Genomic DNA, 57049 nt, shown 5'->3' with positions numbered 1-57049 from the left:
TTCCAGCCCAATGTCGAAAATGCCCGCGCGTTCCGAAAACAGCCCGGCCAGGCAGGCCAGCAAAAGCGGCGTGGCTAGGCGGATGGTGGAATCGAAGACCTGCAGACTGATGTCGAATATCTCGAAAAAACCCATCTTCTACTCCGCAGGGCTTGTCGTTTTACGCTCGGGCTTCGGACCTTCGGGCGGCCGAAAGCTGAGAAACAGCGCCTTGAGCGGTGCGCGCACCATATTGTCCAGCGCGCCTGTGAACAGGATGACCAGGGCCTGAATGACCACGATCAGATCGGCCGGAATTCGCGTGGTCAGGGCCAGTTCGGCGCCGCCCTGATACAGGAAGCCGAACAGAAGTGCTGCCAGAAAGACGCCGATGGGATGCGACCGGCCCATCAGGGCGACGGCGATGCCTATGAACCCCGCGCCTTCGGTCGCGTTCTGGATCAGGCGCTCGGCCTCGCCCATGACGTTGTTGATGGCCATCATACCGGCCAGTCCGCCCGAGATCAGCATGACGATCATGATGATCTTTTCAGGAGAGATCCCTGCATAAATCGCTGCCGATTCAGAGTTTCCATATGCCCGAATCTGATATCCCAGGCGCGTGCGCCAAATCAGAACCCAAACCGCAAAGCAGGCCAGAATAGCCACGAAAAAAGCCACATTCGCGGGGGCTGCACGTGAAAACGAAATATCGAAAACGGCCAGAACATCATGTAATGTAGGAAGGTTGGTCGCTTCTGGAAACCGTGCAGTTGCAGGGTTCATTGATGTTGGCGGGCGCAGCACCTCGACCAGCAGATAGTTCAGGAACGCCGCGCCGATAAAGTTGAACATGATCGTCGTGATCACGATGTGGCTGCCGCGGCGCGCCTGCAGATAGGCCGGGATCGTGGCCCAAAGTGCGCCGAACAAAGCCGCGCCCAAAACGGCGACGGGCAGCGCCATCGCCCAGTGCGGGAAGGGGATATAAAGGCAGACCATCGCGACACCCAGGCCGCCCAGTGTCGCCTGCCCCTCGCCCCCGATATTGAACAACCGCGCCTGAAACGCGACAGCCACCGCAAGGCCCGTAAAGATGAAGTTCGTGGCGTAGTAAAGCGTGTAGCCCCAGCCATAAGTCGACCCAAGCGCGCCCGAGATCATGATCTGCAGCGCGCGCCATGGATTTTCGCCAATGGCAAAAACGATCAGACCGGATACGATGAAAGCCAAAAGCAAACTGATCAATGGGATCAGGATGACGTCGGCCCATTTCGGCATTGCATCCATCAGGCGGCCTTTCCTTGAATGCCGGCCATCAACAGGCCCAGTTCCTTTTCATCGGTCTGATCGGGCAAGCGTTCGCCCATGATCCGACCGTCAAACATTACGATAATCCGATCGCTAAGCGACAGGATTTCATCCAGTTCCACACTGACCAGCAGGATGGCTTTGCCCTGATCACGCAGCGCGATCAGTTGCTTGTGAATGAACTCAATCGCGCCAATATCGACACCGCGTGTGGGCTGTCCGACCAGCAACAGATCGGGGTCACGCTCCATCTCTCGGGCCAGAACGATCTTTTGCTGATTACCGCCGGAAAAGCTTTTGGCCGTCTGCCAACAGTTCGCCGGGCGGATATCAAAGCGTTCGATCTTGCCTTCGGTATCCTCACGCAGGGCATTGTTGTCCATCAGCGGCCCACGGCAGTAGCGCGGGTCATTATGATAGCCGAAGGCGATGTTTTCCCAAGCAGTGAACTCCATCACCAGACCTTCGCGCTGACGATCTTCGGGCACATGGGCGATGCCGCGGGCGCGGCGCGACTGACCATCGGAAAAGCGGCCGGTCAGGTCAATGTCCTGCCCGTTTACCCGGACCATCCCCGTTGCGGTCTGATACCCGCCCAGGACCTCAAGCAATTCAGACTGACCGTTGCCGGACACACCGGCAATGCCGACAATTTCACCGGCGCATACGTCCAGCGAAACACCCCTTAGACGCTCAACCCCCTTTTCATCGACAACGCGCAGGTTTTCGACCTCAAGCACTTTGGCACCGGGCGTGGCCGGTTTTTTATCAACGTGCAGCAGAACCTTGCGACCGACCATCAGTTCGGCCAGTTCTTCGGGGCTGGTTTCAGATGTCTTCACCGTGGCCGTCATTTCGCCGCGGCGCATCACGCTGACAGTGTCGGTAATCTCCATGATCTCACGCAGTTTGTGCGTGATCATGATGATCGTCTTGCCCTCGTCTTTCAGGCCTTTCAGGATACGGAACAGATGGTCGGCCTCGGCCGGGGTCAGAACACCGGTGGGTTCATCCAGTATCAGAATATCGGCCCGACGATAGAGCGCTTTCAGGATTTCGACGCGCTGCTGTATGCCGACGCCGATGTTTTCAATCAGGGCGTCGGGGTCAACGTTCAACTCATACTCTTTGGATAGATCAGTCAGCAGCTTGCGCGCCTTGGCCAGTGACGGGCGCAACAGACCGCCATCTTCGGCCCCCAGCACGACGTTTTCCAGAACGGTGAAATTTTCAACCAGCTTGAAATGCTGAAACACCATCCCGATGCCCGCAGCAATGGCAGCCTGGCTATCGGGGATTTGCGTGGGTTTGCCATTGATCAGGATCTGGCCCTGATCGGCTTTGTAAAAACCATAAAGGATCGACATCAAAGTCGACTTGCCTGCACCGTTTTCGCCAATAATCCCGTGGATCGTGCCCGGCATAACGCGCAGTGAAATATCTTTGTTGGCCTGAACGGGTCCGAAGGCCTTGGAAATTCCGCGTAGCTCAATGGCTGGAACGGCCGCGTCGGGCCGTTCCTGTGTAATTGTATCCCGCATCGGCGCTTAGTTCGCCGGGCAGGAGTTGTCCGACATATAGTCATGCACCGTCAAATCGCCTGAGATGATCTGGGCCTTGGCCTCTTCCACGGCGGCGACCATGTCATCGCTGATCAGTGATGCGTTGTTATCATCCATCGCATAGCCGACGCCATCATTGCCAAGCCCCATCACCTGCAGCCCGGTTTCCAGACCCGGACCTTCGCTGAACGCGTTATAGACGGCATTATCCACACGCTTGACCATCGACGTCAGCACTTGACCGGGATGCAGATGGTTCTGGTTGCTGTCCACACCGATTGAAAGAATGTCTTCATCGGCAGCGGTCTGCAAAACGCCCACACCTGTTCCACCAGCTGCGGCATAGACAACATCCGCGCCCTGGGAAATCTGCGCTTTGGTCAGTTCTGATCCCTTCACCGGATCATTCCAGGCCGCTGGTGTGCTGCCGGTCATGTTCTGTATGACTTTTGCGTCTGGATTGGCGGCCATGACGCCCTGCACGTAGCCACAGGCGAACTTGCGGATCAGGGGAATATCCATACCGCCGATGAAACCGACAGTTCCGCTTTCAGATGCCTTTGCGGCCATCATGCCGACCAGAAACGATCCTTCGTGTTCGTTGAAAACGACGGATCGCACATTAGGCCCATCAACAACCATGTCGATGATAACAAAGGTCGTTTCGGGATAATCGCCCGCGACTTCCGACAAGGCGTCACCAAAAGCAAACCCGGTCATAACAATCGGATTCGATCCGCTTTCGGCAAAACGGCGCAGGGCCTGTTCGCGCTGTGCCTCGGATTGCAGCTCAATCTCGCGGAAGCTTTCGCCCGTCTCTTCGGCCCAACGGGTCGCACCGTTAAAAGCGGCTTCGTTGAAGGATTTATCGAACTTACCGCCAAGATCGAAAATGATCGCAGGCTCGGCCAGTGCAGCCCCGGCTGTCAGCGCTACCGCCACTGCCGCGCCAAGCAGATTTTTCATCAGGCTCATGAAACTCTCCCAGATTCTTATGTTTGTTCGGGTCACTGTCAGGTTAAACAGACCCATCGTTTGAGCAGACCCAGTATAACAAGATCATGCGCAATTTAGGCCGAAGGTCACGACGGGGGTCAACCGCTTTTTCCGCTTTCGGCGGGCTGGGGCGTTGAAATGCTGGTGAGATTGGCGAAAGTGGCGTTACGTCAATCGCTTATGCAGCAGGATGGCGTCAATCCGATCACCGTTGGGGCTGCGATAATAGTGGGTGCGCCGACCGGATTCGCAAAACCCATGGTTGTGGTATAGAGTCAAAGCCGGTTCGTTGGTCGCAGCGACCTCCAGGAAAATGGTATCGGTATCCTGGGATCGCGCCAGCGTTTCAAGCTGGTCCAGTCGGTCACCAGCCAACCCCTTACGGCGAAGATCGGGATGTGTGGCCAGCGTCAGCACCTCAGCCTCACCCACCAAAACGCGCACTACCAGAAAACAGGCCAGATCGCCGATCAAGTGGACACCGGGGCTTTTCAGCATCGCCTCAAATTCCCGCGCGGACCAAGGACGCGGCGTATCAAAACAAAGCGCGTGCACCTCAGAAAACTGATCAGGCGTCACGGCAAAATCACAGGCGCCGGATCACGCGGTGGTGCTGCATCGGCGGCGCGAACATAAAGCGGCTTGGGCCGGTCGGTGGTCGATCGCATGCGACGCATGGCCAAACGCGCAATGCCTTCGGCCAGCGGGAATGCCGGCTTGATCACCTGCAAGCCGTGCATCGCCCCAAGTTCTTCGGCCCGATGCCCCAGAACATAGGGTTCGGCCCTGGTCGGATAGGATGGCAGAGCGTTATCCGCCAAAAGCTTCGGCCCCCGTCCCTGCCCATCCTGTATCAGATCCGCATAATACTGATCCCTTGGTGCCGCACTGACCGAAATCACAGGCGTTTCATCACCACCCAAAAACCCTTGCGCCTCAAGACATGGCACACCCACAGCCGGGATATTCAGCCCCATGGCAAGTCCACGTGCGGCAGAAACTGAGATCCGAAGCCCCGTGAAATTCCCAGGCCCGACACCAACACCAATCGCATCCAGATCCCGCCAGTTCAGTCTGGCGTCGCGCAAGAGTTCTTCCAGCAAAGGCATCAAATGTTCGGCCTGACCTTTTGCCATCGCTTCGCACCGTTCAGAAACAAGCGTCTGATCACAAAGCAAAGCAGCCGCGCAATGCGCGGCGGATGTATCAAAGGCAAGTATATTCGATTTTGCTTGCATGTTTATATTTATGGGCGAAGGCTTTGTATTAAGGTCGTGCGCGCACTTCGTTCTGATTTCTCAAGACTGTCTTCAAGTTGCAACCAAGATAATCGATTTTGCCAGTAGCAGTGTATTTGAGGTGCAAGCGCGTCGGCTTGGTCAATGATGCCCAGTGGCACGTAAATCTGGTCCGGCAGATAATCAAACTGCGCCGCAATAGGCGATCCGCACTTGTGGCAAAACCAGCGTCGCACACCCGGATTATGTGTTGCACCATCACCCAAAACTGGCTTGAGATCGATATCTGACGGCTTGAAAGCCGCAAATGCACCAACGGGCGCGCCTGTCAGCCTGCGACAGTCAGAGCAATGGCAATAAGCAACCGTATCAGGTGCTGCGCCTGCTTTCAGTGTGAAAAAACCACAATAGCAACGACCCGTTAACAGGGGCGCTGCGTTATCCTCAGACGGCAACCGGCCGTACCTCGACCACCTCGGGGATGTAATGACGCAGCAGGTTTTCGATGCCCATTTTCAATGTCAGAGTCGATGATGGACACCCCGCACATGCACCTTGCATGTGCAGGTAAACAATGCCGCGATCAAAGCCGTGGAAGGTGATATCACCACCGTCCTGCGCCACAGCGGGGCGCACGCGGGTATCGAGCAGTTCCTTGATCTGCCCCACGATTTCACTGTCTTCACCGGTATGTTCGGCATGACCCGAGTTTTGCACCTGATCCCCTTCGATCACGGGATCGCCGGACTGATAATGCTCCATGATCGCGCCCAGAAGGGACGGTTTGATGTGATCCCACTCAACCGTATCCGCCTTGGTCACAGTGACAAAATCATTGCCAAAGAACACACCCGTCACACCCTGAACGGCGAACAAACGCTTGGCCAGGGGCGATTTGTCAGCCGTATCGGCCGAGGGAAAATCAGCGGTGCCCATCTCCATCACGCTTTGACCAGGAAGGAATTTCAGCGTGGCGGGGTTTGGCGTGGATTCTGTCTGGATGAACATGGGTGCATCTCCTTTGCATCTGATATGCTCGCAAGCCTGCTGTCTGTCAAGGTTTAGAACAGTTCTAAAACGCTAATGCACGGAAATATTAGCCGCAATCGGACGGGCTTAAGTGATCGCCTGAAGCCGTTCCTTTGACAGATCGCCAGGCACAATCGTGATCGGGATTGGCAACGTCCCGGAATTGCGCGTCAGTTGCGTGACCAGCGGGCCAGGTCCCTTGTTGCCAACACCCGCGCCCAGAACCAGGACGCCGACCTCATCATCCTCTTTGACCTGAGACAGGATTTCCGGCACCGGTTCGCCCTCGCGAATGACCAGTTCCGGATCGACGCCCTGACGGTCCCGCATCCATTTCGCAAAGACCTCAAAATGGGCATGGATGCGTTCGCGCGCCTCTTCCCGCATGATGTCGCCTACGCCAATCCAGTGGTTAAATTCCTCGGGCGGGATGATCGACAGGATTTTGACACCGCCCCCCGTTTTGGCCGCCCGCATGGCGGCAAATCGCATGGCGTTCAGGCATTCCCGGCTGTCGTCAAGAATGACAAGAAATTTGCGCATCACGTGGCCTCCCCTAAGCCGCCCGATCATGACGCACAGAAGACCGGCTTGCAACACCGGCAGCGTCCTTCAGGTGTCGGAAAGCGCCCAATCCCAATAAAGATCGCGCGCCCGTTTTGTGATGGGGCCAACCTGATAATGCGTGTCGTCGAATTGTTTGACGGGCGTGACCTTCATCATGTTGCCGGACAAAAATACCTCGTCCGCCTGTCTGAAATCGTCGAAGGTCAGCACGGCCTCATGCACTTTGATCCCGTCCGCGGCGAAGTTTTTCATGTGGCGTGCGCGGGTAATGCCCGACAGGAAGGTGCCGTTTGGGATGGGCGTAAAGACCTCACCATCCTTAACCATGAACACATTTGCGGTGGCGCTTTCGGCCACATTGCCCATCGCATCGGCAACCAGCGCGTTGCCAAAGCCCTTGGCCCGCGCCTCGGCCAGCATGCGGGCGTTATTGGGGTAAAGACAGCCCGCCTTGGCGTTGACCACGTTGTCTTCCAGAACCGGGCGGCGAAATCGGGTTGTGGTCAGCGTCGTCGCAGCAACGGGCGGTGCCATCGGGATTTCTTCCAAGCAGATCGCAAAGCCCGTCGCACCGGGTTTTGGCACCACGCCCAGATCGCCACCGTCCAGGGCCCAATACATCGGGCGAATATAAACCGCCGATCCCTTTGGATAATTTCCCAGACCGTCCCAAACGATCTGCACCATATCTTCGGGCGCAACCGTGGGTGTGATCATCAAAGCTTCGGCCGAACGATTGACCCGCTGGCAATGCGCCAACAGATCAGGCGCGACGCCTTCGAAGTATCGCGCACCGTCAAAAACCGTGCTGCCCAGCCAGCTGCCGTGGTCCGCAGCCCGCATGATCGGCACGTCGCCTTTATGCCAGTGGCCTTCGAAATAGGTGTAGATATTGCTGCCCGTTGCCATTTGATCACGTCCTTTGAGATCAGCCTAGCGACCGCGCGTCGAAGCGTCCAGAGGCGCTATTGGGTTAATGAAATCCCCTGTTTGCGGAACAGCTCTTTCAAATCAGCCTCGCTTCGGGCGCCAATATGGGTGATCACCTCGGCCGCTGAAATGCAGCCCATGCGACCGCTGGTTTCCAGATCGTAACCGTTTGTAATACCCCACAAAAACGCACCAGCAAACAGATCACCCGCGCCTGTGGCATCCTCAATCTGAATCGGCATAGCAGGCGCATGCCAACGTTGACCCTGGCTGAGAATATAGGCCCCATTTTCGCTGTCGGTGCAGGCCAGAATGTCGATCTCGGACGCGGCCTGGGCCAGCGCATCGTCAAAGCTATCCATCTGATACATCGACATTAATTCGGCGCGGTTGCAGAACAGCAGGTCAACACTATCCTGGATCATGGTCCGAAAGGCATCGCGGTGCCGTTCCACGCAAAACGGATCGCTTAACGTCAACGACACCTTACCGCCCGCGCCCTTGCAGGCACTGATCGCTTTGGCAAAGGCCTCGTGGCTTTCGGGGCCGTCAAAACGGTAGCCTTCCAGATAGATCCATTCGGCGTTCTGCATCTGGGTATCGATAATATCCGAGGGCTGCAAATGTTCGGTCACACCAAGATAGGTGTTCATCGACCGTTCGCCGTCGGGTGTCACCAGAATGATACTACGTCCGGTTTCTTGCGCATCGTCCTTGGGCGCCATTTTCGTTTCATAATCAGCACCTTGCGCGCGCAGGTCATGGGCGAAAATCGCGCCAAGCTGGTCGTCTTTCACCTTGCCCACATAGGCCGTGCGCCCACCCAACTGCGCGATCCCCGCAATGGTATTGGCCGCCGAGCCGCCACTGATTTCGCGCGCCGGACCGATCTTGGAATAAAGATCCACCGCACGGTCCATATCGATCAGTTGCATGATGCCCTTTTCGATACCGGCCTCGGCCAGAAAATCATCCGAGGCATGGGCCAGAATATCGACGATCGCGTTTCCGATGCCGACGACTTGGTACTGTTTCATAGTGTTTTTTCCTCATAAGGACACAGATCGCGGATCAGGCAATTGGCGCACATGGGCTTGCGCGCCTTGCAGACATAGCGACCATGCAGGATCAGCCAGTGATGGGCATGTTGTTGAAAATCAACAGGAATATGGTCTTCGATTGCGCGTTCGACGGCGACGACATCTTTGCCGGCGGCGATGCCAGTGCGGTTGCCGACACGGAAGATATGGGTGTCGACGGCCTGCGCGGGGTGGTGCCACCACATGTTCAAGACGACGTTAGCGGTCTTGCGGCCGACGCCAGGCAAGCCTTCTAACGCAGCGCGGGAATTAGGGACCTGACCGCCATACTGATCAACCAGGATCTGGCTTAACTTCATGACATTCTTGGCTTTATTCCGATAAAGCCCGATGGTTTTGATATGCTCGATCAGCCGCTCTTCCCCCAGATCAAGCATCTTTTGGGGGGTGTCGGCGACCTGAAACAGTGCGCGGGTGGCTTTGTTGACGCCAACATCGGTGGCCTGGGCGGACAGGGCCACAGCAACGACGAGAGTGTAGGCGTTCACATGCTCAAGCTCACCCTTAGGTTCCGGGTCAGCCTTTTGAAAACGCGCGAAAATCTCGTGGATCGTATGATAATCAAGTTGCTTTGCCATCGCACGCGGTATGCCCCGAAGCCCGTGTCAGGGCAAGCCCGCAGATCAAACCTTAATGCTCCGCATTTTATGAAAGGCGCCAAGATATCCATCGGACGACCACAAAGCCAAAATCCATCTCGGTCAGTCCGGCGGCGACACTTCGTACAGAGTTGAATGCAACAGCTGCGGTCGCGCCCCAAAACGCACGACAACGATATCATGATCAGGCAGCAGATATAGAATCTGCCCCCCGTGGCCCATGAAATACGCAAATGGTCCGGACAGTTTTTCGCCGTCACGATCCAAAACGTCATGCCGCAGATGCCATCCATAAGCCCCCTGTCGCCGCTGCGATGCCTCAAGCTGGGGCAAAATCAAGTCGCGCCACAGATCTTCGGGCAGGAAAGGATCAGCAGGCGTTCCATTGTTCAAAAGATAACGCCCCACGCGCAGCCAGTCTTCAGCGCGCGCATAAAGGCAGCAATAGGCCGAAACGCCCTCGGCCTTTGAATAGGCCCGCCAGTCCGCGGTGGCAGCACCAGCAGGTTTCCATATCAGATCCGAAAGAATCTGCGACAATGGCTGATCATATGTTGCCTCAAGGACCGCACCCAAAAGGGCTGTATTGACACTTTGATAAGCAAATTGACCCTTGGCCGCGGGATCGACGGCCAGATCAGGCAGAACGGCATCAATGCCATAGACATGCAGCCGCGCCAAAGGACCCAGAGGCGAAAAGCCGGCGTCATCAACAGATTTCGGCGGCTCGCCATTATATAGCAACCCCGAGGTCATGGTCAGGGCTTCGTTTATCGTAACATCCGGGGCGTCCGGCCCAAGATAGCGCGATAACGGATCATCAAGCGATGCAATGCGATCATCTGCCAGGGCGCGTATAATCAGCGCGCCCACAAGGCTTTTGACCATTGAAAACGAATTCAGCCGATCCTCTGGTCCGAACCCTTGGCCATAGCTTTCGTAAATCACTGTCCCACCCTGATCGACCAGCATTGCCCGACCACCAGCAGCGTCAAAGCGTGTTTGGGCAATTGCGGGCATTTCAGGCACGCGGATTGCATATTCGGTATTGACTCCTTCGACGTGGGCATAGCGCGCGTTATCGGTCCAGACATCGGGCGGAAAGCCTTCGCGCATCAGAATGGGCACCTGTGGGGCGAAGGCAAGAAGACCGCCAGCCGTGGCTATCGCAAGAACAAGACAGATACCTAAAAAGCGTTTCAGATTTCGCATAATGGCCGGTCTGGTCGAGGGGCGTTCTGTACATCTGTCACTGCGAATATCCCTAAGTTCAGTTCAATTTTCAAACTTCATCAATATGAAGCCGATCCTGACCCCTGTCTATAATATCTTTGGTATGGATATTGTTGACAGGGGTGATCAACGGCAGCTTGCAGCCCTATTCCCGGAATGGATTGGGTCGCACTGCACCAGCCTGCAGCGGGGTCAGTTCGTTGTTCAGATCATCCAGGCGGCTTTGCATTATGTTGCGAAGGTCACCCATTTCCGGGCTGCCCGCGTTCGCATCGATCTGCAGTGGGTCCACCAGGCGGATATGGGCGCAGCGGGGGCCGACGGGTTGCGGGATAAAGGCGTGGACCTTGTCGCGGAACCGGCGTTTCAGCCAATCAAGACGCAGTTTTTGGATACGCTCGGCCACCTGTTCCTGGGTCATGACACTGTCGGGGTACATCCAGGGCTGAAGGCCCAGGATCTCTTGCGCATCTTTCGCGATTTGGATCGTATCTTTCGAAAGAGTGTCGTCCTTGGTGCGCCGTGCAGCATTGAAACGCCTCAGGCACATTTCAGCGGCTTTATAGGGATCATCGTCCAGCGCGGTCTCACCGTCGATTGCGGTACTCAGACGCGCCGTCAGTTCGGTCAGCAAAGCCGCGCGCATGCCCCAGAAATCAGCATCGGGAAGAGCGATGTCATGGCGGGCGGCAACGCGGTGTGTCAGATTCAAATAAAGCGTTCTTAGTCTACGGGTTGGGTCACGCTCAGCCCGGCCTGTCGGCAGATCAAGCGCGTTTTCCACATAAGACATGGCACGGTGCAGGTTCGCCGTTTCGTCTTTCAGAAACATATATTTGTAAATCAACGGCGCGATATAAACGGGTCTGTCAGCGCCGCTTTCGGCCAGATTTTCTGCGGCGCGCATGGCCATTTCAACCACGCCGGGGTACAGCGGGCCGATCTGATCGGCGACCCAGTACACCGTGCCTTCGGGGTGCAACAGCACACCGTCGCCCTGTTTGGCCAGTTCGATGGAATGCTGCTTTGCCGCGGCGCCACCTTTGCCGGGGATCTGCGCGATCAGGTTGTTGGCCAGCCAGAATTTCTGCCCGTATTTGCCCATGCCGTTGACCACAGTATGCGTGGCCCAACACCCCGGATTGACCTTCAGCCTGGCCATGATCTCTTTATCGATCATCCAATCGGTAAAGAATTCAGGGTGATTAGGGGCCAGAAAAGCCGCCGTTTCGGGGTTCACAACATCGCGCAGCCTGGCCTGATCCGACGCAGGAAAATCGATCTTTGGCATGTTCGTCAGGCCCCGCACCCCTGGAACACGATTGAGCAGAGGAATATCACGCAACCCCGGAATGCCCCGCAGATTAAACCATCGGTTAACCGGTTCAAGACACCGGATCAGTGTCGCGTTCGGACGTGGTTTGACAAAGGTTGTTAACATTGAGGCCATTCAGATAGCTTTCATTTTTGCACATCTGACAATATCGGGGGTTCTTGCGCATACCGATAGTCAGGATTTCCCTACTTTTTTGAACATTGTTCAATCTAATTTTGACCTTTATAATTATGCTTGGGTTGGGATGTTCGAGTTTGGCTTGTAAATTGTTATGCTATAACATAATGATTCCTTTAAACTTAACCACGCATCACGGCTGGATCTGAAAATACAAAGCCTGCGGATGCCATCAGATTAAGGAACACCGCATGACCGACCGCCGCCTGCCCGTTACTGTCCTGTCCGGCTTTCTGGGGGCCGGAAAAACCACCCTGCTGAACCGCGTTCTGAACAACCGCGAAGGGCGGCGTGTGGCGGTGATTGTGAACGACATGTCCGAGGTGAACATCGACGCCGATCTGGTGCGCGCCGATACAGAACTGTCACGTACCGATGAAACTTTGGTTGAGATGTCGAACGGCTGCATTTGCTGCACCCTGCGCGATGACCTGCTGGATGAGGTGCGGCGTCTGGCGGCCGAGGGCCGGTTTGAGTATCTGCTGATCGAATCCACCGGGATCTCGGAGCCCTTGCCCGTCGCGGCGACCTTTGATTTCCGGGACGAATACGGCGACAGCCTGTCGGATGTGTCACGGCTAGACACCATGGTCACCGTCGTCGATGCGGTGAACCTGCTGAAGGATTATTCCAGCCACGATTTCCTGCGCGATCGCGGCGAAACAATGGGCGAGGAAGACGAACGCACGCTGGTCCATCTGCTGACCGATCAGATCGAGTTCGCCGATGTCGTGATCCTGAACAAGGTTGCAGATGCCGGACCCGAACACACCGATGCCGCCCGCAAGATCATTCGCAGCCTGAACGCGGATGCGAAAATTATCGAAACAAATCATTCAGATGTGGCGGCAGAGGCCATTCTTGACACCGGTCTTTTCGATTTCGAAAAGGCGCATGAACATCCGATGTGGGCGAAAGAACTGTACGGGTTTGCCGACCACGTGCCCGAAACCGAAGAATACGGTGTCGCCAGCTATGTCTACCGTGCGCGGCGACCGTTTGAGCCTGAAAAGATACTCAGCGTTTTGAACGGCGAACTGCCCGGCGTGATCCGGGCCAAGGGGCACTTCTGGATCGCGACGCGCCCGGAATGGGTGGCTGAATTTTCACTGGCGGGCGCCTTGTCCAGCATCCAGCCGCTTGGCACATGGTGGGCCTCGGTCCCCAAAGATCGCTGGCCGGAACATGAAAGCGCGCGCGCCTATATGGCCGCCCATTGGCAGGACCCCTGGGGCGACCGACGGCAGGAAATCGTCTTTATCGGGGCGGGCATCGACTGGCCCGCGCTAAAGGCCCGACTGGACGAATGCCTGTTGCCCGAACATCTGGCGCCCGGACCCGACGCCCTGCCCGATCTGCCCGATCCCTTCCCCATCTGGCGCCGCCAGGCCGCAGCGTAAGGATCAGACCATGAAACAAATACTGACGACCGTGGCCGCGCTCTGTCTGGCCGCCCCGGCATTCGCTGATCCGGATGCCAAATACCGCCTGATCGTCGCCGATAACGAAGCCCCGCGCATCACGGTGATCGATACCGCGGGCGAAGGCATGACGCGCACCTTCGATCTGGCCTCGCCCGCACGGGTTTACATGGGGCCCGACGGACGCCACGCCTGGGCCCTGCAGCGCAGTGCCGGACAGGTGCAGGTGATTGACACTGGGCTGATTGAGGAAGACCACGGCGATCATTCCGCCCTGATCCTGGAAACACCCGCGGTGCTGTCGCCCGTTGCGACGGGTGACACGCCGGTGCATTTCAACATGGGTAGCGACCGCGTGGCTGTCTTTTGGGACGGCACTGGCGCGGCCACACTTCACGGGCCCGCAGGCTCGGGTGATCTGACGCCACTGGCAACGCTGGATACCGGCGGGCCGCATCATGGCGTCGCGGTGCCGGTCGGCGACCTGACGATTGTGACAGTCGCGCCCATGGGTGAGGGCCTGCCCGACGCATTGGCCGTGGTCGATATGAACGGAACGGAACTGTCGCGCATCGATTGTCTGAACCTGCATGGCGAAGGCAAGGCTGGCAGCTTTATCGCCTTTGGCTGCGAAGATGGCGTGGCGATCTTTGATACGAACGCCACACCGCCCACCAGCCGGTTTCTGCCCTATCCCGATGATGCGCCGGATGGCGGGATGGTCCGCACACTGCTTAGCCCGGCAAACACGCTGGCGCTGATCGGCAATTTCGGGGCCGAGCATATTGTGATCTTTGACCCATCCTCTGAAACCGGGGATTTCAGCTTTACCCAGCTTCCCGCACCCCGCATGTCATTTGCGCTGGATGACAGCGGCCAGGTCGGCTTTGCGATGCTGGCCGATGGGCGGATGATACGGTTTTCGGCGCTGACCGGGCGCATCCTGGCCGAGGCTGCTGGCGTGACCGAGGCTTACTCGATGGACCGCGGCGTTGTGCGCCCCATGATGGATGTCGCCATGGATCAGGTGGCGGTCAGTGATCCGGCCGCGGGCCGCGTCGTGCTGCTGGACGCCCAAACGCTGGACCCCGTCGTTCAACTTGATGTGGGCGGCCAACCCCGGTCACTTATCCTGCTGGCGGCGGAGGCTGATCATGACCACTAACACGGCCGAGCTTGTCCGCGATGCCGTAGCGGGTGTCAGCACTGTGGACAGGGCTGAAAACCTGTCCGCGATCCACGGGGCCGATTGCGCAGCCGCCCTTTGGCAGCGGCAGATGTCACCCGACCTGCTGGACTGGATGTACGCGCTGCCCCCCGATCAACTGCCCAAAGCCCGCGTGATCGTGCGCCCCGATGCGGTGCGGAATGTGGCCTTGGACATTTGTGAAATGTCTGGCACCCCGGATGGCACCCAGCGCACGCAGCTTATTGATGATGTCGCGACGCTCGCCGATGTTTTCGCGGGTCTGATGGGCGCAAAATGGCTGCGCCTGCGGTTCGATGTCGTCACAACGAATGCCTGTCGCAGGTTCCACATCGATGCCGTCACCGCCCGACTTGTCTGCACCTATCGCGGCACCGGGACGCAATACGGAATTTCGACCAATGGCGATGATCCCACCCGCATATCCACTGTGCCGACCGGCGTGCCCATCGTGCTGCGTGGCACGCTGTGGCCGACACAGCCCAAGTCCGGTCTTCTGCACCGCTCGCCCCCGATTGAGGGCACGGGCGAAACGCGATCGGTCATGGTCCTGGACCCGGTGGACGACCCGGAAGACGAAATCTGATGACCCGAAATCTTGCGACCGGCCTAAAGATGAAACGGCGGGACAAAGACCCGATGCGCGAATTCGACCGCCTGCCCGAGGAACTGCGCCTTTGGCTGGCCACCGCAATTTTGCCTTGGCGACCAGGGTCCGTGCAACGCACTTTCGACAAAGCGCTTGCACGCACACGGGATAAAACCAGCGCACTGCGGGAACTGGACAGGATCGAAACCCGCCTTGTCGCCAAGGATGCCTTGAAAATCTGGGGAAACAGCCATCCTTCGGGTAAGATTAAATAGTAAATTGTATTTAGTGCTTCGCACACATCTGCTGCCAGTGCGAGGGGCATGACGTCATTTTTGATGCCCTGCGTGTTATACCGCTAAAGTATCAAAATAGAAATTGGGTTTGTTTTTGAAAATATATATTTCATACTTTTAGTTGTTTTTTATTTAATTTTATAAACTTACAAGAGATAATAATGCTCGATTTATTCGAAAACTCTATTGCGGAACACAAACTTAAGCATTTGCATTCGAAAGGGATAAGTGCTGGCCAGTACTGTAGATGAATTATTTGCGTTCTCAAACAATGGTGGATTTTGAGAAGCGGCTCGATTTGTCTGAAGAGCTTGAAGCCGTTTCGAAAGTGGATTTCCCGCTCGGTTATGTCGCCACCGAGATTGGTGACGACGGGTTGAGTTATGCCTGATCGCGCGTCTGCCCGTCCCGCGATGAATGTGGCCGCCTCGCGTTGTAAAATGTCAGGTACCGGGCCGGGCTTTCGCAGGCGGCCGCGACGCTGCCATAGGCGCGCAGATAGACTTCCCCGTATTTGATCGTGCGCCAGAGCCGCTCGACAAAGACATTGCCCCGACACACGCCCTTGCCATGCATGCTGATGCGGATCTTGGCCTCGGCCAGCGGCGTCGAAAGCCGCCAATGCGACTTTTGCCTTGAAAGCAGGGCTGTGGTTCTATCGCGGTCGTCTCGTCATTTTCGCCCCTTCGTACCGCCACGCTGCCGGATCAGGAGCAGAAAATCCACCTAACTCACCTGTTCAGATTTGCCGGGCCAGCTGTCATTTGCTTTGAGACGGTACAGTACAGCGTCGTAAACCGCATGTTCTTTTGACCCCATAACCGGGTATACTGCATGGGCGCTAAGTGGGGCGATGAATCCGGAACAGCTTAGCGAATTAGTTGATGGCACTTACAGAGACGACCCCCATCGTCCTAATGGACGGGCTTACTTAAGTGTTGCGCAGAAGGATTGGCCGCTACTAAACTCCAAGAAATGGGTGGAAATCTGGATAGTGCTCAATCTGCAGCCGTGATAGTAGGCAGGAAAAGTCACGGAAATCCAAAATTCATGCCATTTCCAAGAAACAGCGCGCCACACGCGTCATAAAATCAAGAAATAAACAAAGGGACACCGACATGCGCCATTTTCTTACACTTTCCGTTTCAGCCCTTGCCATGGCAGCGCCTGCTTTGGCCGACGATATCCTGAGCAGCAGCGATGTAACGGCTGCCACACTTTATCCATCCGGCGCAACGGTGGTGCGAACGGCTGAGTTTTCCTCTGACACAGGCAGCCACACCATCATCATCGACGATCTGCCCCTGAATTTCGATGCCTCAAGCCTGCGTGTTTCTGGCGCGGGCGATGCTGCTTTCACCATTTTGTCCGTCGACCACCGGGTCGACCGTCTGCCGCCCACCGACGATGGCACGTCCCCACAGCGGCAAGAAATTGAGGCTCAGATCGAACAGGCCGAGGCACAGATGCGCGAGCTGCAATTTGAACGAAAAGGATTCGAGGCGCAGATCACCGTCGCCGACACACGCCTTCGCTTCATCGAACAACTGATGACACGCGAACCACAGGATATGGTCGATACGCTTGAACATCAGGGCACCGGGCTTGAAACCTGGGCCCAGGCGATCGATGTTCTGGCACAGCAAACCCAGGTGGCTCTGACCGAACGGAACAGGGCCGCACAGGACATCGACGCAAACAACCGCGCGATGACCGCGCTGCAGGACGAACTGAACAAGCTGAGCCAAAGCCTGCAAGCAGCGCAACTCCCCGCACCGCCACGATCCATAGCGACCATCGACATCACCGCAGATACCGCAGTGACCGGAACTTTGTCTCTGGAATACCGCGTGCCTTGGGCGGGATGGGAACCGGTCTATGACCTGCGCCTGACCCAAGGCGAAACATCGACGCTAGAGATTGAACGCCACGTCCGCGTCTATCAACAGACCGACGAAGATTGGGATGACATTGCCCTGACCCTATCCACCGCGCGCCCGTCAAACCGTGTTGGAATGCCGGACATTCGCGCGATACAGGCCAGCATGTATAACGTTGGCACAGTCAAAAGCAATCGCACGCCCCAGATTAGTATGGAGACCGATAAAGGGATCAGCCGCGCCCAGGCCGAAATGCTGATGGAAGATCAAGAAATACAAATGTTTGCCAAACCCATCAACTCGGTGATCCAGATCGAAGGTCAAACAGTATCCTACCAGATCCCTGGTCGCATCGACATCGCTGGTGACAGCACGGTGCGGCAAATCAGTATTGACAAACGCACTTCAAATGTCGGGCTTCTGGCGCGCAGCACGCCGGTTTACGATACAAATGCCTATCTTTATGCAGCCTACACAAATGACTTCGCGGGCCCCATCCTACCGGGCACCGCGTCGCTCTTCCGCGATGGCACCTTCGTAGGTGATTTTCAGATATCGCTGGTGGCCGCAGGGGCAGACACCACACTGCCCTTCGGTACGCTGGATGGCCTTAAGATCGAACGCCGCGTACTGGAAAAGGAACAGGGCGACTTCGGTATCATCGGCACAACCAACCGCCTGAATGAACGACTCGAGATCACCGCCGAAAGCCTGTTGCCATACGCACTGCCGGTAACGATCTTTGACCGCGCGCCCTACTCGGAAAACGAAGACCTCGAAGTCACGATCAACGCCAACCCTCGCCCATCAGAAACCGACGTCGATGGCAAACGCGGCGTGCAATCCTGGACATTTGAGCTGACCCCAGGTCAAACGCGCAAGATTGCGTTCAACTATGAAATCCAGTGGCCTGGTGGCTTCGACATCACAACAAACGAGACCTTTCAATAAGGTCATTATTGTTTCTTGGGCTCTGCCCGTTCGTGTCTGAAATCGTCCACTGGACGATTTCTTTTTCGACCCTCACACTCTCGCCGAAGGCACGCATCATCGAAGATGATGCAAAACAAAAGGTGTGGCGCGCGACAGCGCGCCTCCGCCAGATAACAGCTACCCGATATTGATCACCGTCTTCATGACACCCGCCGCCTGCATCGCCATAGCGGCGATATCAATCGCCGTCAGCCCGGCATCGGCATACATCGCCACCGGACTGGCCTGATCAATGAACCGGTCCGGCAGTGTCATCGTCCGCACCGACACCCCCCGGTCAAAAGCCCCGTGATTGGCCAGATCGTGCAGCACCATCGCGCCAAAGCCACCTTTCGCGCCCTGTTCGACCGTAATCAGCGCTTTGTGATGGCGGGCCAGTTGATGGATCATCGCCGCGTCCAGCGGCTTGGCGAAACGTGCATCAGCAACGGTGCAACTGACCCCCTGCGCCTCCACCTCTTCCGCCGCGATCAGACACTCGGACAGATGCGCACCGAAAGACAACAGAGCAACATCGTCGCCCTCTTTTACGATCCGGCCACGTCCGATCGTCAGCGACACCCCACGGTCAGGCATCTCCGCCCCAATCCCTTCGCCGCGTGGATAACGAAAGGCAATCGGGCCATCATCATAATCGGCGGCCGTAGCAACCATATGCATCAGCTCGGCCTCATCCGCAGCGGCCATGACAACAAAACCGGGCAAATTGCTCAGATAGGCCACATCAAACGCGCCCGCATGTGTCGCGCCATCGGCCCCTACCAGACCAGCCCGGTCAATAGCAAAGCGCACCGGCAGGCGCTGCAAGGCCACATCATGGACGACCTGATCATATCCCCGCTGCAGGAAGGTCGAATAGATCGCGCAGAAGGGTTTCAGGCCCGAGGCCGCCATACCCGCCGCAAAAGTCACCGCGTGCTGTTCCGCAATGCCCACGTCGAAGACACGGTTCGGAAAACGCTCTTGCATGATGTTCACGCCCGTGCCCGAGGGCATCGCCGCCGTGACAGCGACAATCTTGTCGTCGCGGGTCGCCTCATCCGTCAGCGCCTGGCCAAAAACCTTCGTATAACTCGGTGCGTTGGGTTTGGACTTTTTCTGCGTGCCCGAGGCCACATCGAATTTCGCCACACCATGGTACTTGTCGGATGATGTTTCAGCCGGGGCATACCCCTTGCCCTTGACCGTGCAGCAGTGGATCAGCACCGGACCGTTGCTGCGGGCGCGGGCAGCGCGCAGCGTCGGCAGCAGTTGACTTAGATCATGCCCATCGATGGGTCCGATATAGGAAAAGCCCAGTTCTTCGAACAACGTCCCACTGCCGGGTACACCTGTGACCAGCTGCCGGGCGCGCTTGGCGCCTTCGCGGATCGGTCCGGGCAGATGTGCCTCAATCTCGTCCGTCATGTCTTTGAACAGCCCAAGCGGCGTGTTGGCGTAAAGCCCGGACAGATAGCTGGACATGGCGCCCACCGGGGGCGCGATGCTCATCTCGTTATCATTCAGGATCACAAACAGCCGCCGGCCTTCGGCACCTGCATTATTAAGCGCCTCATAAGCCATGCCGGCACTGATCGCACCGTCGCCGATAACCGCAATTGCATCCCCCGTTGGCTGTCCCAGATCACGGCCCACCGCGAACCCAAGCGCTGCACTGATTGAGGTTGAGCTATGCGCGGCACCAAACGGGTCATATTCAGACTCGGCCCGTTTGGTAAAACCGCTCAGGCCCCGTTCCTGCCGCAAGGAGCGGATGCGGTCGCGACGACCTGTCAGGATTTTATGCGGATAGCACTGGTGCCCCACATCCCAGATCAGCTTGTCAAAGGGCGTGTTGAACACCGCATGGATCGCCACCGTCAGCTCAACCACCCCAAGCGACGACCCAAGATGCCCGCCGGTTTCCGACACGGCCGATATGACCTCGGCCCTCAGGTCCCGGCACAGCAATCCCAGTTCGATATCGCTAAGCCCCTTCATGTCTTTGGGGCTGGCCACGCGGTCAAGGGTCGGTGTGTTGGTCATGGCGGTTGTCCTTTTAGAGCATGTTGCGCAAAAGTGGGTACCGGTTTTGCGCATAAAACATGCGACGTCAAAAAGTTAGAGCGAGGTGCGTGAATGCAAATGAACGCAGCACGCTCTAGAAAAAGCGTCGCAAAGGGAAAGCCCCTTGCGACGCCAGTTTCCTGTAGCCAACAGGAAGGGAACCGGGGTGTGGAGGCCCCGAGGATCAGACCTGCCGTGGCAGGCCCGAACCGGCTATCGGGGTATGTAAACCCCGACTATTCATAAACCGGCGCGCCAGTCGTCGCGAGCTCTGGCCAGTCGGCAATCATATTTGTGCCCTGCAGGGGCTGCTGATAGCCCTTGTGGCAGGTACGGCAGGCGGCCTTGGGCGCATCGGCAAAGACAGGACCAAGGCGGTGTTCAGGATAGACATCCTGCAGCGGCACCAGCCAGTCGTTGTTGATTTCCTGCACCATGATGATCCCAAGCGAGGCCGTGGCCCACTGCGGTGTATTCTGCCCGCCATCGTAAAACGCCCGGCTGTTGTGGCAGAAGACACAGTTCACACCCAGGGAGTTGCTGAAATAGTTCATCAGGCTATAGGTGCGCTCGGTATCCTGGATCGTCGGATCGCCCGGCTGCGTATCGACCCGGCTTTCCAGATCATGTACTGCAATCTGATCATAATTCAGCAGGTATCTTTCCAGGGCATCGGATGGCAGGGATGTCGACTGGCTAAGCACCGTGACCCGGTTCTGGATCGCGGCCCAGCCTTCAACGCTTTCATTCACAGGCCCCAGTTGAAACCAGATGTCCGAGGGCACATTCTGACCCCGGTGGCAGGTGTAACAGTTCACGCCCACCTGTTTGTTCGCGTTCACATGGGCGTCCCAGTTTTCATTGATCGCCTGGGTCATCTGGATCATGTTGCGGGCGACAACCTTGGTGTAAAGATTATCCTGGCCATAGTCTTCAAGCGCCAGATCGCCGTGGCAATAGGCGCAGCCCTCTTCCGGACTGACCCACTGGGTGATCGCATTCATCAGGCGGTTGAAGTTATCTTCGGTCAGGCCGCCCAGCACCTGCACGTTTTCATAGACATCGCCGGCCAACGGTTCACCACCCTCGGGCACGAAGACGGCCTCGGTATAGTAATCGACGATGGTCGGATCGGCCTGGGCCAGATCGGTTTCGAATTCCGGCACCGACATGCCCGTGCCGCGCGGCCCGGTCTGCATACTGTCGGTGGCAAAGGGCTGGCCCCATGTCACCACCAGCGCCACCGCAAAGACCACCCCGCCCAGTGTCCCAAGCAGGATCGCCGGGCGGTAGATATCGACAGGGTTCTTCTTGTTCCATTCGTCAAACCACTTGGGCAGCATGACTATTCCTCCTGTCCGATAAAGCCTTCGTAGGTGCCATAGGCCTCATACCCATAGGCGCCGTCGTACATCGGGGCAAAGTTATGTTCCTGCGCCCAGATGAACCAGTTGTCCACAACAGTCCCCGTCAGAAGGATGCCGATGCCGCCGGTGATGGGCGTCAGCACGGCAAACCACCAGGCCCACCTGTGAATGCCCTCCATCGTGGCGTTGAACCCCATGGTCCAGCGCCAGAACAGTGCGGCGCGTTCACTGGCCGTGCCGCGATCATAGATCTGTTCCAGCTCACGATCGCCGCCAAACCGGCTGACCGCCAGGATCGTGCCGCCGTGCATCGCAAACAGCAGAACCGATCCATAAAGGAACACGATCGACAGGCAATGGAACGGGTTATAGTACAGATTGCCGTAGCGGATGCTGAAGGCCGTCGTCCAATCCAGATGCGGGAAGATGCCATAAGGCACCGCCTCGCTCCAGGATCCCATCAGGACCGGGCGGAACAGACCCAGCACCAGAAACAGCCAGATCGCCGCCAGGAACGCCCAGGCGATGTGCTTGCCCATCTTGTGCTGAACGGCCAGCAGATAGGTGCGCAACCACCAGCTCATGACGGACACCAGCAGAAAGAAGCTGCTGATGATGTACCAGCCGCCATCGTTCAGCGGCGGCATGCTTAGACCATATTCCGGGCTGGGCGGTTCAAGTGCCAGCCAGAACAGCTGCCGGATAAACTCAGGGATCGACCAGCCGACCTGCGCCAGCATGTTGAAACCCACGATATTGAACCATAACAATCCGGTGGCCAGGGAAATCACGCCCATATAGCCCAGATAGATGGGCCCAAGCTGTGCGTTCCCGATCCAGCCGATCAGTTTGGAAAAACCGGGGCGCCCGATGCGTTCTTCCATCATGTTGTTTTCGTTGTCCATGCCCCATTCGGGTGCGCCCTGGACCTGAACTTGTGTGAAGATATTCTGATACTCAGGCATAGCGATTACATCCCGATTTGCGAAGGCCAGATGGGCAGCTCAAGCCACCAGTTCCACCATTCCGGCCAGCCCTTGGTCCAGACGGGGCCGGAAATGACGATACAGATCGCCGACCAGAAACCCGCGTTCAGCGCCAGCAACAGGCCAACACGGTGGATGCCCAATGTGCCGACTGAATAGCCGATGAAGTCGCGGAAAAAGGTGTCTTCGTGATCCGGTGTTTTGACCTCTTCGCCCTTTTCGGGGTTACAGGCCGACAGGATCAGACCCCCGTGCAGCGCCAGCGCCAGGGTTGTGGTGAAGAAAAACGTCACCGCCAGCATATGCGCCGGATTGTAGTGGAAGTGCAGATAGGCATAGCCGGTGTTGCTGACCCAGTCGAGGTGGCTGAAGATACCATAGGGGAACCCGTGCCCCCAGGCGCCCATCAGCAAGGGGCGGATAACGACCAGTGTCACATAGGCAAAGATGGCCACGCCAAAGGCAAAGGGCACGTGATAGCCCATACCCAGCTTGCGGCAGATCTCGACCTCACGCAGGGCCCAGCTGCAGAACGCGCCAACGGCACAGATCGTGATGATCTGCCACAGCCCGCCCTCCATCAGCGGCGCCAGTCCCAGACCGTAACTCAGATCCGGCGGCGCGATATTGATCAGCCAGGGGTTAAAGGTGCCCTGCTGCGACGCGCCCCAGAAAATCAGAACGGTCCCCAAAAGGGCGAAAAAGGCGGTCGTGACCCCGAAGAAGCCCACGTAGAACGGCCCAACCCAAAAGTCGAACAGGTCGCCCCCAATCAGCGTCCCGCCCCGGACGCGATATTTTCTTTCGAAGCTGAGCAGTGCCATCTTCTGTCTCCGCAATTGGTGGCTGATCCCCGGTCAAACCGTCAGCCGTCTTTTTCCTGGATGGTTGTCGCGGGCCAATTCCTGAAAACCCGCCCGCGACGTCTGTCTTGGACCGAAGGCGATTATTCCGGCACGCGGTCGTACTTTGCCGCCGCGATTTCAAACCAGTTGAAACCGTCGGTGCTGAGCAGAACCAGATGGATCATCGCCGCCAGCAGAAAGAGGAAGACGCCCTGTGCGACAAACACGCGGCGCGGATCAAAGATCATCCAAATCTTATAGAATTTAGCCATTCTTCAATCCTTCCTCAGAACCACGGGAACCAGATGAACGTGGCGATATGAGCCACGACCGCGATGGCCGTGAACAGCCAAAGGCCGCTCATATACACCGAGTGCAGTTCCTGGGCCTGCTCGTCGGTCAGACCTGTGAAAGACAGGTCAGAGTTATCAGCCATGAAAATTCCTCCAAAGCTGATGCCGCGTATCCCCCGCGGCCGGGCTACGACGGGGGCTCATCCCCCGCCACATTTCGCCACTTCCGGGGGAAAGTGGCGAATTCGGGCTCCGCCATGTCGGGCGGAAAAAATCATCGTCCCAACAGGACGCACCGCCGCTCAGGCGGCGAATATCATCGGCGTGATGATCCGCGCCTGGGTGATGGCGCGCGCCACCGGGCCACGGCTGGACCATTGCCGCTGTTTGATCATCGACAGCATCCAGCTGATCGCCGCCAAAGGCAGCGCCGCCAGAAAGATGATCGTGAAGTAGACATAAAACTCGGTCCGCGGTGTCTTGTGCACCTTGTGGATCGGAGTGTCTGAGGTGAAATCCGTCATGCTTTCTCTCCTCGTTTTGCTGCCAGCCCGTCGGGCTGCAGGCTTTCAACCATTTCGCGCACCACCCGCTCGGCACCCGCCGCCAGTGCGGCCTTTTCGGCCGCATCGCGCAGGTTCTTCGCTGCTGAAATGCGGGTCAGGATCGGGTGGGTCGCAACAATCTTGTCCAGGGCTGCTTGCGCATCTTCGTCCCAGGGAAAATCGCGGCGCAGCGTTGTGGGCGTCGCCTCGGCTGCATCCATGTCACTGCCCAAGGGCAGGATGTGGAACAGCGCGTCAAACAGGCCATTGCAGACCTCTTGCAACAGATACGTCGCGCCCGCGTAGCCCATGAACGGCGTCCCCGTCGCCCGCCGGATCGCGGCACCGGGGAAGCTGGCCGGAATGAACGCCGGGCTGGGCCCGTGCCCGCCCTTCTGTTCGGCCAGATACATCTTTTCGTTGATCGATCCCATCACAACCAAGGGCCGCTTTTGACCCATCAGCGCGCGGACCTCTTCATTATTCGTCTTGGCGCCTGCCACCCGCGCCACCGCAAAGGCGCACGGCAGGCCCAGATCGTTTTCCAGATAGTTCCGGACCCCGCGGGCATAGGTTTCATTCGCGACGATCGCAAAACTGGCCGTCGCAAAGAAATCCTGCGTGACCGACCGCCACAAATCCCAGACAGGTTTAATGGTCGAATGCTTTTCGCGCTCGATGAAAGGTTCTGGGTCCAGATCCAGAAGTTCGCCCAACTTGCGCAGGAATAATGTAGTGCTTTCGATGCCAATAGGCGCTTGCAGGTATGGCTTACCTAGAACTTCGCACAATCCGCGCCCGAATTCGCGATACATACAGACATTCACATCCGCATTCACCAAATTACGCATTTCGGCCACATGGGCACCAAGAGGCATGACCATATTGACCTCGGCCCCGATGCCTTCGACCAGCCGCCGGATTTCAGCCAGATCGGACGGCATATTGAACGTGCCATACATCGGCCCCAGAATATTGACGCGAGGCTTCGCGTCCTCCTCTCGCTTGGCCTCGCGCGGCATCCGACCCTTGGTCATGCCGAATTCGGTGAAAATCCATGTCATCGCGCGATCGGCCGCTTCCCACTGATCCTCGTCAATGGTGCGCGGCAAAAAACGCTGAATGTTGGTACCCTGCGGCGTGACACCCCCGCCGATCATCTCGGCAATCGACCCTGTCACCACAACCGCTGGCAGCGCCGGATCAAGCGTCTTCCACGCCCGCTTCATCGCGCCTTCGGTGCCATCGCGGCCCAGTTCCTCCTCGCCCAACCCCGTCACGACAATCGGCAATTCGTGGGGCGGCAGCGCATCGGTGTAATGCAAGACCGAGGTCACCGGCAGGTTTTCACACCCCACCGGCCCGTCAATCACAACCTGCAGGCCCTTGACGGCACAAAAGGCATAAACTGCCCCCCAATACCCGCCAGCGCGATCATGATCCTGCACTAACATGACACGCCCTTCTTCTTGGCGAAAATACTCCGGGGGTTTGGGGGCAGCGCCCCCAACCTGCGATATGCAACCCACACCGCCATCAGATCATCTCAGCGGCCTTCGCCGCCCGCGCCTGCTTATCCAGCTTTTTCTGATGCAGCGCGCGGAAGTCCGGGCGCAGATTGGGATCACCTTCCCAGACACCCGCCGTATCGCCCTGACCGACGCCTTCGAAAAACGCGGTCATCTGGTCCATCCGGTCTTTGTTCGCCACCGCCGCATTGACGACCTGCGCCAATGACCCCGCGCCTGCGGGACCCATCAAAGGCCGGGCCGAGATCAGATTGGTGAAGTAAAGCGCGGGGATACCCAGCTCTTTGGCTTTCTGCACAACGGGCGTGGTGCCGATGGCCAGGTCGGGCTTCACGCCTTCCATCGCGGCGCAATCGTCTTCCAAAGACGCGCGGAATTTGACCTTGACGCCCTTGGCCTGCAACCATTCAGCATCTGCCGCTGACCACGGCGTTTTCGGACAAGCGGTGCCCACATAGGGCACCCGCGCACCGCTTTCGATCAGCAGGCGGGCGACCAACAGTTCGCTGCCTTCATATCCGCTTAAGGTTATCGTGGCATCTATCTTCGCGCCGGACAGCGCACCTTGGATCCCCGGCAGCACCGCGTTCTGCGCGGCAGCTATTTGATCTGCAGAGACACCAAAGGCTTCGCCGATGCCTGACAACCATGCGGCGGTGCCATCACGCCCCACCGGGGCGGATCCCACTATTGGCCGGCCGGCCATTTCGAATTCGCGGATTGCCGCAGTATAGAACGGATGGATCGCCGCCACGGCGCCACAGTCCAACGCAGCATAAAGCTCTCGCCATTCGCGGCACGGCACGACCGGGCCCGCGGCCAAACCCATGGGCGCCAGCATCTGACCAATGACCATCGGATCGGCTGGAAACATCTCACCCAACAGCGTGACAGTCGGGCGATCGGACTTGCCCGAGGCAGGCGCCTGGACGGGTCCGGCCTCAATCTCGGCCCGGGCATAGTTCAGCATCGCACCGGCCAGCACATCTTTCGCCTCGGCATGGGTGGGGATACCAAAGCCCGGCACATCGATCCCCACAATCCGCACACCGTTTATCTCATCGGGCAACAACCGCAGCGGCACACCACTGGCTGTGGGCACGCACAGATTGGTGACGACCACGGCGTCGTAGCGATCAGGATCGGCCAGTTCGTGCACCGCGTCGCGGATATCTTCGAACAGCTTGCCGGTCACCAGCGTTTCCGAGTTGAACGGCACATAGCCCACCGACCGCCGCGCACCATAGAAATGACTGACGAAGGTCAGGCCATAGACACAGCAGGCCGAACCGCTCAGAACCGTCGCCACGCGGCGCATCCGCAGCCCGACGCGAAGTGAGCCGAAGGCCGGGCACATGCTTTGTGGTTTATCATGCGGACCCTGGGGATAGTCCTTGGCGTATTGATCCAAAATTTCCGACTGCCCTGCGGCGCGCGCGGCGGCCTCCATCTGATCGCCCGCGTGACAGCCCAGATCAGCAGACCCTTGCGGGTCTTTCTCGCCCTGGATCACATCGACATCCGCTGTCGTGTCATATGTGGTCTCAACGCTCATGCGGATTGCAATTCGCGTGCAGGTTGGTGAAACGGGCAGCCCCGGACTTGATCCGGGATCTCTTGGACCTGAGGTTTGAGGTCCCGGATCAAGTCCGGGACATCGCCTGACAGTGTCGCCAGCGCATCGTCCCAACGGCTAAGTTCATCCAGATCAAACATCGTCGTAGACCACTTCCAAAGATTTGACAGGTTTGGCGTTCTTGCCGCGCATATCGGCATCGGTTGCCGGTTCCAAAACCACGCCCGCGCCGGTGTCTGAGCCATCAAAAAGGTCCAGCAAACCATCCTGTGACAGGGGCGCCGGACGCACTGGTGGGGCTTCGGCAACGTTCAGGCCCAATTCGGCAAACAAGCTGCCCCAATGGCTTTCCGAGGTGCCGACAATCTGATAATTCGCGGATTTCTTGCGCAGATCATCGTCCTGCGGGATGCTGGCCAGAACGGGAATGTCCACCGCCTTGGCAAAGGCCTGTGCCTCGCCCGTGCCATCGTCTTTGTTGATCACCAAGCCTGCGACGCCGACATTGCCGCCCAGTTTGCGGAAGTACTCGACCGCGCTGCAAACGTTGTTGGCGACATAAAGGCTTTGCAGATCGTTCGATCCGACCAGGATCACCTTCTGCGCCATGTCGCGCGCGATGGGCAGGCCGAAGCCGCCACACACCACGTCGCCCAGAAAATCCAGTAGGACATAATCAAAATCCCAGTCGTGAAAGCCCAGCTTTTCCAGCAGTTCAAAACCATGGATGATCCCGCGCCCACCGCAGCCACGGCCGACTTCTGGGCCGCCAAGCTCCATCGCGAAGACACCGCCGCGTTTGAAGCAGACATCGCCGATCTTGACCTCTTCGCCCGCCAGTTTCTTCTTGGTCGAGGTCTCAATAATCGTCGGGCACGCCTTGCCGCCGAACAGCAGACTGGTTGTATCAGATTTGGGATCGCAGCCGATCAGCAGGACGCGCTTGCCCTGTTCAGCCATCATGTGCGACAGGTTCGCCAGCGTGAAACTTTTGCCGATACCGCCCTTGCCATAGATCGCGATGATCTGGGTTTTCTTGGTGGGCTCATCCACGATCAGATCGGCCAGATCCTCGCCCGCCTCATCGCGCAGGCGCTGGTCGAAGTCTTTCAGATTTGGGATATCTAACGTCATGCGTGACCTTTCCAATCCAGGATCATTTTCAGGCAGGCGGGGTCGGTAAAGGCCACCTCATAGGCCGCCGCTGCGTCTGACGCGGGGCGTTCGTGAGTGATCAGCCCCGACAGGCTAAGCGCGCCGCTTTCAACCAGGGCGCGGGTCGCGGACAGGTCGTCGTGCGTCCATTCGGCTGCAATGCGAAAGCGGGCCTCTTTCATGAAAGCGGGCGGAAAGGCGAAGCTGAGCGGCGCGTCATAGAACCCCGCCAGAACGATTTCGCCGCCTTTGCGGATATGGCCGATCAGGGTGTTCAGCAGCGCACCGTTTCCGCTGGCATCATAAATCGCGCGATAATCGCGGGTGTCGTCGTCAGCGGGATCAATGACGGGATAATCGAATTCACCTTCGCGCCGGGCTGGGTCGATTTCCCAGACCGTGGGTGCAGGCGCGCCTGCGGCGATGGTCAGGCGGGCCAGCATACGACCCAGAACACCGTGACCCACAATCAGATCAGGCATCGCCTTATCCAGACCGGCCATCGCATGGCGTGCGGTGGCGGCCAGGGCCAGCAGCGCACCTTCGGCCCTAAGACCGCGATCAATGCGGGTCACACGATCTGCTGCGGTGACCACCCGATGCGCCGCGCCGCCAAACAGGCCAAAGGCACCGTCATAGCAGTTGGCACCGGGTACAAACACATGATCGCCGGGTTTGAAATGCGTGTCAGAACCGGCCGCGATCACTTCGCCGGCGGCCTCATACCCTGGAACAAGGGGATAGCCCATGCCGGGAAATGGCGGCATCTGGCCCGACCAGAACAGTTTTTCGGTACCGGTGGATATGCCCGAATGGCTGATTTCAACAATCAGGTCGGTCGGACCGGGATCTGTCAGCGTCAGCCGATCGACCCCAAGCTTTTTCGGTCCATTCAGTATGACGGCGGAAGTTTCCATCGTCATCACCCCCTTTTGCGGTTGCCCTGGGGTCAGGAAAGACTCAGGGCGTTTCTCCACTCATGGGTGTCAGTTTAACTTGACACTTTCTTGTGTCAACTAATTTAGACAGAAATATGTCAGATCGGCTTTACAGCGGTCACAACGCGGGTCACATAGGGGCGGAAGGGCTTGGGTTTGCGGATATTCACAAAGCCCGCCTTTTCGCAAAATTCAGCAATACGATCTGATGAGCGGACCTGGCCGGTCTGCATCGCCATGCAGTACAAGGCAAAGTAGGCATCCGTGGACCGCAGCGGCGTGTCACCCCCAGACATGGGTTCGGAAATGATCAACCGCCCACCCGGTGGCAGTACGGCATAGACATCCGCCAGCAGGCTTTGAACCGTGCTGTCTTCGTGGTCATAAAGCACGCGCACAAGACTGATCGCGTCGGCCCCTTCGGGCAGATCGTTCTGCCGGAAACTGCCGGGGATCACCTCGGTCCGGCCCCAAAGCCCTGCAGGCTCAAGGTGATCGCGCGCGTGGGCGGTCACGGCGGGCAGGTCGAATAAGACCATGTTTAGAGAGGGATAGGCCCGACCGACCGCCGCCAGAAAGGCACCCGACCCGCCGCCGATATCCATCAGACGCTTGACGTTTTTCAGGGATACGAACCGCAGCGTATCTTCGGCAATCAGGGCCTGACTGTCGGCCATCAGATTGGTATAGGTCTCGGCCGTTCCTTCCGGAAGGGCATCGGGTCCCTCAAAGACATAGGGCCAGAATTCAGACAGTTCGGTTTCAACCTTGCCACGCAACAGCGCCACCGGGTCCTGCAGATCTCGATAGAAATAACTGTGGTGGCGGATCAGGGCCTCAAGCCCCGGCACACCCAAAAGCGCCGCGCCACGTTGGCTAAGGCCATAGCCCTTTTTCTTCAGCTTCAGCAGCCCGACAGACACACCCGCATGCAACAGAATCTTCATCCGCTTGGGGTCGATGTCATGCTTATCGCCCAAGGCTTCGGGGGTCATGGGCCGTGCGGCAACATCGGCCAGAATATCCAGTTCGACCAAGGCCAACAGGACCTGACTGTAAACAAAACCTGACACTATATCGAAAATCTGTTCGCCTTCGGTCCGTGTTTTGCGACGCGTTAGCGGAAATTTCGATGCCCATCGTTGAAACCTGCGGGATGCCGCAAGACGGTTTCGCAAACCACTGACCTTCACGCGTCGTGGTGCCACTTCGTTCATACTCGTTACTAACCCTAGCTGTTTTGCCGTGTTGGCGCGACCGGCGTCAAACGTTCTGCCTGCGCGCGCACCATATTTGCAAGGGCAGCTTCCCCAGGGCAAGACGGAATCGAGGCGATGGCCCCGCCAAGGATATCTTTCAATCGTTTTGTGGCCCCCTGGACACCCAATTGAGCCACAGCGTTGGGTCGGCCCAGCAATTCATCCTGTCCGGCGGGCTTGCCAAGGGTTTCTTCATCATAAAGCGCGTCGCGCAGATCGTCGGCCACCTGAAAGGCCTCGCCAATGCGGGCGCCCAGTTCTTCCCAGGGTTCGGGGTCCTGACCCGCGGCGATGGCACCCATCTGGGTGGCAGCGATGAACAACGCGCCGGTCTTGGCCTGATGGTAGGCCGACAGGTCGATCTGCGTTTCACTTTCCCAGCCCTGCCCGGCGCAGATGCCGCCCGGCATGCCGGTGCGCCGCGCCAGCGTCAGCAACAGATGCGGTGCACGGGTCGGATCAGTCAGCGCTGTTTTGGCCAGAACCTCAAAAGCCAGAATAATTAGGCTGTCGCCGGTCAGCAGCGCCAACGGTTCGCCATAGGCACGATGTACCGAAGGTTTGCCACGACGCATATCGGCATCGTCAAAGCAGGGCATATCGTCGTGCACCAGACTGGCGCAATGGATCAATTCCAGCGCAGCGGCGGCGGCATCGGTCAGCGCGGGGCGGTCATCGCCACAGGCCAGCGCGACCGACATCAGGATCGTCGGCCTGATCCGCGCACCGCCCGGCGTGACCGCGTAATTCAACGCATGGGCCAGCTTTTGCGGCGCCCTGGCCCCTTGGGCCGATGCAATGGCCGCCGTGACTGCGGCCTCAATACGCGCTGAAAGTGGCATTTCACTCTCCTTCATGAGTGAAGCGTCATATTAATTGGACACTATATGTCAACTATACTGGACACATCGCAGGAAGTGAGTCAACAATTGGTTGACCCAAGGACAGTGGAAATGAGTAACGCAGCCCAAAAAGCAGTCATCATCGGTGCGGGGATCGGTGGATTGACGACAGCCTTGCGCCTGGCGCATGCGGGGCTGGACGTCACCGTGCTGGAGCGTCACGCAACGCCGGGCGGCAAAATGCGGACGGTCCCATCGCCCGCAGGCCCTGTTGACGCGGGCCCGACCGTGATGACGATGCGGCATGTGTTTGATCAATTGTTCGATGATGTGGGTGAGACATTGTCGGATCATGTGACGCTGGTGGCTGAGGCCGTTTTGGCGCGGCACTGGTGGCAGGATGGGTCGACGCTGGATTTACATGCGGACCCCGAGGCATCGGCCAGTGCGGTCCGCGACTTTGCGGGGGCGCAGGCCGAACGTGAATTCCGCGCCTTTTCGGATCGCATGGCACGGCTGTTTCGCGGGTTTGATGCGCCTATGATGCAGGCCGCGCGTCCTGGTCTGCCTGCGCTGATCCGGCACGTTCTGACGAACCCGTCGCTGATCCCTGCCATGGCGCCGTTGTCGACGTTGGCCGCCAGTTTGCAGCGGCAGTTCAGCGACCCGCGGCTGGCGCAATTGTTCGGGCGGTATGCCACCTATGTCGGCGGCTCGCCCTATCAAAGCCCGGCCATTCTGGGGTTGATCTGGCATGCCGAGGCCAGCGGTGTCTGGCGCGTTCAGGGCGGAATGCACAAGCTGGCTGTCGCCGTTGAGACGCTGGCCAAGGCCAAAGGTGCGCAGTTTCACTATGGCTGCGATGTTGACAGGATTGAGGTTCAGGATGGCCGGGTTTGCGCGGTGCATACCCGCGATGAACGCTTTGCGGCTGACCATATCGTCTTTAACGGCGATCCCCGCGCACTTTATCAAGGGTTGCTTGGGCAATCGGCTGCGAACGCCGTTGCCCGCCAGGCGACTGAGCCGCGCAGCCTGTCGGCCTATGTCTGGACTTTTGCGGCTAAGGCACGCTTTTCCAAAGAAAACTCACCCGCTGGCCGGTCGCTGCCCTCAGAGCAGATACTTACACACCACAACGTCTTTTTCGGCGCAGACCCCGCAGCCGAATTTAACGCTTTAAAAGAAGGTCTTATGCCGGATGACCCAACCCTTTACATCTGCGCGCAAGACGACAACCGGTTCGAGATCATCATGAACGGACCACCGACCGAGACCCACACAGAGGAGTTCGAACAATGTCAGACACTGGTGTTCGGGACACTCGCCCGCTTCGGACTGACCTTCGATCTGGCGCCGCAGGTGCAACATCTGACAACACCGGCGGGGTTCAACGACCTGTTTCCAGCGTCGGCCGGTTCCCTTTACGGGCGCAGCCCGCATGGGATGATCGCAGCGTTCGCACGACCGACGGCGCGGACGAAACTGCCGGGGCTTTATCTGGCGGGGGGCGGGGCGCATCCGGGGGCGGGCATTCCGATGGCCACCCTCTCCGCCCGGCACGCGGCCGAGGCGATCATGAGCGACCGTGCTTTAACATCGACGTCCCGCCCGATGGCTATGCCTGGTGGTATATCGACGGGATCAGCGATTGCGGGGAAAAAGCCGTCTCGGTCATCGGCTTTATAGGGTCGGTCTTTTCGCCCTGGTATCGTTGGTCGGGGCGCAAGAATCCGGCCAATCACTGCTGTATCAATGTGGCGACCTATGGCAAGGGCGGGCGGTTCACGATGACGGATCGCGGCGCAAGCGCGCTGCGGGTCACGGATGATACATTGCAGGTCGGGCCAAGCTGGATGCATTGGACGGGCGACAGCTTAGTCATTGATATTGATGAGATTTCCGGGCCACCTGTGATCAGCCGCGTGCGGGGTCAAATCACCGTGACGCCCGATTATCTGACCGGGACCGAGATGCTTTTGACGCCCGAGGGCACGCATGTCTGGCGGCCTTTTGCGCCGTCGGCGCGGATCACGGTGGATCTTGAGGCGAAGGGGTGGCAGTGGACCGGGCATAGCTATTTCGACGCCAATTTCGGCACCCGCGCGCTGGAGGATGATTTCAGTTACTGGACCTGGGGCCGCTATCCGCTGCGGGACGGCGCGCTTTGTTTTTATGACGCGACGCGGCGGGACGGCAGTGAACTGGCCGTTGGGTTGAAGTTCGATAAATCCGGAAATATCAAGACTTTGAACCCACCTGACAAGACCACGTTCAAACGGTCGCTGTGGCAGGTGCGGCGGGAAACGCGGGCCGATCCGGGATATCAGCCGCGGCAGGTCAAACCCATGCTGGACGCGCCGTTTTATACGCGCGCAGCGGTGCGAACGCGCTTTGAGGGCGAGGAAACCGTCGGCGTGCACGAGGCGCTGGACCTGAACCGCTTTCGCAGCCCATGGCTGAAGCCAATGCTGGCAGTGCGGGTGCCAAGGCGGGCGAACTGGCGGTTTTAACGTCGTAGGCGATTTGGGTAGAAAGATCAGTGGGCTAAGAGGTCCCGGATCAAGTCCGGGACTGCGGGGGGCGATTAACGCGCAACAGGGGGCGTTCCATCGGGTTGCTGGCCGGTTATGAAGCGTTTGTAGGACACAGCGCGGTTGATATAAGATGCTTCGCGCCCGCGGCGAACGTTCTGTTTGACAACTGTCAGACTGTAATAGCCCCATTCATTCCCGCGAAGGCGTGTGAAGAAATGGGCCGAGACCAGATTTTCACGTTCAAACATCGTCGCGACCAGAAACCGGATATTGCTTTGGTTCACGATAGACACTGTCAGTTGATGGTCTGACGGCGCGGTGGCCTGAAGCGAATAGAGGTTGGGCCCAGTGGATCGCGTATCCCTTTGTACCATAAATAGTGGTTGACCGCTGAGGACCTCACGCGCCGAAAAATCGGATCTTGGTTGGCGCGATCCGAGGCTTTGCACAGCATGGGATTGTGAAATCAGGGTGCGCCACGCCCCATCGGTCACAGACCAGTATTTTAGCCCTTCAAGATCGGACACCTGGCCCACACGCGCGGCCAGATCGTTGAGGGTTCCGGTGTGTGTAAAGCGGCTGGACAGCGCCACGACAAGATAGGCACGGCCGTTCAGGATTTCAGGACAGGCGCCACCCAAACTAAGACTGATATCGGTCCAAGAATCGATCCGCGGCGTTGACCCCGGATCAGCATAGGCCGGTTCAACGGCGCCCGCCATACAGGGTGGAACCGGGGCGGAGTCCGCGAACAGAATCGATCCAGCCCCTGTGAAAACCGCAAAAAGACCAACACACATATATCGTAGATATTGCGCCACCGCCGATGCCGTCCCACCCGTTTGATCCGCTATTTGGATAGCACGAAAATTGCGGTCATCACAGTGCTATGGCAAGGCCTGCTCTGTTTCATGCCGACTGATCTTTTTGCGCGAGGCGCGGCGGGTCAGGGCAGTGCGGCGGATGAAGGCGGCGATGAAAAGCACGGTTAGGATCAGCACAATTGTCGGTGCCGGGGCGCTGTCGAGGAAGAAACTGGCGTAGACGCCCGACAGCATCGCGAACAGGCAGATCAGGACGGACACCCACAGCATGGTTTTGAACTGACGCACCAGAAGAAACGCGATGGCCCCCGGTGCGATGATCAGGGCGATGGCCAGGATCAGGCCCGTGGCCGCAAGGGTAGCGACGATGGTCAGGGACAGGGCTGCCAGCAGGCCGTAGTGCAGCAACCCGACCGGCAGGCCCGAGGACTGAGCCTGGGCCGGGTCGAAGCTGTGCAGCAGAAGGTCCCTCCATTTCAGGACGATGGCTAGCGACACAAGGGCGGCGATGGCGGCGGCCTGGATCAGTTCGTGCCATTCGACGCCGAGCATATTGCCGAACAGGATGTGATCCAGATGGGCGTTCGTGTCGATCCAGACATAAAGGACGATGCCCAGCCCGAACATGCCGGAAAAGACAACGCCCATGACGGTATCCTGTTTCACGCGGCTGTTGGCGGACAGATATCCCGTGGCCAGCGCGCAGGTCATACCGGCGGCAAAGGCCCCCAGGATCAGGGGAATGCCGATGATATAGGCGACGATCACACCCGGCAGAATGGCGTGGCTGACGGCGTCGCCCATCAGCGCCCAGCCTTTCAGCACCAGAAAACAGGACAGAAGCGCCGTTGGGATGGCGACGATGGCCGCGATCAGAAAGGCGTTCTGCATAAAGGCGAACTGGAAGGGCGTCAGCAGGGTGTCGATCATTTTGCGCCCCCCGTTTGCAGGGCCGCGCGTGCTTTGCGTTTGGCGGCCAGCAGCCCGTGTTTTGGGGCGAACAGGAAGACAATCAGGAACAGCAGCGTTTGCAGGGTGACAATGATGCCACCCGTCGCACCGTCCAGGAAATAGCTGATGTAGGCGCCCAGAAAGCTGGTGGTGGCCCCGATGGCGACAGATGTCAGGATCAGGCGTGGAAAGCGGTCGCACAGCAGATAGGCGGTGGCGCCGGGCGTGACGACCATGGCGATGACCAGAAAGGCGCCCACGGTTTGCATAGCGGCAACGACGCAGGCCGACAGTAGCACAAAGAAGATGGCTTTCAACAGGCCGGGGCGCAAGCCGATGGACCGCGCGTGATCTTCGTCGAAAAAGGTGACCATCAGGTCTTTCCACTTGGCCAGCAGAACGGCCAGCGACACGCCCGCAATCAGGATCAGTTGCAGGGTGTCCGACGGCGTGATGGCCAGGATGTTGCCCATGGTGATGGTTTGCAGAGAGATTGAGACGGGGTTGAGCGAGGCGATGAACAGCCCCAGACCGAAGAAGGACGTGAAGATCAGGCCGATGATCACGTCGATTTTCAGGCCCGATCGTTCGGACAGAAACAGCATCGACCCCGCGGCCAGCCCGCCTGCAAGGAACGCGCCAAGGGCGAAGGGCAGACCCAGAATATAAGCGCCCGCAACCCCCGGCACGACGGAATGGGCCAGCGCGTCGCCGATCAGGGACCAGCCCTTCAGCGTCAGGTAGGCCGACAGGAATGCGCAGACGCCGCCCACCAGCGCTGACACCCACATGGCGTTGGTCATGTAGCTGTAGGTGAAGGGCTCTAACAGGGTCGTCACGGATCGCCCTCGGACGTTTTGGTGCGTTCGCCGTATTGGACAAAGGGACGTTCGTCGTCGGTCAGGATGGTGAGTTTGCGGCTGTCTTCATCGTCATGCAGATCATCACCGCCCAAGGTGAAGTGGCGCAGCAAACCGCCGAAGGTTTTTTCCAGATTGGCACGGGTATAGGTGGTTTCGGTCGGGCCATAGCCCAGCACCGTGCCCTTGATCAGGATCGTCCGGTCGCAGAATTCGGGAACAGAGCCAAGATTGTGGGTTGAGACCAGCATGACGCGGCCCTCTTCCCGAAGTTCACGCAAAAGCGCGATGATCTGCGTTTCAGTCGTGACGTCGACGCCGGTAAAGGGTTCATCCAGTAGGATAATTTTGCCGTCCTGGGCCAGGGCGCGGGCCAGAAAGACCCGTTTGCGCTGACCGCCGGACAGCTCACCAATCTGGCGATGGCGGTAGTCCTGCATGCTGACGCGGGCGAGCGCCTGATCGACGGCGTCGTGATCAGCCTGCGACGGGCGGCGCAGAAAGCCCATGTGACCATAGCGGCCCATCATGACGACATCTTCGACCAAAACGGGGAAGGCCCAGTCGACGTCTTCGGACTGGGGGACATAGGCCACCAGATTTTCGCGCAGGGCCTGTTTGACGGTTTTATCGAACAGGCGAATGTCGCCCTTGGCCGCGGGCAAAAAGCCCATGATCGCCTTGAACAGCGTGGATTTACCAGCGCCGTTGACACCGACCAAGGCCGTGACAGTGCCGCGCGGGATGTCAAAGCTGGCGTCCCACAGGGCGGTGTGACCGTTGCGATAGGTCACTGTGACGTCGTTCACCAGGATCCCCTGACCCTGGTCTTCAGTGCTGGCGCGGGCTGCGTCGACACGGTGGCTGTCCAGCATATGGTGTCCTAGCGTCTGGTTTGGGTGCGCCGCCCCGCGCGGGTGGGATGGCGCAACGTGATATGTTGGTTAATTCGTCCCGGTGACAAGACCGCTGACAATCGTTTGTGATGTGACGGTCAACAGATCCAGATAGGTCGGAACGGGGCCGTCGGGTTCGCTGAGCGAATCCACATAAAGCACACCGCCATAGCGCGCGCCGGTTTCACGGGCGACCTGTTCAGCGGGGGCGGTGTTGACGGTGCTTTCGCAGAACACGACGGGGATGTTATTGGCCCGCACACCGTCGATCACCGCACGCACCTGTTGAGGCGTGCCGACCTGATCGGCGTTCATGGGCCAAAGGTACAGTTCCTGCATCCCGAAATCGCGGGCCAGATAGCTGAACGCGCCTTCGCAGGTCACCAGCCAGCGTTGGCTTTCGGGAATTTCAGCGATCTGCGCGCGCAGGGGTTCGATGGTGTTACGTAAGACGTACTTATAGTCAGCGGCGTTCCGCATATAGGTTGCAGCGTTTTCAGGATCGTGTTCTGCAAAAGCCAGGGAAATATTATCGATGTAGATCAAGGCGTTATCCAGACCCATCCAGGCGTGGGGGTTTGGCATGCCCTGATAAGACCCGGACCCGATCGAAATGGGCGTGATGCCTTCGCTGACCGTGACCGAGGGGACATCGCCCAGATTGGCCAGAAACTGTTCGAACCACAGTTCCAGGTTCATGCCGTTCCACAGGATCAGGTCCGCATCGCTGGCGTTGACCAGATCGCGGGGGGTGGGTTGATAACCGTGAATTTCAGCGCCGGGTTTCGTGACCGACACGACGTCGGCCGCGTCACCCGCGACGTTCTGGGCGATATCAGCCAGAACGGTGAAGGTCGTGACGACCTTCATCTTTTCCTCGGCCTTGGCCGAAACTGCAAACGTACATAACGCGAGTACAACAAACGAACTGACAAGCCTGTGCATGTGTCTCTCCGTACTGGTTGTTGTTCTGCCGACTGTAAATGCGAATTATTCGCAAGAGTCAATTAGATTGAGAATGATTTGCATTTAGGATTTGTGTTCTGGTTAGCAAGGGTTTGCACTACTGTGATTAAGCAGCGGACTTTTGTTTTGCAGATCAGAGGGCAGCGCCGACCCGAGGGTGGCGCAAACGCGCCGCCCTGGGGGGCGGGTCGGCGCGGCCCGGTGGTGCCCACCGGGCAAGATTCGTAGGTATTGTGTTGTGGCTTTTGGGAACGATGCTCTGGACATCACCAAATACGAAAAAACGAAGGGCATCTTGGCCGCCCTTCGTTTTTTGCTTATTTGTCGCTGGCCAAAGAGGACTTTGGCGCATCGTCATCCTGCAGTTTTTGTTCGGTTCGCCATTTGCTGAGCAAGGCAAACCCGATGACAACGCCCAATGTTCCAACGGCCAGAAGGATAATCAATCCACTGCTTTCCATGTCAGTCATCCTTTCCGTTGGTCACAGGTCAAGAACGCGTGGCCCGGCGGAATGTTCCGCCTATTCTGTTTTGGCGTCTTTGGTCAGCAGGTCTTCTTCGGCCTGTTCCTGACGCTCTTCTTCGATGATCCGGTCCAGTGACGCGTCCTGATTTGCGACAACATCATCGGCTTCGACAGGCGCTTCCGGGGCGACGGTCTGCTGTTGCGGGGCAGGTCGGGTGTCGCTTGTGACAAGGCGATAGGTGGGTTCGGGCAGTTGGATACCGGCCGCATCAAAAGCCGCTATCACCATGCGAATGGCTTCGCCCCTGGCGGCCACGAAACTGCTTTCATGCTGATTGATCCAGGCAGTGGCGCGCAGGGTGATCGTGCTGTCGCCGATGTTCTCGATCCAGACGTTCGCCGCCGGTTCGGACAAGACATAGGAAAGATCGTTTAATGTATCGAACGCCAGCGCCTTGGCTTTGGCCAGATCGGTGTCCGGTGCGACGCCAAGGTCGAACAGAAAGCGGCGTTCGGGGTTGCGGGTGTAGTTCACGATGCGGCTTTTGAAGACGGTCGCGTTGGGAATGCGGATGTGGTTGCCATCGAATGACAGCAGGATCGTCGCGCGGCTGGTCAGGCGGATGACCTTGCCGATGTCGCCCTCGATCTCGATCACGTCGTTGGGGCGAAACGGCTGGCGGATCGATAGCATGATCGACGCAATAAAGTTTTCCACGGTGTCCCGCACAGCAAAACCGATGGCCAAACCGATGATACCCGCGGCACCAAGGATCGTGCCCAGCAAAGCGGTCGCGCCCAGGATATCCAGCGCGATGACAATGGCGGCGATCAGAAAAGCCAGGCGGACGACCTGACGGTAGATATCGGCGATAAAGGCATTGGGCGCCAGACGATCCCAGGGTTGACGCAGCCGCGCAATGAAGATGCCCAGAAACACGATCAGCAGAAATGCCCCCAACGCAACCAGGGCCAGGGGCAAAAACAGTAGGAATTGATCTAACCTGTCTTTGAAGCGATCAATCGTGGGGTCCAACCGTTCAACCAGATCAGAGGTCGTTACAACTTGATTGCGGATCGCAACGACGCCTTCGACCCGGCTGACAAGGGCGCCAAGCTGTTCAATATCCGTTAGTTGCGCTGTTTGGCCGCGCAGCGTGACGATGCCCGCATTTACGGTAACCGTAACATCTTCGTACCCGCCAATTTCGGCCAGGATATCACGGATGCGTACAGCAATGGCTGCGTCGGTGACGTTATCATCTTCGATCGCGATGGGGCCGGACGGCTGACCATTCGTATCCTGTGCCCAAAGCGGGCCGGTCAGGAAAATGGTCAGGGTCAGGAAAAATGCGGCCAGAAATCTCATCTTATCTATCTTCTGCGTTGGAAACTCTGCGCCACCATAGGGGCAGCGCAGACGCAGGGAAAGTCAGATTGTCTGGTCGTAGTCGCCCACGGAAGGTTCCGTCCGGATCACCGCATCAATATCCTTGAAAATCGCCCGCATTTCAGCGTCACTTTCGGGGCTTTCGCAGACGACGACAAGGTTGGGAGTATTGGATGATGCCCGGACCAGACCCCAACCGCCATTATCCAGGATCACGCGCGCGCCGTTGACCGTCACAACATCCTTGATCGCGCGGCCCGCGACGGTTTCGCCGGCCTTATGCTTGGCGACCAGTTTGTCGACCAGCCGGGCCAGCACGTCGTATTTTTCCGTATCGGCGCAGTGGGGCGACATGGTGGGGGTCGAATAGGTCTTTGGCAGCGCCTTGCGCAGGTCTGACATTTTCATATCAGGGTTGCGGTCCATCAGCTTGCAGATCTCAACGGCCACGCGCATCCCGCAGTCATATCCGCGTCCGATGGGTTCGGCCAGAAAGTAGTGACCGGATTTCTCAAATCCCGCCAGCGCGCCGATTTCCTTGACGCGGCGCTTCATGTGGCTGTGGCCGGTTTTCCAGTAGTCGGCCTTGATATCATGCTTTTGCAGCTCAGGATCGCTGGCGAAAAGGCCGGTTGATTTCACATCGGCGACAAAGGTTGAGCCGGGGTAAAGTTTGGCCAGATCGCGCGCCATGATGACGCCGACCTTATCGGCGAAGATCTCTTCGCCCTCATCATCGACGACACCGCAACGGTCGCCATCGCCGTCAAACCCAAGTGCGAAATCCGCGCCCGAGGCTTTGACGCTGGCGGCCATGTCGTGCAGCATCTCCATCGCTTCGGGGTTCGGGTTGTAGTTGGGGAAGGTGTAGTCGAGTTCGTTGTGCGATGGGATCACCTCGACCCCGATCCGTTCGAAAAGTTCAGGCGCAAAGGCGCTGGCCGTGCCGTTGCCGGTGGCGCAGACGACCTTCAGCGGGCGGGACATTTTGAAATCGCCCACAAGGTCGTCCAAATAAGCCTTTTGTACGCCATCGACGAATTCGTATTTGCCGCCGTCGCGCGTCTGCCCCTGACCTTGCAGAACGATATCGCGCAATTCACCCATTTCATCGGGGCCGTGGGTCAGCGGGCGGTCAAAGCCCATCTTCACGCCGGTCCATCCGTTCGGATTGTGGCTGGCGGTGACCATCGCAACGGCGGGAACATCCAGGTGGAACTGGCTGAAATAGGCCATGGGGCTAAGTGCGGGGCCGATATCTTTGACGTGAATACCCGCCTGCATCAGCCCGACGATCAGCGCGTTTTTGATCGACAGGGAATAGTCGCGGTAGTCGTTTCCCACTGCGATCACGGGCGGAATGCCGCGTTTGTGCATCTGCGTGCCCAGACCCAGCCCAAGGGCGGTGATGCCGGGCAGGTTGATTTCATCGGGGTATTTCCACCGGGCGTCATATTCGCGAAAGCCGGTGGGGGCGATCATGGGGTCACGCAGAAAGGCCCAGGTGTTCTGGGAAACGGTCGGTGCTGGTGTGTTCACTGTCAAATCTCGCTTTTGTTCAAAGTCTGATTGGGTCGTCCTTGGCCAAGCGGTCAAACGCCATCAGCGTAGTGACCAAATGTGACATCTGATCTAACGGAACCATATTCGGCCCGTCAGAGGGCGCGGTATCTGGCGCCTGATGGGTTTCGATGAAAACAGCCGCGATGCCCAAAGAAACGGCAGCGCGGGCCAGAACTGGCGCAAATTCACGCTGTCCGCCGCTGGCACCGCCCAAGCCGCCGGGCTGCGCGACGGCGTGCGTCGCGTCCATCACAACGGGGTATCCGGTTTTCGCCATTTCGGGCAGCGACCGCATGTCGGCGACTAACGTGTTATAGCCAAAGGAAACGCCCCGTTCAGTCAACATGATCTTGTCATTGCCGGTGCTGGCGACCTTGTCGGCGATATGGGTCATATCCCAGGGGGCCAGAAACTGACCCTTTTTGATGTTCACCACCGCACCCGTTTCACCCGCGGCCAGGGTCAGGTCGGTCTGGCGACACAGAAAGGCCGGTATCTGCAGAATATCGGCGACTTGGGCCACGGGCGCACATTGATCGGGGGCGTGGACATCGGTCAGAACGGGGCAGCCGATCTGATCTTTGACGGTTTGCAGAATTTTCAGCCCCTCATCCATACCCAGGCCGCGCTTGCCGCCAAGCGAACTGCGGTTGGCCTTGTCATAGCTGGCCTTGAAAACATACTGCGCACCGGTTTGCGCGCAGACCTCGGCCATATGGGTGGCGATCATCAGGGCGTGGTCGGTTGATTCCAACTGGCACGGGCCCGCAATCACAGCCAAAGGCGTGTCATTGCTGACGGTCAGGGAACCAACGGGGACTGTCTTCATCTCTATGACGATACCTGTTCGCGAAGGATAGACGCGGTAAGCGATATCATCAGATAGATACCCAGAAATATCAGAAAGGCCAGCAGGGTATTTTCGAATGCGCGGGGATATGTCGGTTCATCCGGCGGAATCGGGCTGACGCTGACCGACAGATAGCGCACCTGGCGTTCCGCCTCGATCCGCGCCATCTCCATCTGTTGCAGGGATTGCTGCAGCAACAGGGTACGGGTCTGATAATCTTCCTCGGCCGCGCGCAGTTCGGCGTTTTTCCGCGCCTGGTTCGCATTGTCGCCGCCCGTTGACGTCATCAGGCCGCGTACCTCGGCGATCTTGGCTTCGATCCGGCGAACTTCACCGCGCAGGGCGTCGACGCGCGCCTCATTCGGGCGGCGATTGTCCAGCAGGCTGGCCAGCTCAAGCTCTTTTTCCAGCGATAGTTGTTGCAGCGATGTGATCCGTGCCTGCAGTTCACTGGTGGCGGCGGCGGCGTCGATCACGCCCAGTTCTTCCTGCAACTGGGTCATCCGCGTCAAAGCTTCTTCGCGGTTCAGCTCAGCCTCTTCATAGCTGGCGCGGGCGCCTTTCATGCTGTCTTCGCGAACGCGTTGGGTGATCTGATCGACACGCTCTTCCGCAAATTCAACCAGACGGCGGGCGTATTGCGCGCTGATTTCAGGGTTGGCGGCCGAAACCTCCATCCGGACGATACCTTCGGTCGGATCATAGCCGATTTTCACATAACGACGATAAAGCTTATAAGCATCTTCGTTCGATGCGTCGGGCGACAAGCGTTGCAGCAAATCAAGGGACGGGTCGGAAAAATGATCCTTGAAGGCCAGGGATTCATCTAACCGCAGCATGGCTTCGCGCGATTGCAGATAGCCCTGAACCGAAACCGAATCCTGAACCGTCGCCATGGGGGTTGAGCCCAAAAGACTGCTTGCGCCCACGCTGGACGGACTGTCGGACTGTTCGATCCGAAATTCAGACATCGTGGCGTACATCGGGGTGGCCACGGCAAAAAAGTAGTATCCCGCAGCGGCGGTCGGAATCGCGACAAAGAAAAACAACCTGACAAACAACATCGCCAGTTTGCGTTGCCTGCGGCGGGTGATATCCCGCTGAATTTGCTGAATTTCGCGGGCACGTTCGGCAGCAGGCGATAAGGCGGGTGCAGTACGATCGAAGGACGGCACGGTTTGCGGCAGATGTACATCGGCCAGGGCATCGCTTTCGCCAGGTTCCAGATTGACCGAGCTTTCGGGCGCAGCGGTGTTGGATTTCACCAATGCCAACGTGCTGGACCGTTTAAAGGGGTCAATGCCACGATCCCGCAACAGCATCACCGCCTCAAGATCGGACGCGGGCGATAATCCATTTTTCTGCGCAACGCGACGGGCCATGCGCAACTGGCGTGCGGTCAGCCCTTCCTGGCGGATCGCTTCCAGCTTTGGATTAGCCAGCGTCACAGGATCTGCCGTGTCCTCAGTCGCGGTCGGTGCAGCGTCATCGGCTGTTTCAACCTGATCGTCGGGCGCCGTATCGCCGGTCAAGGAATTCAGCTTGTTACGGCGAATTCTATACTTTTTCGCCTTTGGTTTGGTAGTCATAAAGCTGCTTTGCCTCTTCCAGGGTATCGAACATGGTCAACTGGCCATTCATCAGAACACCGGCTGATCGTGCAAATTTTTCAAGCGTTGCGGGTTGGTGCGATACAATTACAATTGTCGTCGTCTCGATCCGCTCTTTCAGGATTTCACCGGCTTTCCGGTTGAATTCCACATCCGTCGATGACGGCATACCTTCGTCGATCAGATAAATATCGAAGTCCAGCGCCAGCAAAAGCGCAAAGGAAAATCGCCCCTTCATACCCGAACTGTAGGTCGCCACCGGCATTTCGAAATATTCTTTCAGATCGCACAGCCACCGGCAGAACGCCTCGACATAGTCAGGGTCAAGCCCGTAAAGACGCGCGATATAGCGGCAGTTTTCCATCGCCGACAGTTTTGAGATGATGCCGCCCATGAACCCAAGCGGGAAGGATATCTTGCACCCGCGTCTGATCTCGCCCTCATCAGGTTTTTCAAGACCGGCGATCATCTTGATCAGCGTCGTCTTGCCGGTGCCATTGGGGGCCAGAATGCCGATGGAATTTCCCAACTCAACACGAAACGACGCGCGATCAAGGATCACCTTGCGCTGCGTTCCTGTCCAAAAGGACTTGCTGACATTCTCAAACTCAAGCATTCCGTCTGCTCCGCCCGTGCGGCAACACCTTTATACCAAAGTGTCTTAACAGCGTCCTTACTGCACTATCTTCTTCATATTATGGCGCTTTTCGGGCTTTTTGGCCAGACGTGTCACAGATTCTGTTTTTCGACCCGCAACATCTGGCCCGCCACAATGGCGATGAGCGCTGCAAAAAAGCTGAACAAGGCCCCCATTTTTGCCGCATCCTGAACTTCACCCGCAGGAAACGCGACCGACGCGACGAACAGCGATACGGTAAAACCGATGGCGGCGACACAACCGATGACGACCAGATCAACCAGACGCATGCCCTGTGGAATACCAAGGCCCAAGGGCTTGGCCGCAATCCATCCAAACAGGAAAATGCCCAGGGGTTTGCCGATGATCAGCCCCGCCAGAACCAGCCATGTCGCATCACCGATCGAGCTGAATTCGACACCGGCGTTCACCAGACCAAAGAAAAACAGAATGATCTCAACGGGATGTTTTAGCGCATGTTCGATCTGGTTCAGCAGGTCGGTCAGATGCGTTTCGGCTTCGCTGAAAATCCCGAAGGCCCGGTCAGCATGGGGCAGCGTCGGCACAATCGGCAAAAGGCCCAGCGCGGGGTGCAAGCCGCTTTCCTGAAACCCGTACCAACTGGCACAACCGGCAACAGCATAGGGCAAGAACCCCAGTTTCTGCCGCACCCAGGTTGAATTCGGGCGCAATTGATTGCCGCGGTCCAGGTAGCGCGGCAGCCAATTGAACAGTACAAAGACCAGAATGGCAGCGGCCAGCGACAGCAGTAGCCAGGCGGGCACAACAGCGTTTTCAGGATAGAAGATCGCCAGGATCACCAGACCGGCCGCATCATCGGCAATCGCCAGCAGCAGCAGGAAGCGGACGGCAGGGTGGCCTGCCCCAAAGACCAGCCGACCCACCAGATAGGAAAATGCGATATCGGTGGCCGTCGGAATAGCCCAACCGTTTGCAACGGCGGTGAATTTTTCCGGTCCCAGCAAAAGCGCGATAACAAGATAGACCGCGATCGGGCCCAGCATTCCACCCGCCGTGGCAAACAGGGGCGTTGCGGCTTTCTTGCCGCGCAGGGACCCGTTTTTCAGGATCACCGCCTCCCACACCTCTTTTGCGGCGATGGCGAAGAAGAACGCCATAAGGACATCGTTAACCAGATAATGCAGTGTCAGCGTACGGTGCCCGTCATGCAGGTGCCCGACCGGCGCGTGATCCCAAATGACAAACTCGACAAAATGGTGATAGCCGTCGGCATCAATATTCGCCCAGATCAAAGCTATGATCGCGCCAGCAATCAGCAAAAGTGAGTAATTCGTAACGAAATTCCAGACGCGATACATTCATGCCCCCAAGGATCTTTTAAGCGTGATTACGCGATACTTTCTGTCAGAGCAACGCCTGAGACTTGCCGCACGACTTTTGTACACTGTGGCGCTTGGTTGTCTACAGATCGCGACTTAGCGCGGGGGGCTTCGGCCCGCCGGTGGCCCAATCCAGCAGTTCGACCGTATGCACCATTGGGATATCCGTGCCCGATCCGATCTGCATCATGCAACCGATGTTACCGGCAGCGATGATATCGGGGGATTTGGCCTGCAGCGTCTGAACCTTGCGGTCCTTCAGCTGTTTAGAAATTTCGGGCTGCATCAGGTTATAGGTCCCGGCCGACCCGCAGCACAGGTGACTGTCGGCGGGCTCAACCACCTTGAAGCCCGCGCGTTTCAGCAGGTCTTTGGGATAGGTCTTGATCTGCTGGCCATGCTGCAGAGAACAGGCCGCGTGATAGGCGACTTTTAGGCCCTGATCAGGCAGTTTGGGCACATCCAGCTTTATCAGCAGTTCCGAGATATCCATCGCGATCTCGGCCACCTTGGCCGCATCATTGGCCAGGTCGGTGGTGCGGAACATATGGCCGTAGTCCTTGACCGTGGTGCCGCAGCCGCTGGTGTTGATCACAACTGCATCCAGCCCCTGTCCGCGAAATTCACGCATCCAGGCGCGGATGTTTTTGGCGGCCGTCCGGTGGCTTTCATCGGTCTTACCCATGTGGTGGGTCAGCGCCCCGCAGCAGCCCGCGCCATCGGCTATCACCACGTCGCAGCCAAGCCGGGTCAGCAGCCGGATGGTTGCGTCATTGATATCAGTGTTCAGCGCCCGCTGCGCGCAGCCGGTCATCAGGGCCACGCGCATCTTGCGTTCGCCTTCGGCCGGGAATACCTGCGGATCGTCGTTGCGGCTGACGGGCGGGATGGTCTTGGGCGCCATTTCCAGCATGGCCCGCAGCCGCGCATCCGGCATCAAAAAGCTGAACGGCCGCCCCAGCTTGGCCGCCGCCAGCGCCGCCCGGAACCGCATCGGATAGGGCAGGATTTTCGACAGAACCCACCGCAGCACGCGATCGGTTAGGGGGCGCTTGTACCGCTGTTCTATATATTCCCGCGCGTGATCGACCAGATGCATGTAATGCACGCCCGAGGGGCAGGTCGTCATACAGGCCAGACAGCTGAGGCAGCGGTCGATATGCTTGACCGTCTTTTCGTCCGGGTCACGGTCATTTTCCAGCATATCCTTGATCAGATAAATCCGCCCCCGGGGGCTGTCCAACTCATCCCCCAGAACCTGATAGGTCGGGCACGTCGCCGTGCAAAACCCACAATGCACACAACTGCGCAGGATCTCATTCGATCGTTGGGTCGCAGGGTCTTTCAGCTGTTCAGGGGTAAAGGTGGTTTGCATTTAGGCCATCAATCCGGTGTTCAGAATGTTGTTGGGGTCAAAGCGATCTCGTAGTCCTTTTGAGATCATAGCGACTGGTGCTGGTTCGGGGTGGAAGACAGCCATCTGGTGGCGTGTCTCTTCGCTGGCGCGGATCAGGGTGGCGTGGCCGTCAAATTCGTTCAGGGCGGCGCGGACATCGGTGCCCTGGGTCACCAAGGCCCAGATCAGGCCGCCGCCCCAGTCGTAGAAAATCTTGGTGTCCGTCAGTTTCGCGGCAATGTCAGGGGCGTCAGTGGGCTTGACCGAAATGCGCCAGACATCACCTTCAGCCTGCTTAAAGCCCATCACATCGCGTGAGGCTTTCCAGATCGCGGCGGACTTGTCCGGATCGTCTTCAACAGTGATATCGCCGAAGGACGCCAAAACATCCTTCAGCTGATCCGTGCGATATTTGACGGATTGCTCAAACCCTTCCAGCCGCAGCATCGTCATGGCCCGATCGCCCATCATCGAAAAGGGTGTGTGGGCGGCGGCTGTGACCTCATAGGGCGACCCCAGCGCGGCGGACATGGCCTGAACGGCATGGCTATCGGACAGGTTATGGATCATCAGCGTGGCTTGCGTGTCGGTTTGGGGCAGAACCTTCAGCGATACCTCGCTGAGTACACCCAAAGTGCCGTAGCTGCCGGCCATCAGCTTTACCAGATCGTAGCCGGTGACATTCTTCATCACGCGCCCGCCGTTTTTCACCACTGTCCCCGTGCCATCCACAAACCGCACGCCCAGCATGTAATCGCGGCAGGCACCGGCCTGGATGCGGCGGGGGCCCGAGACATTTGCGGCCGCAACACCCCCGATCGTGGGGTCGCCTTCGGTCCCAAGCAGGCCGCGGTGGTCCATCGGTTCAAACGGCAGGCGCTGGTTTTCGGCGGCCAGGGCGGATTCGACCTCGGCCACCGGGGTTCCGGCCTTGACCACGATCGTCAGCGCGCCGGGTTCATAAAGTTCGATGCCCGACAAACCGCGGGTCGACAGTACCTGTCCCGCCACCGGTTTGCCGATAGGCCGTGTGCCGCCACCCATAATCCGCAGGGGGCCCTTGGCCGATGCAACCGCCTCGGCCAGTTCTGTTTCAGTTGCAGGGGATATCATCTATTCTGCCGCCACCGGTTGCACGCGCCGGGACTGCGACGCGGAAAGGGGAAAGACCTTGGCCGGGTTCAGCAGCCACTTCGGATCGAAGACGTCTTTCACGGCCATCTGAGCCTCAAGATCATCACCGCTGAACTGGTCAAACATCAGATCACGCTTTTCGATCCCCACACCATGTTCGCCGGTCAGACAGCCGCCCGCCTCAACACACAGACGCAGGATGTCGGCGCCGAGTTTCTCGCACAGTTCCAACTGGCCGGGTTCGTTGGCGTTGAACAGGATCAGCGGGTGCATATTACCGTCGCCTGCATGGAAAACATTCGCAACATCAAGGCCATAGTCCTTGCTCATCTCGCCAATGCGTTTCAGCACATAGGGCAGCGAGGATACCGGGATCGTGCCATCAAGGCACATATAGTCGTTGATCTGCCCCATCGCCCCAAAGGCCGATTTGCGGCCCAGCCAGATGCGCCCGGCCTCATCGGCATCCTTGGCTTCGCGCAGCTCAACCGGGTTGTGCTTGCGCGCGATGTCCATGATGACGGACAGTTGTTCGTCGATTTCGGCGTCTGATCCTTCGACCTCGACAATCAGCAGCGCTTCGCACATCGGATAGCCCGCCCTGGCGAAAGCCTCGCACGCCTCAATACAAGGGCGATCCATGAATTCGATGGCCACGGGCAGAACGCCCGCCTTGATAATATCGGCCACACAGGCGCCTGCGACTTCGTTGTCGTTGAAGCCCATCAACACCGGCCGCGCACCTTCGGGCTTGCGCAGGATGCGCAGTGTGGCTTCGGTCACGACGCCCAACTGGCCTTCGGACCCGCAGATGACGCCCAACAGATCCAGACCCCCGGCATCCAGATGCGCCCCGCCGATATCGACGATGGTGCCATCTATCATGACCATTTTGACACCCAGCAGATTGTTCGTGGTGACCCCGTATTTCAGGCAATGCGCCCCGCCGGAATTCATCGCGATATTGCCTGCAATCGCACAGGCCAGCTGGCTGGAAGGGTCTGGCGCGTAAAAGAAATCTTCTTCCTCAACCGCGCCAGTGACACTAAGATTTGTGCGCCCAGTCTGCACACGGATAAAGCGGTTGTCGTAATCTGTTTCCAGCACCTGGTTCATGCGCGCCGTGCCCAGGATCACGCTGTCGGCGGTGGGCAATGCGCCACCCGCCAGCGATGTTCCGGCACCACGCGGCACGACGGGCACGTTTTCCTGATGGCAGATTTTCAGCACGGCGGCGACTTCTTCGGTCGTGCTGGGCAAAACAGCGGCCAGGGGCGGGCATTTATAAGCGGTCAGAGCGTCGCATTCGTAGGCCTTCGTCTCGGCCTCATCATGAATAACGGCGGTTTTGGGCAGGACCTGAAGCAACCGTTCAACAATGCGGGCCTTTTTCGACAAAATCGTCGTATCGGGTACTGGCATTTCCATTTGCGGCCCTCCAAACGCTGAAATTGGTAAGAAAATATAACCAATTTAGGCGATAAGCAAGACTTTAAGCGCCGCAAGGGTGCGACACGTCAAAGCAGCTATGCCTAAACTGTTGTTTTCATTGCAGAACAAACCGCCTATTCATAGCGGCATGATCCTGACTGACATCATCAACCTATTCACGATCTGGGACGCAGTGGCGGTATCTACCCTGTTTTTCTGCTGGATTGGCATGAGTTTCATGATTGAGCGTGCCTCGGCCAGACGTCCGTCTGTGTCGATTCTGATGAACACCTATCGCCGCAACTGGATGAAAGAATTTGTCACCCGCGAACCGCGAATTTTCGATGCCCAAATCATGGGAAATCTGCGGCAGGGCACGGCGTTTTTTGTGTCAGCTTGCATGATTGCCATCGGTGGCGGCATTGCGGTGATCGGGAATACCGAACAGGTTCTGATGCTGGCCGATGATTTCGCGATTGATCAGACACCGGCGGTGGTGGTCGAGATCAAACTGGTGGTGATGCTTTTGTTTGTCACGAATGCTTTTCTGAAATTTGTTTGGGCGCATCGGTTGTTTGGGTATTGTTCAATTGTTATGGCCTCGGTTCCGAATGATGCAACTAATCCAATTGCTTACAGCCAGGCGGAAAAGGCGGCCGAGATCAACATAACAGCCGCACGCGGGTTCAATCGCGGCATGCGGTCGATCTATTTTTCCTTTGCCGCAGCGACCTGGTTGTTGGGGACGGTTGCCTTGGCAGTTGCCACTGTGATTACAGTGTTGGTGATCTGGAGACGTGAATTTGCATCGCATTCCAGAGCCGTCCTGATGGAGGATTATCATGATTAGAGCCGTTACAATATTGTTTTTATTGGGATGTCCGGCGCTGGCCGATGACCCAACGATTGATAATGTCACGGCAGTTCAAACGGCATCCGGCTGGCGTTTTGACGTGACCATCAGCCACCCCGACACAGGCTGGGATCACTACGCCGACGGGTGGGAAGTGCGCACGACAGACGGCGTTTCCCTTGGCCTGCGCACGCTCTATCACCCGCATGTTGAGGAACAGCCGTTCACGCGATCGCTGTCCGGCGTTGTGATTCCCGAAGGTGTGAACGAAGTGATGGTCTTCGCCCGTTGTAATGTGACCGGATGGTCCGAGACCGGATATCAGGTGAAACTGGACCGATAGGGCAAATTCAACGCAGCGTCATGAAAGTTAACGCGCCGTTTGGATCAGTTTCACACCAAAATCGCATGTGCAATTTGCACATTTTCCACAAAACCGGGCAATTCAGATGTGCAATCTGCACATTTTCCGCTAAACGGGGAAATTCAAATGTGCAATTTACACATTTTTCGCGGGATTTACTGCGATTTCGTGATTCCCACAGATTTTGCCCGAAATCACCCTGTGGATAAGTTTCATGTCAACGCGCGCGGGAGTGATAGGGTCCGGTAACACTCTGCCCGAATTAACCATTTCCGCGGGTCATTAACGTCTCATAAATCGCACCGCACGGTGCCAAACTTTGCAACTTTACAAAAATCGAATCGAAAACTTTGAAAGTTTGCAGCGTTAAGGTTTAGGTAAGAAGCACCGGATGTCGATTGTGAGCCCAATTTAACAGATGCTGCGACGCGTATGGATGTCGGCTTTGGAGACTGCTAAGGTTCGCCTTCGCTAATTGAGAGAATATTCCGATGCGCTATTCGGATTTGTCCGATGAATTCGATGTCGATGGCTCGCTGCGCGACATCTATGTTTTGGATACCTCGGTTTCAGATTGGGACCGCTTGCTCCACTTGACCCCCAGTCTTGGCGGGTTTGCATACTTTCGTGACGGCGAGGAAGCCGCTTCCAACTGATGCCAACTTGGTCTTAGGAGATGTCGAACATTCGCACCTTCTCCGATTCAGCCTTGGCGGGCCTACAATAAACACGCATTTCTTTGTCGAAGATGAAATTGAGTTTGACCTTGATCCCAGTGAGATCACCTCACAGTCCAATCTCGACTTAATTCTTGATTTCTGTGCAAGCGTTGGACGAGGGATCGGACGCGATATCAGGATCACACCTTAGAACGCTTCTGATATCGTCTACCTGCATTACTCCGTAAAGCAAGAAACATGGCAAAGACCTAAGCGTCCATAGGCACTCAGCACATGTGAAAAAGCCGACGTTCGAAAAGACGAGTTCAACGGCAACAAAGTCCGCATTTTGATCCTTCGCCCTGGTTGTAACGGCAAGCGTACTGATAAGTCCCGTCATCTGAGCCGTGTTCGTGACCATCTATGTGAGACGCTAAATCGGCAGTATGCGTGGAAACGCGATGCGGCGAGGGGCTGTCGTGCGTGGCGTTTCTTTGATGTAACAACTCGACCACCTGCTACAGTCAGCCCCAAGATGAGCGAGGAGGTCCCGGATCACGTCGGGGACTGCGGCGGGTTCAACGTGGGGCGGCGGCGCGTCTAAGTCTGTCGTTGATGGCGCGGCCCAGGCCGGTTTCGGGGATCGGTGCGACGGCGATGCGGTCGGCGCCGCGCGCGTCCAGATCATGCAGATGGCGGAACAGGTTGGCGGCGGCCTCGGTCAGGTCACCTGCGGGTGATAGGTTCAGGTCGGCGGGCATCTTGCCAAAGCCCAGAAACAGCTCGCCCGGTTCGGGTGTCGTGGCGTTCAGACGCAAGGTAGCATTGGGTGCGTAGTGGGATGACAGCTGACCGGGGGCATTTGGGGTCTGCGGTGTGCCCGGCAGCAGCAGGGGTTGGCCAAGGGCCTGTTCGATGACCTCAACCGGCAGACCACCCGAGCGCAGCAGGGTCGGTGCTGGATCAAATCCGATGATGGTTGACTCAAGCCCCACATCGCAGGGGCCCGCGTCGATGACGGCGTCGATCTGGCCATCCAGCCCTTGCAGCACGTGATCGGCGGTGGTGGGGCTGATGCGCCCGGAGGGATTGGCCGAGGGCGCGGCAACCGGCCCACCGAATTGCTGCAGCAGCTGTTGCGCGACAGGATGCGCTGGCACGCGGACGGCCACTGTTGAAAGCCCGGCGGTGACCAGCTTGGACAGTCTATCCATCTTCACCGGCAGAACCAGCGTCAGCGGTCCGGGCCAGAAGGCGCCGGCCAGGCGTTCAGCAGCATCCGACATCTGCGCGATTTGCGAGGCCATATCGACGGATGGCACGTGCACGATAAGGGGATTGAAAGACGGGCGCCCTTTGACCTGAAATATGCCCGCCACCGCATGATCGTTGCAGGCGTCGGCCCCCAGACCATAGACCGTTTCCGTCGGAAAGGCGACCAGACCACCGTCTTTCAGGATGGTCGCGGCACGCTGGATCGACTGACTGTGGCTGTTAAGGCGTAGGGTCATTAGCCTATGACGCTGCGTATTGGTTGCGTGAACTGCGCGTCTGACTAACTTTACACGCGAATTGGCATTCTATTATAGGCGTTTACGATAATTGCCAAGATGTCATAACCTGGAGGACAAAGATGTCGTACCGCGCACCGGTAAAAGAGTATCAGTTTATCTTCGACCACATCGTCGATTTCGACAAGGTTCGTGCGACAGACCTGTTTTCCGAAGCGACCTCTGATCTGACCGACGCAATCCTGACCGAAGCGGGCCGCGTTGCCGAAGATGTTCTGGCGCCCCTGAACCGTGTGGGTGATCTGAACCCTGCGCGGCTGGAAAACGGTGTGGTGCGCACCCCGCCCGGCTTTGCCGAGGGGTACAAGGCCTTGGCCGAGGGCGGCTGGATCGGGACGGCGGCTGATCCGGAATATGGTGGCATGGGGCTGCCGATGGCCGTCACGACCGCGATCAATGAAATGATGTCGGGGTCCTGCCTGTCGCTGCAACTGAACCCACTGCTGACGCAGGGCCAGATCGAGGCATTGGAACATCACGCCAGCGATGAAATCAAGGCGACCTATCTGCCCAAGCTGATCAGCGGCGAGTGGAGCGGGACGATGAACCTGACCGAACCGCAGGCCGGGTCGGATGTGGGCGCCCTGCGCAGCAAGGCGGAACCGAACGGTGATGGCACCTATGCGATCACCGGGCAAAAGATTTACATCACCTGGGGCGACGCCGATTTTGTTGATAATGTCTGCCATCTGGTGCTGGCCCGCCTGCCCGACGGCGCGCCCGGGACCAAGGGGATCAGCCTGTTTCTGGTGCCCAAGAAGCTGCCCGATGACAATGGCAATGCGGGTGTGTCAAACAGCCTGAAGGTTGTCAGTCTGGAACATAAGATGGGCATTCATGGATCGCCAACCGCGGTCATGCAGTATGATGGCGCCACCGGCTGGCTGGTGGGCCAGGAACATGACGGGATGGCCGCGATGTTCACGATGATGAACAACGCCCGGCTTGGTGTGGCCGCCCAGGGTGTTGGCGTTGGCGATGGTGCTTATCAGCATGCGCTGGCCTATTCGATGGATCGCCAGCAGGGCAGATCGATGATCCAGAACGGAACAGGGGCCATTATTGACCATGCGGACGTGCGTCGGATGCTGACCACGATGAAGGCCGATGTCTTTGCCGCACGCGCGATTTCGGCGGCCTGTGCGGTTGCGATTGATATGGGTCGTGCGACGGGCGATCAGGCCTGGCAATCCCGCGCGGCTTTCCTGACGCCGATTGCCAAGGCATTCAGCACCGACACTGGCATTCAGATCACCCAGACGGGCGTTCTGGTACACGGCGGGATGGGCTTTATCGAAGAAACGGGTGCGGCCCAGTATTATCGCGATGTCATGATCACCTCGATCTACGAAGGAACGAATGGCATTCAGGCCATGGACCTGGTGGCGCGCAAGTTAATGGATGGCGGCGAAACGGCCTTTACCCTGATTTCGGAAATCGAAGATCACGCCGAAGCAGCCCGTGGCCGGTTCCCCGAACTGGCCGAAGCCGTCTGGCAGGCCGCCGAAACCCTGCGTGAGACGACCGAATGGATGGTCGAGCAGAAGGATTACAATGACCGCTTTGCCGGTGCCGTGCCGTACCTGCGGGCTTTCGGACGTGTCCTGGGCGCGCATTACCACCTGAAGGCCGCCATGGCCGGGGATGCATCGCGTGCGAAGTGGGCCGCTTTCTATATCAAGCGCCTGCTGCCTGAACACGCCGCTTGTCTGGCCCATGCGCGCGAAGGGGCGGATGCGCTTTACGCTCTGTCGCCTGATGATCTGGCTGCCTGATGACAGATATGGCGCCCTTGCGGTATCCGTGGGAAACACCGCCGGCCGAGGGAACCACAATCGAAGTCGCCAATGGTATTTTCTGGGTCAGGTTGCCCCTGCCCATGGCACTGGATCACGTAAATTGCTATATTCTGGATGACGGTGACAGCTGGACGGTGATCGACACCGGCTTCAACAGCAAGCGCACCAAAGATATCTGGAATGGCCTGCTGACCGGTCCTTTCAAGGCCAAGCCCGTCCACCGTGTGATCGTAACCCATCATCACCCTGACCACATCGGCTTGGCCGGGTGGTTTCAGACCGAACACAGCGCGCCACTTTGGACAACACGCACGGCGTGGCTGTTCGCGCGCATGCTGACGCTGGATGAACAGGACCGCCCGACGGCCGAGACGCTGACATTCTGGCGTGATGCGGGGATGGACCGGGATATTTTCGAACAACGGGCCAGGGAACGCCCCTTTAACTTTGCCGATATCGTCGCGCCCATGCCCCTTGGGTTTGAACGGCTGTCTCAAGGGGATATCGTCGATATGGGCGGTCGGCGCTGGACCGTTCACATCGGCCACGGCCATGCCCCCGACCACGCAACGTTCTGGAGCCTGGATGACGATCTGGTTATCTCGGGCGATCAGATCATTCCGTCGATCAGTTCGAACATCGGTGTTTATGCGACCGAACCAAATGCCGACCCGCTGAGCGAATGGTTGGAATCCTGTGAAAGACTGGGCGCACTGGCCAAAGACAGTCATCTGGTGCTGGGGGGTCATAAGCTGCCCTTTACGGGGCTGCCCACGCGGATGCGTCAGCTGATCGATAACCACCACGGCGCGCTTAGGCGGCTGGAAGATTTTCTGAGCACCCCCAAAACAGCCGCCGAATGCTTTCCCGCCCTTTTCAAACGCCAGATCAGCGGGCCGGAATATGGCCTGGCACTGGTTGAGGCCGTTGCGCACCTTAACCATCTTTTGCGACTTGATAGGGTATCGCGCAAAAGGTCAGACGATGGGGCGTGGCTTTGGGTGCGAAGGTGCTAACCGGTTTTCAATTGTGAGAAATCACGCAGTTCGAATTTGATAAACGTATTTCTCTGAGTTAGCAGCACTGCAGTTAGTGTAGTACTTGCCT

Annotated in this window: 57 protein-coding genes and 1 pseudogene (1 of these 58 running past the window's edge); 13 read left to right on the top strand and 45 right to left on the bottom strand. The window is 58.1% G+C overall.

Annotation, left to right across the window (positions count from 1 at the left end; all coding sequences use genetic code 11):
• From H7848_RS09835 to H7848_RS09770, 14 genes are all read right to left on the bottom strand, one after another.
• Nucleotides 1–135, bottom strand: the start of a protein-coding gene (locus tag H7848_RS09835; protein WP_208350674.1) for an ABC transporter permease. It extends 996 nt beyond the left edge of the window; only the first 135 of its 1131 coding nucleotides appear in the window; the start codon lies at nt 133–135; the stop codon falls past the left edge of the window.
• A 3-nt stretch (nt 136–138) separates the two neighbouring features.
• Nucleotides 139–1269 (bottom strand): ABC transporter permease, encoded by a 1131-nt coding sequence (locus H7848_RS09830; protein ID WP_208350673.1) that lies wholly within the window; start codon nt 1267–1269, stop codon nt 139–141.
• Nucleotides 1269–2831: an ABC transporter ATP-binding protein gene (locus tag H7848_RS09825; RefSeq protein WP_208350672.1), complete on the bottom strand. Its 1563-nt coding sequence runs from the start codon at nt 2829–2831 to the stop codon at nt 1269–1271. Before H7848_RS09825 ends, H7848_RS09830 begins: the two co-directional genes overlap by 1 nt.
• A 6-nt stretch (nt 2832–2837) precedes the next feature.
• Nucleotides 2838–3827, bottom strand: coding sequence for a BMP family lipoprotein (locus H7848_RS09820; protein ID WP_208350671.1), 990 nt, complete (start codon nt 3825–3827; stop codon nt 2838–2840).
• 186 nt (nt 3828–4013) lie between these two features.
• The gene (locus tag H7848_RS09815; RefSeq protein WP_336512081.1) at nt 4014–4427 is read right to left on the bottom strand and encodes a GNAT family N-acetyltransferase; all 414 of its coding nucleotides are present in this window, start codon (nt 4425–4427) and stop codon (nt 4014–4016) included.
• Complete coding sequence (gene tsaB, locus H7848_RS09810; protein ID WP_208350670.1) at nt 4424–5086, bottom strand: tRNA (adenosine(37)-N6)-threonylcarbamoyltransferase complex dimerization subunit type 1 TsaB; 663 nt, start codon at nt 5084–5086, stop codon at nt 4424–4426. The genes H7848_RS09815 and tsaB overlap by 4 nt, the downstream gene beginning before the upstream one ends.
• Before the next feature lie 8 nt (nt 5087–5094).
• The gene (locus H7848_RS09805) at nt 5095–5541 is read right to left on the bottom strand and encodes a GFA family protein (protein WP_237072679.1); all 447 of its coding nucleotides are present in this window, start codon (nt 5539–5541) and stop codon (nt 5095–5097) included.
• The gene (locus H7848_RS09800) at nt 5531–6094 is read right to left on the bottom strand and encodes a NifU family protein (protein WP_208350668.1); all 564 of its coding nucleotides are present in this window, start codon (nt 6092–6094) and stop codon (nt 5531–5533) included. The genes H7848_RS09805 and H7848_RS09800 overlap by 11 nt, the downstream gene beginning before the upstream one ends.
• A 108-nt stretch (nt 6095–6202) precedes the next feature.
• Nucleotides 6203–6658: a universal stress protein gene (locus tag H7848_RS09795; RefSeq protein WP_208350667.1), complete on the bottom strand. Its 456-nt coding sequence runs from the start codon at nt 6656–6658 to the stop codon at nt 6203–6205.
• Nucleotides 6659–6727: 69 nt separating this feature from the next.
• Nucleotides 6728–7591 (bottom strand): branched-chain amino acid aminotransferase, encoded by an 864-nt coding sequence (locus H7848_RS09790; protein WP_208350665.1) that lies wholly within the window; start codon nt 7589–7591, stop codon nt 6728–6730.
• Between the two features lie 56 nt (nt 7592–7647).
• On the bottom strand, nt 7648–8649 hold the full coding sequence (locus H7848_RS09785; protein WP_208350663.1) for an adenosine kinase: 1002 nt from the start codon (nt 8647–8649) through the stop codon (nt 7648–7650).
• A complete protein-coding gene (gene nth / locus H7848_RS09780) occupies nt 8646–9290 on the bottom strand; it encodes an endonuclease III (protein ID WP_208350661.1) in 645 nt (214 codons plus the stop codon). The genes H7848_RS09785 and nth overlap by 4 nt, the downstream gene beginning before the upstream one ends.
• Nucleotides 9291–9413: 123 nt before the next feature.
• Entirely contained in the window at nt 9414–10523 is a 1110-nt protein-coding gene (locus H7848_RS09775; protein ID WP_208350660.1) for a serine hydrolase domain-containing protein, read from the bottom strand.
• 166 nt (nt 10524–10689) lie between these two features.
• A complete protein-coding gene (locus H7848_RS09770) occupies nt 10690–11985 on the bottom strand; it encodes a hypothetical protein (RefSeq protein ID WP_208350659.1) in 1296 nt (431 codons plus the stop codon).
• A gap of 263 nt (nt 11986–12248) precedes the next feature.
• Here H7848_RS09770 and H7848_RS09765 point away from each other — a divergent pair, with 263 nt between their 5' ends.
• The 5 genes from H7848_RS09765 (at nt 12249) to H7848_RS09745 (ending at nt 15961) form a co-directional block, all read left to right on the top strand.
• Nucleotides 12249–13457 carry a GTP-binding protein gene (locus H7848_RS09765; RefSeq protein ID WP_208350658.1) on the top strand — a complete coding sequence of 403 codons (1209 nt, stop codon included), beginning with the start codon at nt 12249–12251 and terminating at the stop codon, nt 13455–13457.
• Nucleotides 13458–13467: 10 nt separating this feature from the next.
• Complete coding sequence (locus tag H7848_RS09760; protein WP_208350657.1) at nt 13468–14643, top strand: YncE family protein; 1176 nt, start codon at nt 13468–13470, stop codon at nt 14641–14643.
• Nucleotides 14633–15271 carry a DUF1826 domain-containing protein gene (locus tag H7848_RS09755; RefSeq protein ID WP_208350656.1) on the top strand — a complete coding sequence of 213 codons (639 nt, stop codon included), beginning with the start codon at nt 14633–14635 and terminating at the stop codon, nt 15269–15271. The genes H7848_RS09760 and H7848_RS09755 overlap by 11 nt, the downstream gene beginning before the upstream one ends.
• Nucleotides 15271–15549, top strand: coding sequence for a DUF6525 family protein (locus H7848_RS09750; protein ID WP_208350654.1), 279 nt, complete (start codon nt 15271–15273; stop codon nt 15547–15549). Before H7848_RS09755 ends, H7848_RS09750 begins: the two co-directional genes overlap by 1 nt.
• Before the next feature lie 268 nt (nt 15550–15817).
• Nucleotides 15818–15961, top strand: coding sequence for a hypothetical protein (locus H7848_RS09745; RefSeq protein ID WP_208350653.1), 144 nt, complete (start codon nt 15818–15820; stop codon nt 15959–15961).
• Here H7848_RS09745 and H7848_RS09740 read toward each other — a convergent pair.
• A pseudogene (locus H7848_RS09740) lies at nt 15952–16173 on the bottom strand (integrase core domain-containing protein); the annotation flags it as partial. The gene H7848_RS09745 and the pseudogene H7848_RS09740 sit on opposite strands and share 10 nt — an antisense overlap.
• A 515-nt stretch (nt 16174–16688) precedes the next feature.
• Between H7848_RS09740 and H7848_RS09735 the strand changes: the two are divergent.
• A complete protein-coding gene (locus H7848_RS09735) occupies nt 16689–18401 on the top strand; it encodes a mucoidy inhibitor MuiA family protein (protein ID WP_208350651.1) in 1713 nt (570 codons plus the stop codon).
• A gap of 159 nt (nt 18402–18560) precedes the next feature.
• Here the strand turns inward: H7848_RS09735 and dxs are convergent, their stop codons facing one another.
• The 14 genes from dxs to H7848_RS09665 form a co-directional block, all read right to left on the bottom strand.
• The gene (gene dxs, locus H7848_RS09730) at nt 18561–20468 is read right to left on the bottom strand and encodes a 1-deoxy-D-xylulose-5-phosphate synthase (protein WP_208350650.1); all 1908 of its coding nucleotides are present in this window, start codon (nt 20466–20468) and stop codon (nt 18561–18563) included.
• Between the two features lie 257 nt (nt 20469–20725).
• Nucleotides 20726–21832: a photosynthetic reaction center cytochrome PufC gene (pufC, locus tag H7848_RS09725; protein WP_208350649.1), complete on the bottom strand. Its 1107-nt coding sequence runs from the start codon at nt 21830–21832 to the stop codon at nt 20726–20728.
• Between the two features lie 2 nt (nt 21833–21834).
• Nucleotides 21835–22821, bottom strand: a complete 987-nt coding sequence (gene pufM, locus H7848_RS09720; RefSeq protein ID WP_208350646.1) for a photosynthetic reaction center subunit M — start codon at nt 22819–22821, stop codon at nt 21835–21837.
• A 5-nt stretch (nt 22822–22826) separates the two neighbouring features.
• On the bottom strand, nt 22827–23666 hold the full coding sequence (gene pufL, locus H7848_RS09715; RefSeq protein ID WP_208350644.1) for a photosynthetic reaction center subunit L: 840 nt from the start codon (nt 23664–23666) through the stop codon (nt 22827–22829).
• A 122-nt stretch (nt 23667–23788) separates the two neighbouring features.
• Nucleotides 23789–23959 (bottom strand): light-harvesting antenna LH1, alpha subunit, encoded by a 171-nt coding sequence (gene pufA / locus H7848_RS09710; protein ID WP_208350642.1) that lies wholly within the window; start codon nt 23957–23959, stop codon nt 23789–23791.
• A 14-nt stretch (nt 23960–23973) separates the two neighbouring features.
• Nucleotides 23974–24123: a light-harvesting antenna LH1, beta subunit gene (gene pufB, locus H7848_RS09705; protein WP_208350641.1), complete on the bottom strand. Its 150-nt coding sequence runs from the start codon at nt 24121–24123 to the stop codon at nt 23974–23976.
• A 159-nt stretch (nt 24124–24282) separates the two neighbouring features.
• Nucleotides 24283–24504, bottom strand: coding sequence for a cytochrome PufQ (pufQ, locus tag H7848_RS09700; protein WP_208350639.1), 222 nt, complete (start codon nt 24502–24504; stop codon nt 24283–24285).
• Nucleotides 24501–25979: a chlorophyllide a reductase subunit Z gene (bchZ, locus tag H7848_RS09695; protein WP_208350638.1), complete on the bottom strand. Its 1479-nt coding sequence runs from the start codon at nt 25977–25979 to the stop codon at nt 24501–24503. Before bchZ ends, pufQ begins: the two co-directional genes overlap by 4 nt.
• A gap of 82 nt (nt 25980–26061) precedes the next feature.
• The gene (gene bchY / locus H7848_RS09690; protein ID WP_208350634.1) at nt 26062–27609 is read right to left on the bottom strand and encodes a chlorophyllide a reductase subunit Y; all 1548 of its coding nucleotides are present in this window, start codon (nt 27607–27609) and stop codon (nt 26062–26064) included.
• The gene (locus H7848_RS09685) at nt 27606–27770 is read right to left on the bottom strand and encodes a hypothetical protein (RefSeq protein ID WP_208350632.1); all 165 of its coding nucleotides are present in this window, start codon (nt 27768–27770) and stop codon (nt 27606–27608) included. Before H7848_RS09685 ends, bchY begins: the two co-directional genes overlap by 4 nt.
• Complete coding sequence (locus H7848_RS09680) at nt 27763–28764, bottom strand: chlorophyllide a reductase iron protein subunit X (RefSeq protein WP_208350630.1); 1002 nt, start codon at nt 28762–28764, stop codon at nt 27763–27765. Before H7848_RS09680 ends, H7848_RS09685 begins: the two co-directional genes overlap by 8 nt.
• Complete coding sequence (bchC, locus tag H7848_RS09675) at nt 28761–29702, bottom strand: chlorophyll synthesis pathway protein BchC (RefSeq protein ID WP_208350629.1); 942 nt, start codon at nt 29700–29702, stop codon at nt 28761–28763. The genes H7848_RS09680 and bchC overlap by 4 nt, the downstream gene beginning before the upstream one ends.
• A gap of 119 nt (nt 29703–29821) precedes the next feature.
• Entirely contained in the window at nt 29822–30940 is a 1119-nt protein-coding gene (locus tag H7848_RS09670) for a methyltransferase (RefSeq protein WP_208350627.1), read from the bottom strand.
• A gap of 14 nt (nt 30941–30954) precedes the next feature.
• On the bottom strand, nt 30955–31824 hold the full coding sequence (locus H7848_RS09665; RefSeq protein ID WP_208350626.1) for a polyprenyl synthetase family protein: 870 nt from the start codon (nt 31822–31824) through the stop codon (nt 30955–30957).
• Nucleotides 31825–31935: 111 nt separating this feature from the next.
• On the opposite strand from H7848_RS09665, the gene crtD reads away from it, so the two are divergent.
• Together crtD and crtC are read left to right on the top strand one after the other, a co-directional pair.
• The gene (gene crtD, locus H7848_RS09660) at nt 31936–33513 is read left to right on the top strand and encodes a 1-hydroxycarotenoid 3,4-desaturase CrtD (RefSeq protein ID WP_208350625.1); all 1578 of its coding nucleotides are present in this window, start codon (nt 31936–31938) and stop codon (nt 33511–33513) included.
• A complete protein-coding gene (gene crtC / locus H7848_RS09655) occupies nt 33468–34337 on the top strand; it encodes a carotenoid 1,2-hydratase (RefSeq protein ID WP_208350682.1) in 870 nt (289 codons plus the stop codon). The genes crtD and crtC overlap by 46 nt, the downstream gene beginning before the upstream one ends.
• A 74-nt stretch (nt 34338–34411) precedes the next feature.
• Here crtC and H7848_RS09650 read toward each other — a convergent pair whose 3' ends face one another.
• The 15 genes from H7848_RS09650 to H7848_RS09580 all read right to left on the bottom strand — a co-directional run bounded on the left by H7848_RS09650 (nt 34412) and on the right by H7848_RS09580 (nt 50693).
• The gene (locus H7848_RS09650) at nt 34412–35083 is read right to left on the bottom strand and encodes a DUF6675 family protein (protein WP_208350624.1); all 672 of its coding nucleotides are present in this window, start codon (nt 35081–35083) and stop codon (nt 34412–34414) included.
• 165 nt (nt 35084–35248) lie between these two features.
• Complete coding sequence (locus H7848_RS09645; protein WP_208350623.1) at nt 35249–36115, bottom strand: metal ABC transporter permease; 867 nt, start codon at nt 36113–36115, stop codon at nt 35249–35251.
• A complete protein-coding gene (locus H7848_RS09640) occupies nt 36112–36975 on the bottom strand; it encodes a metal ABC transporter permease (RefSeq protein ID WP_208350621.1) in 864 nt (287 codons plus the stop codon). Before H7848_RS09640 ends, H7848_RS09645 begins: the two co-directional genes overlap by 4 nt.
• On the bottom strand, nt 36972–37871 hold the full coding sequence (locus H7848_RS09635; protein ID WP_208350619.1) for a manganese/iron ABC transporter ATP-binding protein: 900 nt from the start codon (nt 37869–37871) through the stop codon (nt 36972–36974). Before H7848_RS09635 ends, H7848_RS09640 begins: the two co-directional genes overlap by 4 nt.
• Nucleotides 37872–37940: 69 nt before the next feature.
• Nucleotides 37941–38837, bottom strand: coding sequence for a metal ABC transporter substrate-binding protein (locus tag H7848_RS09630; protein ID WP_208350617.1), 897 nt, complete (start codon nt 38835–38837; stop codon nt 37941–37943).
• Between the two features lie 338 nt (nt 38838–39175).
• On the bottom strand, nt 39176–39319 hold the full coding sequence (locus tag H7848_RS09625) for a hypothetical protein (RefSeq protein WP_208350615.1): 144 nt from the start codon (nt 39317–39319) through the stop codon (nt 39176–39178).
• Between the two features lie 60 nt (nt 39320–39379).
• Nucleotides 39380–40693 (bottom strand): mechanosensitive ion channel family protein, encoded by a 1314-nt coding sequence (locus tag H7848_RS09620; protein ID WP_208350613.1) that lies wholly within the window; start codon nt 40691–40693, stop codon nt 39380–39382.
• A gap of 63 nt (nt 40694–40756) precedes the next feature.
• Nucleotides 40757–42196: a phosphomannomutase/phosphoglucomutase gene (locus H7848_RS09615; protein ID WP_208350680.1), complete on the bottom strand. Its 1440-nt coding sequence runs from the start codon at nt 42194–42196 to the stop codon at nt 40757–40759.
• A 76-nt stretch (nt 42197–42272) separates the two neighbouring features.
• Entirely contained in the window at nt 42273–43106 is an 834-nt protein-coding gene (gene kdsA, locus H7848_RS09610; RefSeq protein ID WP_208350607.1) for a 3-deoxy-8-phosphooctulonate synthase, read from the bottom strand.
• A 2-nt stretch (nt 43107–43108) separates the two neighbouring features.
• The gene (locus H7848_RS09605; RefSeq protein WP_208350606.1) at nt 43109–44716 is read right to left on the bottom strand and encodes a KpsE/RkpR family capsule polysaccharide export protein; all 1608 of its coding nucleotides are present in this window, start codon (nt 44714–44716) and stop codon (nt 43109–43111) included.
• Nucleotides 44685–45353, bottom strand: coding sequence for an ABC transporter ATP-binding protein (locus tag H7848_RS09600; RefSeq protein ID WP_208350605.1), 669 nt, complete (start codon nt 45351–45353; stop codon nt 44685–44687). The genes H7848_RS09605 and H7848_RS09600 overlap by 32 nt, the downstream gene beginning before the upstream one ends.
• 113 nt (nt 45354–45466) lie before the next feature.
• Entirely contained in the window at nt 45467–46714 is a 1248-nt protein-coding gene (locus tag H7848_RS09595) for a Na+/H+ antiporter NhaA (protein WP_208350601.1), read from the bottom strand.
• 103 nt (nt 46715–46817) lie between these two features.
• Nucleotides 46818–48110 carry a glycolate oxidase subunit GlcF gene (glcF, locus tag H7848_RS09590; RefSeq protein WP_208350600.1) on the bottom strand — a complete coding sequence of 431 codons (1293 nt, stop codon included), beginning with the start codon at nt 48108–48110 and terminating at the stop codon, nt 46818–46820.
• Nucleotides 48111–49241: a glycolate oxidase subunit GlcE gene (gene glcE / locus H7848_RS09585; protein ID WP_208350678.1), complete on the bottom strand. Its 1131-nt coding sequence runs from the start codon at nt 49239–49241 to the stop codon at nt 48111–48113.
• Between the two features lie 3 nt (nt 49242–49244).
• Entirely contained in the window at nt 49245–50693 is a 1449-nt protein-coding gene (locus H7848_RS09580; protein WP_208350599.1) for an FAD-linked oxidase C-terminal domain-containing protein, read from the bottom strand.
• 151 nt (nt 50694–50844) lie between these two features.
• Between H7848_RS09580 and H7848_RS09575 the strand changes: the two genes are divergently transcribed.
• From H7848_RS09575 to H7848_RS09565, 3 genes are all read left to right on the top strand, one after another.
• The gene (locus tag H7848_RS09575) at nt 50845–51546 is read left to right on the top strand and encodes a DUF599 domain-containing protein (protein WP_208350596.1); all 702 of its coding nucleotides are present in this window, start codon (nt 50845–50847) and stop codon (nt 51544–51546) included.
• Complete coding sequence (locus H7848_RS09570) at nt 51539–51892, top strand: hypothetical protein (RefSeq protein ID WP_208350591.1); 354 nt, start codon at nt 51539–51541, stop codon at nt 51890–51892. Before H7848_RS09575 ends, H7848_RS09570 begins: the two co-directional genes overlap by 8 nt.
• 512 nt (nt 51893–52404) lie before the next feature.
• The gene (locus H7848_RS09565) at nt 52405–52569 is read left to right on the top strand and encodes a hypothetical protein (protein ID WP_208350589.1); all 165 of its coding nucleotides are present in this window, start codon (nt 52405–52407) and stop codon (nt 52567–52569) included.
• Between the two features lie 581 nt (nt 52570–53150).
• Here H7848_RS09565 and H7848_RS09560 read toward each other — a convergent pair.
• Nucleotides 53151–54083, bottom strand: a complete 933-nt coding sequence (locus H7848_RS09560; protein ID WP_208350588.1) for an L-threonylcarbamoyladenylate synthase — start codon at nt 54081–54083, stop codon at nt 53151–53153.
• Nucleotides 54084–54205: 122 nt separating this feature from the next.
• Here H7848_RS09560 and H7848_RS09555 point away from each other — a divergent pair, with 122 nt between their 5' ends.
• Together H7848_RS09555 and H7848_RS09550 are read left to right on the top strand one after the other, a co-directional pair.
• Nucleotides 54206–55918 carry an acyl-CoA dehydrogenase gene (locus H7848_RS09555; RefSeq protein WP_208350584.1) on the top strand — a complete coding sequence of 571 codons (1713 nt, stop codon included), beginning with the start codon at nt 54206–54208 and terminating at the stop codon, nt 55916–55918.
• Nucleotides 55918–56958, top strand: a complete 1041-nt coding sequence (locus H7848_RS09550) for an MBL fold metallo-hydrolase (RefSeq protein WP_208350581.1) — start codon at nt 55918–55920, stop codon at nt 56956–56958. The genes H7848_RS09555 and H7848_RS09550 overlap by 1 nt, the downstream gene beginning before the upstream one ends.
• The last annotated feature ends 91 nt before the right edge of the window (nt 56959–57049 follow it).

Source organism: Pseudaestuariivita rosea (assembly GCF_017592335.1).
Classification (GTDB): domain Bacteria; phylum Pseudomonadota; class Alphaproteobacteria; order Rhodobacterales; family Rhodobacteraceae; genus Parasulfitobacter; species Parasulfitobacter rosea.
This window is presented reverse-complemented; position numbering and strand designations above follow the sequence as displayed.

Coding starts and splice junctions, on each gene's coding strand:
- H7848_RS09560 (WP_208350588.1), bottom strand. CDS start 54,083: ATGACCCTACGCCTTAACAGCCACAGTCAGTCGATCCAGCGTGCCGCG.
- H7848_RS09770 (WP_208350659.1), bottom strand. CDS start 11,985: ATGTTAACAACCTTTGTCAAACCACGTCCGAACGCGACACTGATCCGG.
- nth (WP_208350661.1), bottom strand. CDS start 9,290: ATGGCAAAGCAACTTGATTATCATACGATCCACGAGATTTTCGCGCGT.
- H7848_RS09765 (WP_208350658.1), top strand. CDS start 12,249: ATGACCGACCGCCGCCTGCCCGTTACTGTCCTGTCCGGCTTTCTGGGG.
- H7848_RS09800 (WP_208350668.1), bottom strand. CDS start 6,094: ATGTTCATCCAGACAGAATCCACGCCAAACCCCGCCACGCTGAAATTC.
- kdsA (WP_208350607.1), bottom strand. CDS start 43,106: ATGAAGACAGTCCCCGTTGGTTCCCTGACCGTCAGCAATGACACGCCT.
- H7848_RS09620 (WP_208350613.1), bottom strand. CDS start 40,693: ATGAGATTTCTGGCCGCATTTTTCCTGACCCTGACCATTTTCCTGACC.
- H7848_RS09790 (WP_208350665.1), bottom strand. CDS start 7,591: ATGGCAACGGGCAGCAATATCTACACCTATTTCGAAGGCCACTGGCAT.
- H7848_RS09775 (WP_208350660.1), bottom strand. CDS start 10,523: ATGCGAAATCTGAAACGCTTTTTAGGTATCTGTCTTGTTCTTGCGATA.
- bchY (WP_208350634.1), bottom strand. CDS start 27,609: ATGAGCGTTGAGACCACATATGACACGACAGCGGATGTCGATGTGATC.
- H7848_RS09650 (WP_208350624.1), bottom strand. CDS start 35,083: ATGGCGGGCGCCGTTGAACCGGCCTATGCTGATCCGGGGTCAACGCCG.
- pufQ (WP_208350639.1), bottom strand. CDS start 24,504: ATGACGGATTTCACCTCAGACACTCCGATCCACAAGGTGCACAAGACA.
- pufL (WP_208350644.1), bottom strand. CDS start 23,666: ATGGCACTGCTCAGCTTCGAAAGAAAATATCGCGTCCGGGGCGGGACG.
- bchC (WP_208350629.1), bottom strand. CDS start 29,702: ATGGAAACTTCCGCCGTCATACTGAATGGACCGAAAAAGCTTGGGGTC.
- H7848_RS09820 (WP_208350671.1), bottom strand. CDS start 3,827: ATGAGCCTGATGAAAAATCTGCTTGGCGCGGCAGTGGCGGTAGCGCTG.
- H7848_RS09735 (WP_208350651.1), top strand. CDS start 16,689: ATGCGCCATTTTCTTACACTTTCCGTTTCAGCCCTTGCCATGGCAGCG.
- H7848_RS09755 (WP_208350656.1), top strand. CDS start 14,633: ATGACCACTAACACGGCCGAGCTTGTCCGCGATGCCGTAGCGGGTGTC.
- crtD (WP_208350625.1), top strand. CDS start 31,936: ATGAGTAACGCAGCCCAAAAAGCAGTCATCATCGGTGCGGGGATCGGT.
- H7848_RS09750 (WP_208350654.1), top strand. CDS start 15,271: ATGACCCGAAATCTTGCGACCGGCCTAAAGATGAAACGGCGGGACAAA.
- H7848_RS09615 (WP_208350680.1), bottom strand. CDS start 42,196: ATGATCGCCCCCACCGGCTTTCGCGAATATGACGCCCGGTGGAAATAC.
- H7848_RS09745 (WP_208350653.1), top strand. CDS start 15,818: ATGAATTATTTGCGTTCTCAAACAATGGTGGATTTTGAGAAGCGGCTC.
- tsaB (WP_208350670.1), bottom strand. CDS start 5,086: ATGCAAGCAAAATCGAATATACTTGCCTTTGATACATCCGCCGCGCAT.
- pufM (WP_208350646.1), bottom strand. CDS start 22,821: ATGCCTGAGTATCAGAATATCTTCACACAAGTTCAGGTCCAGGGCGCA.
- H7848_RS09625 (WP_208350615.1), bottom strand. CDS start 39,319: ATGGAAAGCAGTGGATTGATTATCCTTCTGGCCGTTGGAACATTGGGC.
- dxs (WP_208350650.1), bottom strand. CDS start 20,468: ATGACCAACACACCGACCCTTGACCGCGTGGCCAGCCCCAAAGACATG.
- H7848_RS09595 (WP_208350601.1), bottom strand. CDS start 46,714: ATGTATCGCGTCTGGAATTTCGTTACGAATTACTCACTTTTGCTGATT.
- H7848_RS09685 (WP_208350632.1), bottom strand. CDS start 27,770: ATGTTTGATCTGGATGAACTTAGCCGTTGGGACGATGCGCTGGCGACA.
- pufB (WP_208350641.1), bottom strand. CDS start 24,123: ATGGCTGATAACTCTGACCTGTCTTTCACAGGTCTGACCGACGAGCAG.
- H7848_RS09580 (WP_208350599.1), bottom strand. CDS start 50,693: ATGGAAATGCCAGTACCCGATACGACGATTTTGTCGAAAAAGGCCCGC.
- H7848_RS09760 (WP_208350657.1), top strand. CDS start 13,468: ATGAAACAAATACTGACGACCGTGGCCGCGCTCTGTCTGGCCGCCCCG.
- H7848_RS09825 (WP_208350672.1), bottom strand. CDS start 2,831: ATGCGGGATACAATTACACAGGAACGGCCCGACGCGGCCGTTCCAGCC.
- H7848_RS09565 (WP_208350589.1), top strand. CDS start 52,405: ATGCGCTATTCGGATTTGTCCGATGAATTCGATGTCGATGGCTCGCTG.
- pufC (WP_208350649.1), bottom strand. CDS start 21,832: ATGCTGCCCAAGTGGTTTGACGAATGGAACAAGAAGAACCCTGTCGAT.
- H7848_RS09830 (WP_208350673.1), bottom strand. CDS start 1,269: ATGGATGCAATGCCGAAATGGGCCGACGTCATCCTGATCCCATTGATC.
- H7848_RS09635 (WP_208350619.1), bottom strand. CDS start 37,871: ATGCTGGACAGCCACCGTGTCGACGCAGCCCGCGCCAGCACTGAAGAC.
- H7848_RS09795 (WP_208350667.1), bottom strand. CDS start 6,658: ATGCGCAAATTTCTTGTCATTCTTGACGACAGCCGGGAATGCCTGAAC.
- H7848_RS09630 (WP_208350617.1), bottom strand. CDS start 38,837: ATGCACAGGCTTGTCAGTTCGTTTGTTGTACTCGCGTTATGTACGTTT.
- H7848_RS09550 (WP_208350581.1), top strand. CDS start 55,918: ATGACAGATATGGCGCCCTTGCGGTATCCGTGGGAAACACCGCCGGCC.
- H7848_RS09600 (WP_208350605.1), bottom strand. CDS start 45,353: ATGCTTGAGTTTGAGAATGTCAGCAAGTCCTTTTGGACAGGAACGCAG.
- H7848_RS09670 (WP_208350627.1), bottom strand. CDS start 30,940: ATGAACGAAGTGGCACCACGACGCGTGAAGGTCAGTGGTTTGCGAAAC.
- H7848_RS09570 (WP_208350591.1), top strand. CDS start 51,539: ATGATTAGAGCCGTTACAATATTGTTTTTATTGGGATGTCCGGCGCTG.
- H7848_RS09575 (WP_208350596.1), top strand. CDS start 50,845: ATGATCCTGACTGACATCATCAACCTATTCACGATCTGGGACGCAGTG.
- H7848_RS09680 (WP_208350630.1), bottom strand. CDS start 28,764: ATGACGTTAGATATCCCAAATCTGAAAGACTTCGACCAGCGCCTGCGC.
- pufA (WP_208350642.1), bottom strand. CDS start 23,959: ATGGCTAAATTCTATAAGATTTGGATGATCTTTGATCCGCGCCGCGTG.
- H7848_RS09605 (WP_208350606.1), bottom strand. CDS start 44,716: ATGACTACCAAACCAAAGGCGAAAAAGTATAGAATTCGCCGTAACAAG.
- H7848_RS09665 (WP_208350626.1), bottom strand. CDS start 31,824: ATGCCACTTTCAGCGCGTATTGAGGCCGCAGTCACGGCGGCCATTGCA.
- glcF (WP_208350600.1), bottom strand. CDS start 48,110: ATGCAAACCACCTTTACCCCTGAACAGCTGAAAGACCCTGCGACCCAA.
- H7848_RS09785 (WP_208350663.1), bottom strand. CDS start 8,649: ATGAAACAGTACCAAGTCGTCGGCATCGGAAACGCGATCGTCGATATT.
- H7848_RS09555 (WP_208350584.1), top strand. CDS start 54,206: ATGTCGTACCGCGCACCGGTAAAAGAGTATCAGTTTATCTTCGACCAC.
- bchZ (WP_208350638.1), bottom strand. CDS start 25,979: ATGTTAGTGCAGGATCATGATCGCGCTGGCGGGTATTGGGGGGCAGTT.
- H7848_RS09645 (WP_208350623.1), bottom strand. CDS start 36,115: ATGATCGACACCCTGCTGACGCCCTTCCAGTTCGCCTTTATGCAGAAC.